The sequence below is a fragment of the Bacillus sp. SIMBA_005 genome, from assembly GCF_046535585.1.
GTDB classification, from domain to species: Bacteria; Bacillota; Bacilli; order Bacillales; family Bacillaceae; genus Bacillus; species Bacillus pumilus.
On the sequence record NZ_JAWRWI010000001.1, the window covers coordinates 401,507 to 459,177 of the forward strand.

Genomic DNA, 57,671 nt, shown 5'->3' on the forward strand with positions numbered 1-57,671 from the left:
CAAACATGCGCTAAAGGCAAAACTTGCTGGTGGGGCAGAAATGTTTAAGTTTAAGTCAACCAATGATCTAATGAGAATTGGACCTAGAAACGTATCAGCTGTTAAAGAACATCTGTCTCTTTATCGCATCCCGATCATTAGTGAGGATACGGGCGGGAACAATGGCCGTACGATTGAATTTGATCCGCTTACGACAGAGCTTGAGATCCGCACTGTGAAGCAAGGCATTATGAAGATATAACTAAGGAAGTATAGGGGGAGAAAGATGCAATCCTTAAATTACGAAGATCAGGCGCTATGGGCTAGATGGAAAGAGTGGAAAGACCCAGCTGCTGGAGATGATCTTATGCGCCGCTATATGCCGCTCGTCACATATCATGTTGGAAGAATTTCCATCGGTCTCCCGAAGTCAGTGCATAAAGAAGACTTGATCAGTCTAGGGATGCTCGGTTTATATGATGCCCTTGAAAAATTCGACCCCGGAAGAGATCTGAAGTTTGATACATATGCATCCTTCAGAATCCGCGGGGCCATCATCGACGGTCTTCGTAAAGAGGACTGGCTGCCTCGTACATCAAGAGAAAAAACAAAAAAAGTAGAAGCGGCTATTGAAAAGCTTGAACAACGTTATTTACGAAATGTGACGCCGACAGAAGTGGCAGAGGAACTTGGCATGAGTGAACAGGATGTTGTCACAACAATGAATGAAGGTTTCTTTGCAAATCTGCTTTCAATCGACGAGAAGCTGCATGATCAAGAAGACGGTGAAAACGTCCAAGTCATGATTCGCGACGAGAAAACTGTGACACCTGAAGAAAAGATGCTGAAAGATGAATTAATAGAACAGCTCGCTGAAAAAATGACCGAGCTTTCGGAAAAAGAAAAGCTCGTGATCAGTCTATTCTATAAAGAGGAACTGACGTTAACGGAAATCGGTCACGTGCTTAATTTATCGACCTCACGCATTTCGCAAATTCATTCAAAGGCATTGTTCAAGCTTAAGCATCTGCTTGATAAAGCCATTCAATCTTAAAGAGTTAGTGAGTGAAAAAATATGTTATGGCTGATTAGCTTCATGCTTCATGCTGCACTTATTTATTTTGTGATCATTTTATATACGAGAATGAATTCGCTGAAGGCAACTGAACAAAAGCAGCGAGAACTTCTAGAAGAAACGGAAAATACCCTGGCTGCATTTTTGATGGAAGTCAAAGAAGAGAATGACAAACTATCAAAAGTGGCAGCCGCTTCCCCTGAATTTTCTGCTGAAGAGCTGAAATCGGATTTTCAGACACCAAAGCAGCCACAAACACCAATTGAATCCCAGCAATCGGTAGAAAGTGAAGATCCAGTACCAGAGCACTTGTCGGCTCTCCTTAGCGAGGTAGAAGTGCAGGAAGAGAAGGTAAACGAACCCGTTCCACATTTTGAATCAGAAGCTTCTGTGCCTTCTGAAAGTGAAATAGAAGAAACATTCGAGGATCAAGTGAAGACCTTATATGACAAAGGGCATTCGCTAGAAGAAATAGCGAAAGAACTGAAAACTGGCAAGACAGAAATCGAGCTTTTATTAAAATTTAGCGGAAAGCTGTAAAGGATTCTTGATTGTCAGTCCATCATGTGTTATATTATTTCTTGGTGTTAAATACACACGCTTAATGATTCGTATGAAGGTGCTGCCGTGGCGCAGTTTTATGTGAACATGACTTAAGCGGAGGAAAAAAAACCATTATATTAGGAGGCAACAACATGTCAGTTATTTCTATGAAACAATTGCTAGAAGCTGGTGTACACTTCGGTCACCAAACACGCCGTTGGAACCCAAAAATGAAGCGTTACATCTTTACAGAGCGTAACGGTATCTACATCATCGATCTTCAAAAAACGGTGAAAAAAGTAGAGGAAGCTTACAACTTCACGAAAAACCTTGCTGCTGACGGAGGAAAAATCCTTTTCGTTGGTACGAAAAAGCAAGCACAAGATTCAGTGAAAGAAGAAGCAATCCGTTCTGGTATGTTCTATGTGAACCAACGCTGGCTTGGTGGAACTTTAACAAACTTTGAAACAATCCAAAAACGTATCAAACGTTTAAAAGATATTGAAAAAATGCAAGAAAACGGTACATTCGATGTTCTTCCTAAGAAAGAAGTCGTTCAACTGAAAAAAGAATTAGAACGTCTTGAAAAATTCCTAGGCGGAATCAAAGACATGAAAGGTCTTCCGGATGCACTTTTCATTATCGACCCTCGTAAAGAGCGTATTGCAGTTGCAGAAGCTCGTAAATTGAATATCCCAATCATCGGTATCGTTGACACAAACTGTGATCCAGACGAAATTGATGTTGTGATCCCTGCAAACGATGATGCAATCCGTGCTGTAAAACTTCTAACTGCTAAAATGGCAGATGCGATTCTTGAGTCTAAACAAGGCGAAGAAGAAGCTGTTGTAGAAGAAACGACAGAAACTGAAACAACAACTGCGTAACCTATTCAAAAGGTGATAAGAGGGAAATGCCTTTTATCACCTTTTTTTCACCTAGTAATCCGTGTTTTAACATAGAAGGAGGAAATGTAAAATGGCTATTACTGCTCAATTAGTTAAAGAACTGCGTCAAAAAACTGGTGCAGGTATGATGGACTGTAAAAAAGCGTTGACAGAAACTGATGGTGACATCGACAAAGCAATCGATCTTCTAAGAGAAAAAGGAATTGCAAAAGCTGCGAAAAAAGCAGACCGTATTGCTGCAGAAGGATTAACTATTATTAAAACTGACGGCAACACAGGCGTGATCCTAGAAGTGAACTCTGAGACTGATTTCGTTGCGAAAAACGAAGGATTCCAATCACTTCTTAACGAACTTGCTGATCATTTGCTTGCTGCTAAACCTGCAACAATTGAAGAAGCTCATGCTTCTAAAATGGAAAACGGTTCAACAGTTGAAGAGCATATCACATCTGCAATTGCGAAAATCGGAGAGAAAATCACTCTACGTCGTTTCTCTGTTATCACGAAAGAAGATAACGCAGCATTCGGTTCTTACTTACACATGGGCGGACGCATCGGTGTGTTAGCTGTTCTTAACGGAACAACTGACGAAGAGCTTGCAAGAGACATCGCAATGCACGTTGCTGCTGTAAACCCTAAATACATTTCTCGTGACCAAGTGTCAGAAGAAGAAGCAAACCGTGAGCGCGAAGTATTAACGCAGCAAGCGCTTCAAGAAGGAAAGCCTGAAAACATCGTAGCTAAAATGGTAGAAGGCCGTCTAAACAAATTCTTCGAAGAAATTTGCTTACTTGACCAAGCTTTCGTTAAAAACCCAGATGAAAAAGTGAAACAAGTAGTAGCTGCGAAAAACGCAAGCATTCAAACTTATGTTCGCTATGAAGTGGGCGAAGGCATCGAGAAGCGTCAAGACAACTTTGCTGAAGAAGTAATGAGCCAAGTGAAAAAATAATGTTTGAAAAGCTCTCTGGGGCTTTTTTAGGGAGCACAAGCACTGTGTTCCCTATTTTTTAGAGGATATTGATTTACAAAAGGCAGTTTCTTACGCATAATAAGAGACGGTATAGTTTACACTTGGAGGTTATCATGAGCAAACCGAAATATAATCGCATTGTACTGAAGCTAAGTGGCGAAGCACTAGCAGGTGATGCTGGAAATGGAATTAACCCAACTGTCATTCATTCAATTGCAAAGCAAGTAAAAGAAATTGCAGAGCTAGATGTAGAGGTTGCAGTTGTTGTAGGCGGAGGAAACCTTTGGCGCGGTAAGACAGGTAGTGACTTAGGAATGGACCGTGCAACAGCAGACTATATGGGCATGCTGGCAACAGTGATGAATTCACTCGCGCTACAGGACAGCCTAGAAACGCTTGGCATTCAGTCTAGGGTACAAACTTCTATCGAAATGAGACAGGTTGCAGAACCATACATAAGAAGAAAAGCGATCCGTCATCTTGAGAAGAAACGTGTCGTGATTTTTGCTGCAGGTACTGGTAACCCTTATTTCTCTACAGATACAACGGCAGCACTTCGCGCAGCAGAAATTGAAGCAGATGTCATTTTAATGGCGAAAAATAATGTAGACGGTGTCTACAGTGCTGATCCTCGTACAGATGCGGATGCAGTAAAATATGACAAGCTTTCATATCTTGATGTGCTAAAAGAAGGGCTTGCAGTAATGGATTCTACTGCGTCCTCATTATGTATGGACAATGACATTCCATTAATCGTATTCTCTATTATGGAAGAAGGAAATATTAAACGTGCCGTAAATGGCGAATCAATTGGAACGATTGTGAGGGGGAAATAACGTGTCAAAAGAAGTATTGAACCAAACGAAAGAAAAAATGGAAAAAGCCGTTCAAGCATACGGACGTGAACTTGCAACTGTTCGTGCGGGCAGAGCAAATGCTTCATTGCTTGATAAAGTAACGGTTGATTATTACGGTGCACAAACACCACTTAACCAAATTGCGTCAATCACAGTGCCAGAAGCACGTATGCTGATTATCACACCTTATGATAAAACAGCTATTGGTGATATCGAAAAATCGATCCAAAAGTCTGATCTTGGCATCACGCCAACAAGTGACGGAAATGTGATCCGTATTGCGATTCCTGCACTAACAGAAGAAAGACGTAAAGAGCTTGTGAAAGTGGTAAGAAAATATTCAGAAGAAGCAAAAGTAGCTGTTCGTAATGTTCGTCGTGATGCAAACGATGAATTGAAAAAGCTAGAGAAAAATGGTGAGATCACTGAAGATGAATTAAGATCATCAACAGAGGATGTTCAAAAATTGACAGATGAATATGTCGCTAAAATTGATGACGTGACGAAAGATAAAGAAAAAGAAATCATGGAAGTTTAAGAAAAAACTATGTACAATAGATAATAGTGAAAAGACCCTCTTCATGTTTACAGGGGGTTTTTTTGTTAATACTGTTGGTGACTATATTATTAGCGGAAACGCAACCTTTTTGGGTGATGGAGGAATCTCATGCTCAATATACTCAAAAATTGGAAGAATCAGCAAACTGCAGCTTCCAACTTAGAAAGTCTGACAAAAGAAGACATATTAAATGGAGAAATTCCTGAACATATCGCCATTATCATGGATGGGAACGGAAGATGGGCAAAAAAACGTGCTCTTCCACGGGTAGCAGGACATCATGAAGGAATGAAAGTCGTCAAGCGCATGACAAAGCTTGCAAATGAGCTGAATGTCAAAGTGCTGACTTTGTATGCTTTCTCTACGGAAAATTGGAAACGTCCAAAATTAGAAGTAGACTTTTTAATGAAACTTCCTGAGGAATTTTTGAACATCTACCTGCCCGAGCTCATCGAGGAAAATGTCCGTGTGCGCTTAACAGGTGATCCAGACGGCCTCCCGCAGCATACGAAAAGAGCGGTAGAGAACGCAGTAAAGAGTACGGCGAATAATGACGGACTCGTTTTGAATTTTGCGCTCAACTATGGAGGGCGCACAGAAATCGTCTCCGCGTGCAGACAAATTTCTGAAAAAGTCAAAGAAGGTAAGCTTCAAGCAGAAGACATCACAGAAGAGATGTTTTCAGCTTATTTAATGACAGAATCTCTTCAAGATCCGGATTTGCTTATTCGCACAAGTGGAGAAATTAGATTAAGCAATTTTATGCTTTGGCAAATTGCGTACAGCGAGTTTGTCTTTACGGATGTGCTTTGGCCTGACTTTTCTGATGAGCATCTTATAGGCGCTATCGGAGAATACCAGCGCCGCGGCCGGAGGTTCGGTGGAATTTAGAGGGTGGTGCAGATGAAACAAAGAATTTTGACGGGTGTGTTGGCAGCTGCAGTCTTTTTACTAGCAGTTATATATGGACAGATGCCATTTACCCTGCTGATTTACTTAATGGGAAGTGTCGCTCTCTTTGAGCTTCTAAGAATGAAAAAGATATCGATTTTCAGCTTTCCTGGTATTGTCAGCTTAATATTGCTTTGGCTTTTAATGGGCGGAGAGAACAGCTTCTTCCCGAACGCAGACGCATCAAAAATGCAGATTGCTTTATTTGCAGTCTTAATTCTTTTAACTTATACAGTGTTGAGCAAAAACTCTTTCACATTCGATGAGGTTGCTTTTGTGATCTTAGCGACATTATATATTGGCGTTAGTTTCTATTATTTTATCCAAATTAGAGGCTTATATGGCATGAGTGCGATCTTCTTCGCAGCAGTGATTATTTGGTCCACTGACTCAGGTGCCTATTTTATTGGGAAATCGATGGGGAAACGAAAGCTCTGGCCAGAGATCAGCCCAAACAAAACAGTAGAAGGATTTATCGGCGGAATCGTCACAGCGGTCGTGTTGTCATTTGTGTTTCAGGCGGTTACAGGATTTTTGCCATCATATCTGCTTGTTATGTTTATTACGCTTTTGCTCAGTATCTTTGGGCAGCTTGGCGACCTTGTGGAATCTGCTTTAAAGCGTCATTACGACGTGAAGGATTCAGGGACAATTCTCCCTGGACATGGCGGGATTTTGGACAGGTTTGACAGCTTTTTATTCGTTCTGCCGTTTTTATATTTATTGCTCGCAACGTTTGCCAGCTAACCTCATAGAAACTTATTGAACGAGAGAAGGAGTGGCAATTTGAGATATATTTCGCTATTAGGCGCAACAGGATCAATTGGAGAACAAACATTAGATGTGATTAGGCAGCACCCAGACAAATTTAAGCTAAAAGCCATGACGTTTGGCCGAAATGTAGACAAGGCCATACCAATCATTGAACAGTTTCAGCCTGAATTTGTCGGATGCTTAAGTGAAGAGGCTTATCACACGCTAAAAGGTCATTCATTTGAATACGATGTCAAGATGGCTGCTGGTGATGAAGCCAACATCGAAGCAGCGACCTATGATGCAGTGGACGTTGTGGTCAATGCCCTTGTCGGAAGTGTCGGGCTTGTTCCAACATTAAAGGCCATTGAACAAAAAAAGACGATTGCACTCGCAAATAAGGAAACACTTGTGACAGCTGGTCATATAGTTAAAGAGTACGCGAAAAGATATGATGTACCTTTACTTCCTGTCGATAGTGAGCATTCCGCTATTTTTCAATGCCTGCAAGGTGAACAAGCTAAAAACATTGAACGCTTAATCGTGACAGCTTCAGGTGGTAGTTTCCGAGATAAAAAACGAACTGAACTTGAAGGTGTTACGGTTGAAGAAGCGCTGAACCACCCAAACTGGTCAATGGGGGCGAAAATCACCATTGATTCAGCGACGATGATGAATAAAGGGCTCGAGGTGATTGAGGCACATTGGTTGTTTGATATACCTTATGAACAAATTGATGTGCTGTTACATAAAGAGAGCATTATCCATTCGATGGTGGAATTTCACGACAAAAGCGTCATGGCTCAGTTAGGGACACCTGACATGAGAGTGCCCATTCAATATGCACTCACATACCCTGACAGAGCGCCATTACCAGAAGCGAAATCATTGAACCTTTGGGAGATTGGACAATTGAATTTCCAAAAAGCGGATTTTGACAGGTATCGCTGCTTACATTTTGCTTATGAATCAGGTAAAATAGGAGGGACAATGCCTGCTGTGCTCAATGCAGCAAATGAAATGGCAGTCGATGCATTTCTGAAAGGCAAAGTAACGTTCCTGCAAATTGAAGAATTGATTGAAAAGGCACTAAACAGACATCATGTGATTTCAACGCCTAGTTTGCAAGATATCCATGAAGTGGACAAAGATACACGAGACTTTGTTCAATCAATCCTCACATAAGGTGGTATGTTCGTGAATACAGTGATTGCGTTTATTATTATTTTTGGAACGCTCGTTTTTTTCCACGAGCTTGGCCATTTAATTATGGCGCAGCGAGCGGGGATTTTATGCCGTGAGTTCGCAATTGGTTTTGGACCGAAGATTTTCTCTTTTAAACGAAAGGAAACCGTTTATACCATTAGACTTCTCCCTATTGGCGGATTTGTTAAAATGGCAGGAGAGGACCCTGAAGTCATTGAAATTAAACCAGGTCATACAGTGGGGCTCTTATTCAATGAGCAAAATGAAGTAGAAAAAATCATTTTAAATGATAAAGAAAAATATCCTGATGCTCTTGTCATCGAAGTGGAGCAGATTGATTTAGATCATGCCATGAGAATCTCAGGATATGAAGCTGGAAATGAAGATATTTTGACTGGCTACAATGTGAGTCAAACAAGCTTTTATATTGCAGATGGTGAAGAGATTCAAATCGCACCGTACAATCGCCAATTTGGATCAAAAACGGTATGGCAGCGTATTAAAGCGATCGCAGCTGGACCGATTATGAACTTTATCTTGGCGTATGTGATTTTAGTTGCTTTAGGGTTTATTCAAGGGGTCACCGTTGATGACCCTGTACTCGGCAAGCTGACGAAAGACGGCCGCGCAGCAGAAGCTGGACTCATGCAGGGAGACCACATCGTGTCCATTAACGGGGATAAAATGAATTCTTGGACAGACGTTGTTCAAACCGTTCAAAAGAACCCTGAGAAAAAAATGAATGTCGTCATTGACCGAGATGGCAAAGAAAGCACTGTACAGGTTGTACCAGAAGCTGTGAAAGCAGACGGAAAAAACATTGGCCGTTTTGGCTCTTATCCGCCAACGGAAAATGGATTTCTGAAGGTAATTTCATCCTCAGGAACAACTGTGATTTCAACAGCAGGTTTGATTTTAACGAACTTGCAAAAGATTGTCACAGGACAATTTTCATTAGATATGTTAGCAGGTCCTGTTGGAATCTATGACATGACAGGAGAAGTAGCCAAGCAAGGTGTGTTAACATTAATGCAGTTTGCGGCGTTCCTTAGTATTAACTTAGGTATCGTGAATTTATTGCCGATTCCTGCACTAGACGGAGGACGTTTACTATTCTTGTTTGTTGAAGCCATTCGCGGTAAACCAATTAATCGTGAGAAAGAAGCACTTGTTGTCTTTATCGGTGTTGCATTCCTCATGCTGTTAATGCTAGTGGTTACGTGGAATGATATCCAGCGATTATTTTTATAAAACCAATGTCTCTTGTTTCTCATTACGGGAAACAAGAGTTTTTGTGAGAAGTCCTATTTCATAAATGAGGTGTAACGACATGAGACAATCCCTGACTTTCATACCAACTCTTCGAGAAGTGCCGGCAGATGCTGAGGCAAAAAGTCACCAGCTCTTAGTAAGAGCTGGGTTCATTAGACAAAATACAAGCGGAATCTATCATTATCTCCCGCTTGCTCATAAAGTCATCCAGCATATTCAATCCATCGTTCGCAAAGAGATGGAAAAGGCGGGAGCAGCTGAGCTGTTAATGCCCGTGCTGCAGCAGGCAGAAATGTGGCAAGAGTCAGGAAGATGGTATACATACGGTCCAGAATTGATGCGTATGAAAGATCGTCATGGCCGTGAGTTCGCACTTGGCCCAACGCACGAAGAAGTGATTACATCACTCGTACGCAGCGAAGTAAAATCGTATAAGAAGCTTCCTTTAACTCTTTATCAAATTCAATCAAAATTCCGCGACGAACAGAGACCGCGTTTTGGGCTGCTGCGAGGACGTGAATTTATTATGAAGGATGCGTACTCATTCCATTCTTCACCAGAAAGCCTTGATGACACATACAACAAGATGTTTACAGCTTACTCCAATGTATTCTCAAAAGTAGGTCTTAATTTTAGACCAGTTATTGCAGATTCTGGTGCAATGGGAGGAAAAGATACACATGAGTTTATGGCACTGTCAGAAGTAGGAGAAGATACAATCGCATACTCTGACACATCTTCCTATGCTGCGAACATCGAAATGGCTGAAGCTGTATATCAAGGAGAAGAAGCAAATCCTGCTGACTTCAAAGAACTTGAAAAAGTCCATACACCGCAAGCAAAAACGATTCAAGACATCGCTGAATTTTTAGAAGTTGATCCTTCTCTTTGTATCAAGTCTGTTTTGTTTAAAGCAGATGATGCGTATGTTCTCATCCTGACGAGAGGCGACCATGAAGTAAATGATGTGAAAGTGAAAAACTTGGTAGGAGCACAGCTTGTAGAGCTTGCTACTCGCGAAGAAGTACTAGAAGTCATTGGAACAGAGCCTGGATTTGTTGGTCCAGTGAAGCTGGAAGCAGAAGTTGATATTTATGCTGACCTTGCGGTTAAAGGCATGACAAATGCTGTCGCAGGTGCAAACGAAGCGGATTATCACTATGTCAATGTCAATCCTGCGCGTGATGTGTCAGTGAAAGAATTCACAGATCTTCGTTTGATTCAAGAAGGAGACGTGTCTCCAGATGGAGAAGGCACAATCCAGTTTGCTAAGGGGATTGAAGTAGGACAAGTCTTTAAACTAGGCACTCGTTATTCTGAGTCAATGGATGCGACGTACCTTGATGAGAATGGTCGAGCGCAGCCAATGATTATGGGCTGCTATGGTATCGGTATTTCTAGAACTCTTTCAGCAGTTGTTGAACAGCATCACGATGAGAAAGGAATCATTTGGCCAGAAGCTGTTGCGCCATATGACCTTCACCTCCTTGCATTAAATATGAAAAACGATGCTCAAAAAGAGCTCGCTGAAACGTTATACGAGCGCTTAGAAGATGAGGGCTTTGACGTACTTTTCGATGACCGCCAGGAGCGGGCTGGAGTGAAATTTGCAGACAGTGATTTAATTGGGCTGCCAATTCGCATTAGCTGCGGAAAACGTTCAGAAGAAGGCATTGTTGAAGTGAAGTTTAGAAAATCAGGTGAATCACATGAAGTATCTGTTGATGAGCTGATTTCATTTATACGCCAAGCATAAAAAACGAACAAAAAAATGAAGGTACCTCCTGTAGAAAAGAGGTACCTTTCTGATTGACAAAAGGAGGGTCCTGTCTTGGATGAACAATTACCGATCACACGGCGGCAATTTCATATATTACTCAATCAGATTCAAATGACAGATGATGACCTCAGTCGTTACTTTGAAGAAGGAGAAATCGTCAAATTGACGGTGCATAAGGCGACGAAAACGTGGCATTTCCTTTTTAAATTTAAGGCGCTTCTGCCTTACAAGGTGTATGCGATGTTTCTCAGCAGGCTGACGAATGCATTTTCTCATATTGCACAAGTCACTTGTACGATTGAAGTCAATGATCCGAGCATCTCTGAAGAGCTCGTTCAATCGTATTGGTCACATTGTGTGGAAGAGCTTCAAGGAATTTCTCCTCCAATTATCAGCTTGCTTCAGCAGCAAAAACCATCGCTGTCTGGACATAAAATCATCATCAAAACAAAAAGCGAAACAGAGGCTTTGGCCATCAAGAAGAAGTACAGTCCAATGCTCCAGGCTGCTTTTAAACAAGTAGGCTTTCCAGAACTCCAATTTGATACAGAAATTTTTGTATCAGATCAAGAGATTCAGAAGTTCAGAGAACAAAAGCTTGCTGAAGATCAAGAAAGAGCGATGCAAGCCCTCACTGAGATGGAGAAGAAGGAAAGTGAGGAGCAGGAGGAAGGTCCGTCTGGCCCTCTCATGATTGGCTATCAAATTAAAGACAATGAAGAAATTCGTACGCTTGATAGTATTATGGACGAGGAAAGAAGAATCACCGTCCAGGGCTACGTATTCGATGCAGAAACGCGTGAGCTGAAAAGCGGCAGAACGCTTTGTATATTTAAAATTACAGATTATACAAACAGTATTTTAATTAAAATGTTTGCAAGAGAAAAAGAAGATGCACAGCTGATGAAATCATTGAAAAAAGGCATGTGGGTCAAAGCAAGAGGAAGCATTCAAAACGATACGTTTGTTAGAGACCTTGTCATGATTGCCAATGACGTCAATGAAATGAAACCTCAGCTGAAGGAAGATACGGCACCTGAGGGTGAAAAGCGCGTCGAGCTTCATTTGCATTCCCCAATGAGCCAAATGGATGCTGTTACTGGCATCGGCAGGCTGGTGGAACAAGCAAAAAAATGGGGACATGAAGCGATTGCCCTGACGGATCATGCGGTGGTACAATCCTTCCCAGATGCGTATGCAGCAAGTAAAAAGCATGACATCAAAATGATGTATGGTGTGGAAATCAACTTGGTCGATGACGGAGTACCTATTGCCTATAATCCAGAGCACCGTTTGTTAGAGGATGCAACGTATGTCGTATTTGACGTAGAGACAACTGGACTTTCAGCTGTTTATGACACGATCATTGAGCTGGCAGCAGTGAAAATAAAGGGCGGAGAAATCATTGACCGTTTTGAGGCATTTGCAAATCCTCATCACCCATTATCAGCGACAACGATCGAATTAACAGGTATTACGGATGATATGGTCAGAGATGCTCCGGATGTCGTCGATGTCGTACGGGATTTCAAAGAATGGATTGGACAAGATATCCTTGTTGCGCACAATGCAAGCTTTGATATGGGCTTTTTAAATACAGCGTACAAACGCCTGTTAAAAACAGATAAAGCGTCAAACCCTGTGATTGATACACTTGAACTTGGCCGATTCCTTTACCCCGAATTTAAGAATCACCGGCTGAACACACTTTGTAAAAAGTTCGATATAGAACTGACGCAGCATCACCGCGCCATTTACGATGCAGAGGCGACAGGCTATCTCATGCTAAAAATGCTAAAAGATGCGGCTGAAAAGGATATTGCCTATCACGATCAATTGAATGAAAACATGGGTCAGTCTAATGCTTACCAGCGCTCACGTCCTTACCATGCCATTCTGATCGCACAAAATGAGACAGGGCTGAAAAATTTATTCAAGCTTGTTTCTCTTTCTCATATTCATTATTTCTACCGGGTGCCCCGCATACCGCGCTCACAGCTTGAGAAATATCGAGAAGGACTAATTATCGGGTCTGCCTGTGATAAGGGTGAAGTGTTTGAAGGGATGATGCAAAAATCACCTGATGAGGTGGAAGACATTGCAGCATTTTACGACTATTTAGAAGTTCATCCGCCAGAAGTGTATCAGCATCTGCTGCAGCTGGAGCTTGTTCGAGATGAACGTGCGTTAAAAGAAATCATCACAAACATTGTGAAGCTTGGCGAAAAGCTGAATAAACCAGTCGTGGCAACTGGAAATGTGCATTATCTGCATCCAGAAGACAAAATTTATCGTAAAATCTTAATTTCATCACAAGGTGGAGCAAATCCGCTGAACCGTCATGAACTGCCAAAAGTTCATTTTAGAACGACAGATGAAATGCTTGAAGCATTCTCCTTTCTAGGTGAGGAAAAAGCGAAAGAGATCGTCGTGACGAATACTAAAAAAGTCTCTGAGATGGTCGAAAGCATTAAACCAATAAAAGACGACCTATACACACCAAAAATTGAAGGTGCAGATGAAGAAATACGGGAAATGAGCTATCAAATGGCGCGCAGCATCTATGGAGATGACCTGCCGAAAATCGTAGAAGACCGCATTGAGAAAGAGTTAAAAAGTATTATCGGTCATGGCTTCGCCGTTATTTACTTAATCTCTCATAAACTCGTAAAGAAATCACTTGATGATGGATATCTTGTTGGTTCAAGGGGATCTGTCGGCTCATCTCTTGTTGCCACTTTAACAGAGATTACCGAAGTGAACCCGCTTGCGCCGCATTATGTATGTCCAAGCTGTAAGCATTCCGAATTCTTTAACGACGGATCTGTTGGTTCAGGCTTTGACCTTCCTGACAAAGACTGCCCCGAATGCGGCACGCCGTACAAAAAAGACGGGCACGATATTCCGTTTGAAACGTTCTTAGGTTTTAAAGGAGACAAAGTCCCTGATATCGACTTGAACTTCTCAGGTGAATACCAGCCGATTGCCCATAACTATACGAAAGAGCTGTTTGGTGAAGAGTACGTATACCGAGCAGGTACGATTGGTACTGTTGCAGAAAAAACAGCATACGGTTACGTGAAAGGCTACGCTGGAGATCATAATCTTCATATGAGGGGCGCAGAAATCGACCGGCTTGTACAAGGCTGTACAGGGGTAAAACGGACAACGGGCCAGCATCCAGGCGGTATTATTGTAGTACCGGATTATATGGACATTTACGATTTCTCACCTATTCAATTTCCAGCAGATGCGACAGGTTCTGATTGGAAAACGACGCATTTTGACTTCCATTCAATCCATGACAACTTGCTCAAGCTTGATATACTAGGGCACGATGATCCTACGGTTATTCGTATGCTTCAGGATTTAAGCGGAATTGATCCAAAAACAATTCCAACAGATGATCCTGAAGTGATGAAAATTTTCCAAGGAACAGAGCCTCTTGGTGTAACAGAGGAGCAAATTGGCTGTAAAACAGGTACACTCGGTATTCCAGAGTTTGGGACAAGGTTCGTTCGGCAAATGCTTGAGGATACAAAACCAACAACCTTCTCAGAGCTCGTTCAGATCTCTGGATTATCACACGGAACAGATGTATGGCTCGGAAACGCGCAAGAGCTCATCCACAATAAAACGTGTGAACTAAGTGAAGTGATTGGGTGCCGTGACGATATTATGGTCTATCTCATCTATCAGGGCTTAGAGCCGTCACTTGCCTTTAAAATCATGGAGTCTGTTCGTAAAGGAAAAGGACTTCCTCCTGAATGGGAAGAAGAAATGAAGAATAATAATGTTCCGAACTGGTATATTGATTCTTGTAAAAAGATCAAATACATGTTCCCTAAGGCCCACGCAGCTGCTTACGTATTAATGGCTGTACGGATTGCCTACTTTAAGGTGCATCATGCACTTTTATACTATGCGGCTTACTTTACCGTTCGTGCAGATGACTTTGATATTGAAACAATGACAAAAGGATCAAATGCGATTCGAGCAGTCATGGATGATATTAACTCAAAAGGTTTAGATGCATCACCGAAAGAAAAGAACCTATTAACTGTACTAGAGCTTGCCCTTGAAATGTGTGAAAGAGGCTATCATTTCAAAAAAGTGGACCTCTACCGATCAAGTGCAACAGAGTTTATCATTGATGGTGACGGATTGATTCCGCCATTCAACTCAATCCCTGGTCTCGGAACGAACGTTGCGTTAAATATTGTGCGCGCACGTCAAGATGGGGAGTTCCTTTCAAAAGAGGATTTACAAAAACGCGGAAAAGTGTCGAAAACGATCCTAGAATATTTAGATCGTCAAGGCTGCTTAGAAGCACTTCCTGATCAAAACCAACTTTCTTTGTTTTAATGTGATCAATGAAGAGCGCCCTTATAAAGGGCGTTCTTTTTTATATATACAATAATATTATTATGTTAACTAATAAGGAATTCCTGTCAATTGGAATCATTTTCTAATTCATTCATATACCTTGATTTAGCGTGATGTTTTAAGAGAAGAGATTGTATGTCATTCTTTCTACCTAAATAGAGCAAAAAAGAGAATTTCGCCGTCTGAAATGTTCTCATGCAACATATGATCATTCTGGGTACAGTCACAGAAAGAATCAAGAGAAAACAACTTCGATGAGCACAAAGCTGATTGCTGTTTACTATGCTTATTTTTGAAACATATTTGATTCTTTTCAAAGCTGTTCAAATCACGTTCCGAATAAAAGGAGGTGGCTTGTCTATTCATGTTTGACTAAAAAGAAGGGGTGAGTCATACGGAAATGGCATCCTATAACTATGTAGAGGTTCTTCAAAAATCCTTGTTGTTTTATGAAGCGCAGCGGTCTGGAAAGCTGCCTAAAAGCAGCCGTCTCAACTGGCGGGGAGATTCCGGACTAGAGGATGGCAAGGATGTAGGGCATGACTTAACTGGCGGCTGGTATGACGCAGGTGATCATGTAAAATTTGGTCTTCCAATGGCCTACTCAGCAGCTGTACTTGCTTGGACAGTATATGAATACCGAGAAGCCTATGAAGAGGCAGAACTGCTTGATGACATCTTAGATCAGATCAGGTGGGCAACAGATTATTTTTTGAAAGCTCATACAGGTCCTAACGAGTTTTGGGCGCAGGTAGGTGATGGGAACGCTGATCATGCTTGGTGGGGACCGGCAGAAGTGATGCCGATGAGCCGGCCAGCTTTTAAAATTGATGAAAATTGCCCTGGAACAGAAGTGGCCGCCCAAACTGCGGCAGCTTTAGCAGCGGGTTCTATCATTTTTAAAGAGACAGATGCCCCTTATGCAGCAAAGCTTCTGACGCACGCGAAACAGCTTTATGCATTTGCTGACCGGTATCGCGGCGAATATACAGATTGTGTCACAAATGCTCAACCGTTTTACAATTCATGGAGCGGCTATATTGATGAACTTATATGGGGCGGAATCTGGCTGTACTTGGCAACAAATGAAGAAACCTATTTAAATCAAGCACTAAAAGCAGTGGAGGAATGGCCGAAGGATTGGGATTATACGTTTACCATGTCGTGGGACAATACTTTTTTTGCTTCGCAAATCTTACTCGCCAGAATCACGAAAGAGAACCGATTCATAGAATCGACAGAGCGTAATCTCGATTACTGGACGACGGGTTTTGTTCAAAATGGAAAAGTCGAAAGAATCACTTATACGCCTGGCGGTTTGGCATGGCTTGATCAATGGGGCTCGCTTCGTTATACAGCAAATGCAGCATTTTTAGCCTTTGTCTACGCTGATTGGGTGTCAGATGAAGAAAAAAAGAATCGATACCAAACGTTTGCGATCAACCAAACTCACTATATGCTTGGTGATAATCCGCTTAATAGAAGCTATGTCGTTGGGTTTGGCCAGAACCCGCCGAAGCATCCGCACCACCGAACTGCACATGGCTCATGGTCTAACCAGCTGACAAATCCTTCGAATCATCGTCACACTCTTTATGGGGCGCTTGTTGGCGGACCTAATGCACAGGATCAATATGATGACGACATCTCTGATTATGTATCAAACGAGGTGGCGACGGACTATAATGCCGCTTTTACAGGAAATATAGCCAAAATGGTGCAGCTGTTTGGAAAAGGGCAATCAAAGCTGCCCAATTTCCCGCCTAAAGAACAACCAGAGGATGAGTTTTTTGTAGAGGCAGCAGTGATGAATAACGATGCAACTTCTACTCAAGTCAAGGCGGTCCTATTCAACCGGTCTGGATGGCCGGCGAGAAGTAGTCAAACGCTCTCCTTTAGATATTACGTCAATCTGAGTGAGGTCTTTGCAAAGGGATTCACTGAAAAAGATATTCAAGTGACAGCCGCCTACAATGAAGGCGCTTCCTTATCTCCGCTCAAGGTATATGACGCATCAGCTCACGTCTATTATGCAGAAATAGATTTTACCGGCGTAGCGATTTTTCCTGGAGGAGAATCAGAGCATAAAAAGGAAATCCAATTTCGATTATCTGCACCAAATGGATCGAATATATGGGATGCCTCAAATGATTATTCCTTTCAAGGCTTAACATCCAATATGCAAAAAACACCGAGAATACCTGTTTTTGATGATGGTTCTTTAGTATTTGGTACACTTCCAGACAAATAAAAATCAAGATTTATTGAAAGGGTGAAGGATTTGTCAAACAAAGAACGGTTTTTAACGCTTTATCATCAAATTAAAAGTGATGCGAATGGATATTTTTCACCAGAAGGAATTCCGTATCATTCAATTGAGACACTCATTTGCGAAGCGCCTGATTATGGGCATATGACAACGTCAGAAGCATATAGTTATTGGCTGTGGCTAGAGGTGTTGTACGGACATTACACAGGGGATTGGAGCAAATTAGAGGCAGCATGGGACAATATGGAGAAATACATCATCCCAGTAAATGAAGATGGAAATGATGAACAGCCGCATATGAGCGCCTACAACCCTTCTAGTCCAGCCACCTACGCAGCAGAAAAACCATATCCGGATCAATATCCTAGTCAGCTGAGCGGAGCTCGTCCTGCTGGTCAAGATCCGATTGATGGTGAATTGAAATCAACCTATGGAACAAATGAAACGTATTTAATGCACTGGCTGCTTGATGTCGATAACTGGTATAAATATGGGAACTTGCTCAATCCATCACATAAAGCTGCATATGTGAACACGTTCCAGCGTGGTCCGCAGGAATCAGTATGGGAGGCGATCCCGCATCCATCACAAGATGATAAATCTTTTGGGAAGCCAAATGAAGGCTTTATGAGCTTGTTCACAAAAGAAAATCAAGAACCAGCTGCTCAGTGGCGCTACACCAATGCGACGGATGCTGATGCGCGTGCAATACAAGCAATCTATTGGGCAAAGGAACTTGGCTACAATAATTCAACCTATCTTGATAAAGCGAAAAAAATGGGTGATTTTCTCCGTTACGGTATGTACGATAAGTATTTTCAAACGATTGGAAGCGGTAAGCAAGGGAATCCGTACCCTGGAAACGGAAAGGGTGCCTGTCATTACTTAATGGCGTGGTATACCTCTTGGGGCGGAGGACTTGGCGACTATGCAAACTGGTCATGGCGTATCGGAGCGAGCCATTGTCACCAAGGGTATCAAAACCCTGTCGCCGCTTATGCTTTGTCCTCAGACAAAGGTGGTTTAAAGCCATCTTCCTCTACTGGTGCAAGCGATTGGGAAAAAACATTAAAAAGGCAGCTTGAATTTTATGTATGGCTTCAATCAAAAGAGGGAGCGATAGCAGGGGGTGCAACCAATAGCTGGAATGGAGACTATAGTGCATATCCGGCGGGAAGAAGTACTTTTTACGATATGGCATACGAGGATGCACCTGTTTATCATGATCCGCCTTCTAATAACTGGTTTGGGATGCAGGCATGGCCGATGGAGCGCGTAGCAGAGCTTTATTATATTTTAGTGAAAGATGGAGATAAAACTTCTGAAAATGTTCAAATGGCTAAATCCTGTATCACAAAATGGGTTAACTATGCACTCGATTACATTTTTATCGGCAGCCGTCCTGTGTCGGATGAAGAGGGTTATTTCTTAAATGACCAAGGACAAAGAATTCTAGGGGGAACAAATGTTTCTGTGGCTACAACGAGTGCACCAGGCGAGTTTTGGCTTCCTGGAAATATTGCTTGGAGCGGACAGCCTGACACGTGGAATGGATTCCAGTCTGCAACAGGAAATCCAAACCTAACAGCTGTCACAAAAGATCCAACTCAGGATACGGGCGTATTAGGGAGCCTAGTCAAGGCATTAACTTTCTTTGCTGCTGCTACAAAGCTTGAAACAGGGGATTATACAGCGCTTGGTGTCAGAGCGAAAGATGCAGCCGCACAGCTCCTTGAGGTGGCGTGGAATTACAATGATGGCGTGGGCATTGTAACAGAAGAAGAAAGAGAGGACTATGACCGCTTCTTTAAAAAAGAAGTGTATTTCCCAAATGGTTGGAACGGGACATTTGGTCAAGGGAATCAGATTCCTGGAAGCAGCACCACTCCTTCTGATCCGCAGCGAGGAGGAAATGGAGTCTATACGAGTTTTGCTGATCTTCGTCCGAACATTAAACAAGATCCAGCATGGCCTTCACTTGAGAGTAAGTATCAGTCTTCATTTAATGAAGCAACGGGCAAATGGGAGAACGGGGCACCGGTTTTCACTTATCACCGTTTCTGGTCACAAGTGGATATGGCCACTGCCTACGCAGAATATCATCGTCTGATCAACTAACAGTCGAAATTTAAGCTGCCGGTTTCTTTGAGCCGGCAGTTTGATTAAGAAATATAAATCCAATGAAGATAGGGGGATTTTTACATGGTCAAAGAAAGAAGCTTTCTTCATCAATCATTCAACAAGGGCGAAAATGAGCAGATGATCAATCTGATGTGGAAAAAAGAGGCGAATGATCGAATCGCAGAGCATAGACAAAGAGACCTTGTGATAAACGTGACAAACGGCGATAAAAAGCCAATAGCAGGTATAGAGGTTGAAATTAAGCAAATCAGGCATGAATTCGCATTTGGTTCAGCAATGAATGACCAAGTGTTATTTAATCAACAATATGCTGATTTTTTCGTGAAGTATTTTAATTGGGCTGTTTTTGAAAATGAGGCAAAATGGTATGCGAATGAGCCACAAAGAGGGAAAATCACCTATGAAAAAGCAGATGCGATGCTGAATTTTGCAGATCGACATCAACTTCCAGTGAGGGGGCACGCTTTATTTTGGGAGGTAGAGGATGCGAATCCAAGCTGGTTGAGGTCACTGCCGAATCACGAAGTATATGAAGCCATGAAAAACCGGCTTGAGCATGCGGGCAATCATTTTAAGGGAAGATTCCGCCATTGGGATGTAAACAATGAAATGATGCACGGTTCATTTTTTAAAGATCGCTTTGGGAAAAATATTTGGAAGTGGATGTATGAAGAAACGAAAAAAATTGACCCGAAAGCACTTTTGTTTGTGAATGATTATAATGTGATCTCATATGGTGAGCACCATGCGTATAAAGCGCATATCAATGAACTGCGTCAGTTAGGCGCACCTATTGAAGCGATTGGGGTTCAAGGCCATTTTGAAGAACGGGTCGATCCAGTCATTGTCAAAGAGAGGCTCGATGTGCTTGCTGAGCTTGGTCTTCCTATATGGGTCACAGAGTATGACTCTGTTCACCCTGACGCTAATAGAAGAGCGGATAACCTAGAGGCTTTATATCGCGTCGCATTTAGTCATCCAGCCGTAAAAGGAGTGTTAATGTGGGGATTTTGGGCAGGTGCCCATTGGAGAGGTGAGCATGCGGCTATCGTGAATTATGATTGGTCTTTAAATGAAGCAGGACGACGTTATGAAAAACTTCTAAATGAGTGGACGACCCAAAGAGTTGAAACAACAGATGCTAATGGCCATGTGATATGTCCAGCATTTCATGGAACATATGAGGTTCGAATCGGCAAAGAAAATAAAATGTTGAAACAGCAGACAATTGAACTTGATTCAAATGAACAAGCACCGCTTCAGCTAGATGTGATCGTACCTGAAGAAGGATAGATTGTGAGGAGAATGTAAATGAAAAAGTGGACTCAAAGAGTGTCCTGCTTCATACTTGTGGTCGCTATATGGGCCGGCTGGTTTTCACTTACGATTAAAGCCGCCGCTTACGTGCAGACATCTGGTACACAATTTACGCTGAACAATCAACCATTTTACTTTGCTGGTACAAATAATTACTATTTCCATTACAAATCTAAAAAGATGGTAGATGCAGTGTTCGATGATATGAAAGCAATGAATTTAAAGGTCATACGTATTTGGGGATTTCACGACGGAGCCCCTCAAGAAAACTCCGTTTTACAATCTAGTCCAGGGGTCTATGAAGAATCAGGTTTTCAAAAACTAGATTATGCGATTTATAAAGCAGGACAGGAAGGGATAAAGCTTGTCATTCCACTAGTGAACAATTGGGATGACTTTGGCGGGATGAATCAATACGTAAAGTGGTTCGGGGCAGGAACGCATGATGCCTTTTATACAGATCCTCGTATTCAACATGCTTACAAAAATTATGTGCGCTATGTATTAGAAAGAACCAATACGTATACAGGTGTTCAATATAAAGACGATCCAGCTATTATGACTTGGGAATTGGCCAATGAGCCGCGTGTGCAGTCAGATCCAACGGGAAATGCACTAGTCAAATGGGCAGATGAAATGAGTAAATGGATCAAATCGCTGGATCGTCACCATCTTGTTGCAGTAGGAGATGAAGGGTTCTTTCGCATACCAGGGCATGAAGATTGGTTGTACGGAGGCGGAGAAGGCGTCGATTGGGACCGTTTGACGGCTCTTCCTAATATTGATTATGGAACCTATCACCTGTACCCAGATCATTGGAACAAGTCTGCTACCTGGGGAGTGAAATGGATTGAAGACCATATCACCCGCGGGAAGTCAATCGGAAAACCAGTTGTGTTAGAGGAGTTTGGCTATCAAAATCAATCAGCACGTCCTGACGTATACGAAAGCTGGCTTTCAGCGATTGAGCGGCTCGGAGGGGCAGGCAGTCAATTTTGGATTTTAACAAGCATTCAGGACGATGATTCGCTCTATCCGGATTATGACGGTTTCCGCATCATAAAAGGGAGCAGGGAGGCAGCACTGATCAGTGATCATGCGAAAAGAATGAACGAAAAGAACCGATGACGAATGCCTGCAGAATAAGGAACTTCATTTGCATAAAAAAATTGGATATGGTATAGTTTTTATGGAAATGCTAACGATTACCGAGACAAGAGTGGGGAAACCCGCTCTTTTGTATTGAACAGGCAATTTTTGTCTCGACATTATTCATCCGTTTTCTGCTCCCCCTGCTCACATAAAGCAGGGTTTTTATGCAGAATGATTGATAAGAGCGTTTATCGAAAGCACAAGGAGGAAGAGAATGAGCAAAAAAGTAGTGGATGTCGTAAGCGAAATGGTGCAGCCAATTTTAGATGGCTTACAGCTTGAACTCGTTGATGTTGAATTTGTCAAAGAGGGTCAAAACTGGTTCCTTCGCGTGTTTATTGACTCTGATAAAGGCGTCGATATCGAAGAATGTGCCAAAGTGAGCGAAGCCTTGAGCGAAAAGCTTGATGAGGCAGATCCGATTAGCCAAAACTACTTTCTTGAAGTGTCCTCTCCTGGAGCGGAGCGCCCATTAAAGAAAAAAGCTGATTTTGAAAAAGCACTTGGAAAAAATGTTTTCATGAAAACATATGAACCAATTGATGGTGAAAAAGCATTTGAAGGTGAGCTTACAAGCTTTGATGGTGAGATTGCAACAGTGACAGTGAAGATCAAGACAAGAAAGAAAGAGATCAATATTCCATACGAAAAAATAGCTAACGCAAGATTAGCAGTTTCGTTCAATTAACCTTTTCATTGATATAAGGGGGAACCATAAAAATGAGTAGTGAGTTGTTAGATGCCCTGACTGTTCTCGAGAAAGAGAAGGGTATTAGTAAAGAAATTATTATTGAAGCGATAGAAGCTGCACTCATTTCTGCATATAAGCGTAACTTTAATCAAGCGCAAAATGTTCGTGTTGATTTAAACCGCGAAACGGGAACAATTCGCGTATTTGCAAGAAAAGATGTTGTCGATGAAGTGTATGATTCTCGCCTTGAAATCTCTGTAGATGATGCAGCCAATATGAACCCGAATTACATGGTAGGTGACGTCGTTGAAATTGAAGTCACGCCAAAAGATTTCGGACGCATTGCAGCTCAGACTGCGAAACAAGTGGTGACGCAGCGAGTGAGAGAAGCAGAGCGAGGTGTGATCTACACTGAGTTTATCGATCGCGAGGAAGACATTATGACGGGAATCGTTCAGCGAATTGACAGTAAATTCATTTACGTGTCACTTGGCAAAATCGAAGCCCTTCTTCCAGTCAACGAACAAATGCCAAATGAGGACTACAAACCACATGACCGCATTAAGGTGTTTATTACAAAAGTCGAAAAAACAACAAAAGGACCACAAATTTATGTGTCTAGAACACATCCAGGTCTTTTAAAGCGTTTATTTGAAATTGAAGTGCCAGAAATTTATGATGGTACTGTAGAGCTTAAATCGGTTGCTAGAGAAGCTGGGGACCGTTCTAAAATCTCTGTTCGTACTGATGATCCTGATGTTGACCCAGTTGGTTCTTGTGTTGGACCAAAAGGTCAGCGTGTACAAGCAATTGTCAACGAGCTAAAAGGCGAAAAAATTGACATTGTCCATTGGTCTAATGACCCGGTTGAATTTGTTGCCAATGCATTAAGTCCATCAAAAGTACTTGATGTTATTGTGAATGAAGAAGATAAGGCGACAACAGTGATTGTCCCTGATTATCAGCTGTCGTTAGCGATTGGTAAAAGAGGTCAAAATGCTCGTCTTGCAGCAAAGCTGACTAGCTGGAAAATTGACATTAAAAGTGAAACAGATGCAAGGGAACTCGGTATTTTCCCAAGAACTGAAGACTCTGAATCTCTTTTCTTAGAGGCTGAACCAGTAGCTGAGGAATCTGACGAATAAGAGGTGATGTAAAAGGTGAATAGCCGAAAAAAAATCCCGCTTAGAAAATGTGTCGTGACGGGAGAAATGAAACCAAAGAAAGAACTGATCCGTGTTGTTCGTTCTAAAGAAGGTGAAGTGTCTGTTGACGCAACCGGAAAAAAGAACGGACGCGGAGCTTACCTTTCTCTCGATAAAGAAACCATTCTTGCGGCAAAGAACAAACGCAGTTTACAGCAGCAATTTCAGACACAGATTGACGAACACATATTTGAAGAATTACTAGAACTAGCTGAAAAGGTGAAAAAACCAAATGAATCAATCTGAATGGTATCCTTTGCTTGGTCTAGCAAATCGAGCTCGTAAAGTCGTGTCAGGAGAAGATCTTGTGATCAAAGAAATTAGACATGCGCGTGCTAAGCTGGTTCTTCTTGCAGCAGATGCCTCATCGAACACAGAGAAAAAGGTATCTGACAAATGCAAATTTTATAATGTTCCGGTTAGAAAAGTTGAGGACCGTTCCGTTCTCGGACGTTCTATTGGGAAAGAAGCTCGCGTAGTTGTCGCTGTCACTGACCAAGGCTTCGCAAAGAAGCTTATAAGCTTGCTCGATTAATTTATTTGGGGGTGAACGAATGGCTAAAGTGAGAGTATATGAATACGCAAAAGCCATAGATGTTTCAAGTAAAGATATTATAGCAGCGCTTAAGGATATGAACGTGGAAGTGAACAACCACATGGCGACGCTTGAAGACGACACTGTGAAAAAGCTAGACGCGATCTATAAAAAGGCCAAAGCAAAAGAGACAGCTAACGAGAAACCCGCAGAACAAAAAAAACAATCATCTAACAAAAACAATGATAGAAAGAAGAATGACGTGCAGAATAATCAATTTAATAAAAACAAAAAAAACAACAACCAAAACAAAAACAAAAATAAACGCGGTGGAAATAACAAATCGCAGCATCAGCAAGCTAGACCTGTGAAGCCTAAGAAAGAGCTTCCTGAAAAAATTGAATTTACAAATTCAATGTCAGTCGGCCAGCTGGCTGAAGAGCTTGGAAAAGAAACAGCTGAAATTATCAAAAAGCTGATGATGCTTGGTGTTATGGCAACCATTAACCAAGAGCTGGATAAAGATACAGTTGAATTAATCGCTTCTGAATATGGCGTTCCAGTAGAGGAAGTCATTATTTTAGAAGAAACTGAACTTGAAAAGTATGAAGTTGAAGATAAAGAAGAAGATATGCAAGTACGCCCTCCAGTTGTGACGATCATGGGACACGTTGACCACGGGAAAACAACGCTTCTTGACAGCATTCGTAAGACGAAAGTCGTTGAAGGCGAAGCTGGTGGAATCACGCAGCATATCGGTGCATACCAAATTGAAGAAAACGGCAAGAAAATCACGTTCCTTGATACACCTGGACACGCAGCCTTTACAACGATGCGTGCACGTGGTGCCGAGGTAACGGATACAACTATTCTAGTCGTTGCAGCAGATGATGGCGTTATGCCGCAAACGGTTGAAGCGATTAACCATGCGAAAGCAGCAGAAGTGCCAATCATTGTTGCTGTCAATAAAATTGACAAACCAACAGCGAACCCGGACCGTGTGATGCAGGAATTAACGGAGCATGGTCTAGTACCAGAAGCTTGGGGCGGCGAAACGATCTTCGTTCCTCTATCTGCAAAAACAGGTGAAGGCATTGATGAGTTGATTGAAATGATCCTTCTTGTCAGCGAAGTTGGAGAACTGAAAGCCAACCCAAATCGTGCGGCAAAAGGGACTGTCATCGAGGCTGAGCTTGATAAAGGAAGAGGATCTGTTGCAACCCTTCTTGTTCAAACTGGTACACTTCATGTAGGTGACCCAATCGTTGTCGGAAATACATTTGGCCGTGTACGTGCAATGGTTAATGACATCGGACGCCGCGTGAAAACAGCAGGACCATCTACACCTGTTGAAATCACTGGTTTAAACGATGTACCGAATGCAGGGGATCAGTTCCTCGTGTTCAAAGATGAAAAAACAGCTCGTCAAGTAGGTGAGGCGCGTGCTTCGAAACAGCTTGATGAACAGCGTTCAGACAAAGCGAAATTATCTCTAGATGACCTATTTGAGCAAATCAAACAAGGTGAAGTGAAAGATATCAACTTGATCGTGAAAGCAGACGTACAAGGTTCTGCTGAAGCACTGACGGCCGCTCTTCAAAAAATTGAAGTAGAAGGCGTAAAAGTGAAAATCATCCATACGGGTGTTGGAGCGATTACAGAATCTGATATTATTTTAGCAAGTGCTTCTAATGCGATCGTGATCGGATTTAACGTACGTCCTGATGGAAATGCGAAGAGCACAGCTGAAACAGAAAACGTAGATATCCGCTTACACCGCATTATTTATAAAGTCATCGATGAAATTGAAGCGGCGATGAAAGGAATGCTTGACCCTGAATATGAAGAAAAAGTCATCGGTCAAGTTGAAGTTCGTCAAACGTTCAAAGTATCTAAAATCGGTACAATTGCTGGTGGTTATGTCACTGAAGGAACCATCACAAGAGATAGTGGTATCCGCTTAATTCGTGACGGCGTCGTTATTTTTGAAGGCGAAGTCGACGTATTAAAACGATTTAAAGATGACGTGAAAGAAGTTTCACAAGGCTATGAGTGTGGTATTACCATTAAGAAGTACAATGATATCCGTGAAGGTGATGTCATGGAATCATTCGTTATGCAAGAAATCGAAAGAAAATGATCGGTTATACCGAATGTGAGTGCATCATTTATGATGCCTCCTCACTGAAGGAAAAACGTGCGGTTCTTCAGCGTATATTGACAAGAACGCGCCATAAATTCAATGTAACCATGGCTGAAATGGATTACCAGGACACATGGCAGCGTACATCAATTGGAATCGCCGTAATTTCCTCATCCCGGGTTCAAGTGGAAAAGGAATTGCAGCGTGTTTTAAGCTTTATTGATTCTTTTCCTGAAATTGAACGAACGATCACGAAAACTGAGTGGTTTTAATTAGAGGTGATAAGATCATGAGTATGAGAGCAACCCGCGTGGGTGAGCAGATGAAAAAAGAATTAGGCGACATCCTAGGCAGAAAGCTAAAAGATCCAAGAATCGGCTTTTTGACTGTAACCGATGTCGAAGTATCCGGTGATTTGCAAATTGCGAAAGTTTACATTTCTGTTCTCGGTGACGAGAAAAAAAGAGAGGAAACCTTAAAAGGCCTTGCAAAGGCTAAAGGGTATATCCGTTCTGAAATTGGCAATCGAATTAGACTTCGCAAAACACCAGAACTGCACTTTGAATTCGATGAATCTGTGGATTACGGAAACCGAATTGAAAGCCTAATTGCTGAACTAAACACAAAAGATCATGAATAAGACGTTGAAATAAGGATAGGCGATGATCGTCTGTCCTTTTTCATCGTTTACGAAAGGAGAGAGCGCAGATGATAAATGGTGTTCTTTTATTACATAAAGAAAGAGGGATGACCTCTCACGACTGTGTGTTCAAAGTGAGAAAGATCCTGCATACAAAAAAAGTGGGACATACAGGTACCCTCGACCCCGAGGTATCAGGTGTTTTGCCCATTTGTGTCGGAAGAGCAACGAAGATTGTCGAATACTTAACAGATAAATCAAAAACGTATGACGCAGAAATCACGATTGGTTTTTCTACAACAACAGAAGACCAAACAGGTGAGATCGTAGAAGAAAAAAAGGTGCAAAATCCCATCTCAGAAGAAGAAATTGATGCTGTGCTGAAACAGTTTCAAGGAACCATTGAACAAATTCCACCTATGTTTTCGGCAGTGAAAATTGGCGGGAAAAAGCTCTATGAATATGCAAGAGAAGGCATTGAAATCGAGCGACCGAGCCGTGAAATTACGATTCACCGTATCGAGCGGACAACACCTGCTTTATTTGAAAATGGAAAAGTATCATTTAGATTCACCGTTTTATGTTCAAAAGGAACATATGTCAGAACCTTAGCGGTTGATATTGGAAAGAAACTAGGATTCCCAGCTCATATGTCACACCTCATTCGCACAGGATCAGGTGATTTTACACTAGATGAGTGCATCACCCTTGATGAGCTGCGAGATATAAGCGAAGAAGGTACAGTAGATGAGCACCTTGTCCCGATCGAGCGTGCGCTCAATCATTTGCCGAAATGGGAGATAAATGATACATTAGCAAGTAAAGTGGAAAACGGTGCAGTCCTGCCAATGCCTGGTGAATTCGCTCATTTCGCAGAGGAAGATCGTGTCGCTGTCTTTGCTCCTTCAGGCCGGTGTATGGCGATATATATGAAGCACCCGACCAAACAGAATCTAATGAAGCCGGCGAAGATCTTATCTCAGGACAAGCAATCTTAAAGAAAAGGTGACCATCTCGTGAAGACTATACATATTTCACACCCACATACATTGAATCAAAAGGATCAAGACCCGTCTGTTATGGCTTTAGGGTATTTTGACGGTGTTCACCTCGGACATCAAAAAGTGATTGACGCAGCAAAAAGCATTGCGAGTAAAGAAGGTTTGGCTTTAGCAGTCATGACCTTTCATCCGCACCCATCACATGTTTTGCAAAAAGCACGTGAACCCAAGGACTTAATTACGCCGCTTGAGGATAAAATTGATTTCATCGAACAGCTGGGCGCTGACTATTTATACATTGTGCAGTTCAGCGAAAGCTTTGCAGCGCTATCGCCTCAAGAGTTTGTTGATCAATATTTAGATGAGCTGAATGTAAAGCACGCAGTAGCTGGTTTTGATTTTACGTTTGGCCGTTTTGGTGCAGGCACAATGGAAACCTTCGATGAGTACGGAAAAGGGCGTATTTCGGCCACCATCGTTCCTAAGTTGTCCAATCAAGACCGAAAAGTCAGCTCAACACTCATACGCTCTGCATTGAAAAATGGAGATGTTGAATATGTAAGTGAGCTTTTAGGAAAACCTTATCAGCTGCGCGGTATTGTCATTCATGGAGATAAGCGAGGACGGACGATCGGCTTTCCGACTGCCAATGTCGGTTTATCTGCTGAATATATCATTCCGCCAACAGGAGTTTATGCAGTAAGAGCAGAAGTAAAAGGCAAAGTGTATGACGGTGTTTGTAACATTGGCTATAAACCAACCTTTTATGAAAAACGCCCTGATCAGCCTGCTATTGAAGTAAACCTCTTTGATTTTAACGAAGAAATATATGGTGAACCGATTAAATTACAGTGGTTCAAGCGCATTCGCAGTGAGCAAAAATTTAACGGAATCCAGGAGTTAACGGCACAAATCAGTCAAGATAAAGAAGAAGCGATTCAGTTTTTTCAACATCAGCGAAAGCAAACAAAAAATTCATAGAAAAACAGCTCTACCATTTGCAAATTCAGCGTATTTTTAGTATGATTATTCCTGTAGCTTTAAAACCACTTACTTGGCAGGCCGACTTCACCGACGGTTGCGAGGTAGATGGGGCTAACATGATTTGGAGGTGAAACAGGATGGCTATTACTCAAGAGCGTAAAACTCAATTAATTAGTGAGTTCAAAACACACGAATCTGATACTGGATCTCCAGAAGTTCAGATCGCTGTCCTAACAGAATCAATTAACAACTTGAACGAGCATTTACGTACTCATAAGAAAGATCACCACTCACGTCGCGGTCTTTTGAAAATGGTAGGTAGACGTCGTAATCTTCTTACGTATCTACGTAATAAAGACGTAACTCGTTACCGTGAGTTAATTAACAAACTAGGCTTACGTCGATAATCGTAAAAAGCGGGAGGATTCCCGCTTTTTTATCGTATAATCACTAATATTTTATGGTTAAAATGTTGAAAGAATGGCAAAAACCCTTCTACATACACCTTTCACATTGATATGTGAAAATCATTTTGTTCATAATAAGAATTAACTAAAATTTCAAGATAAGAGAGGAGTTTTTCTCAGAATGGGACAAGAGAAACATGTCTTCACCATAGACTGGGCTGGACGTCAACTGACAGTTGAAACTGGCCAGCTTGCAAAGCAAGCAAACGGAGCGGTCCTCGTACGCTACGGAGATACAGCTGTGCTTAGCTCAGCAACAGCTTCTAAAGAACCAAAACCACTTGATTTCTTCCCGCTCACTGTGAACTACGAAGAAAGATTGTACGCAGTAGGTAAAATTCCTGGTGGCTTCATTAAAAGAGAAGGCCGTCCAAGTGAAAAAGCGATCCTTGCGAGCCGCTTAATTGATAGACCAATCCGTCCATTATTTGCAGATGGATTTAGAAACGAAGTACAAGTGATTAGTATCGTCATGAGTGTGGATCAAGATTGTTCATCTGAAATGGCTGCAATGTTTGGCTCATCATTAGCATTATGTGTGTCTGACATTCCATTTGAGGGACCAATCGCCGGCGTTACAGTAGGACGAGTTGATGGAAAGTTTATCATCAATCCCAATGTAGAACAGCTTGAACAAAGTGACATCAACCTTGTAGTCGCTGGAACAAAAGATGCGATCAACATGGTCGAAGCTGGTGCTGATGAAGTGCCAGAAGAAACAATGCTTGAAGCTATCATGTATGGCCACCAAGAGATCAAACGTTTAATCGAATTCCAAGAGGAAATTGTCAAGGCAGTCGGTAAAGCAAAGATCGATATTCCTTTATATGAAGTAGATCAAACGTTAGCAGACGAAGTAAAGGCACTTGCTGAAACAGACCTGCTGAAAGCGATTCAAGTACATGAGAAGCATGCACGTGAAGATGCAATCAGTGCTGTGAAAAAAGCTGTGGTTGAGAAATTTGAAGAAGAAGATCGCGACGAGGCGACAATTAAACAAGCGAAAGACGTATTAAACAAGCTTGTCAAAAATGAAGTTCGTCGTCTGATCACTGAAGAGAAAGTACGTCCAGATGGACGCGGTGTAGATCAAATCCGACCACTTTCTTCAGAAGTAGGACTTCTGCCAAGAACGCACGGTTCAGGTCTATTTACAAGAGGACAAACACAGGCGCTCAGTATTTGTACATTAGGTGCACTTGGCGATGTGCAAATTCTTGACGGTCTAGGCGTTGAAGAATCAAAACGCTTCATGCACCATTACAACTTCCCGCAATTCAGTGTTGGTGAGACAGGTCCAATGCGTGGCCCAGGCCGCCGTGAAATCGGACATGGAGCGCTAGGTGAACGGGCATTAGAACCAGTGATCCCATCTGAAAAAGATTTCCCTTATACGGTTCGCCTTGTGTCTGAGGTACTAGAATCAAACGGTTCTACTTCACAAGCAAGTATTTGCGCAAGCACACTTGCGATGATGGATGCGGGTGTTCCAATTAAAGCACCAGTTGCAGGCATTGCAATGGGACTTGTGAAATCTGGGGAATACTACACAGTGCTGACAGACATTCAAGGAATGGAAGATGCACTTGGAGATATGGACTTTAAAGTTGCAGGTACATCAAAAGGTGTAACAGCACTTCAAATGGATATCAAAATCGATGGTCTTTCAAAAGACATTTTGGAAGAAGCTCTCCAACAAGCGAAAAAAGGAAGAATGGAAATCTTAGATAGCATGCTGTCAACGATTCCTGCTTCTAGAGGAGAATTGTCTCGTTATGCACCAAAAATCTTAACGATGAAAATCAATCCTGATAAAATTCGCGATGTCATTGGACCAAGCGGTAAACAAATTAACAAAATCATTGAAGATACCGGTGTGAAAATCGATATTGAACAAGATGGTACAATCTTTATCTCTTCTACTGAAGAAGATATGAACCAAAAAGCGAAGAAAATCATTGAAGATCTTGTGAGAGAAGTTGAAGTAGGACAACTTTACTTAGGTAAAGTAAAACGCATTGAAAAATTCGGTGCTTTCCTTGAAATCTTCAGCGGCAAAGATGGACTTGTTCATATTTCTGAGCTTGCGCTTGATCGTGTAGGCAAAGTAGAAGATGTCGTGAAAATTGGCGATGAATTACTTGTCAAAGTCACTGAAATCGATAAACAGGGCCGTGTGAACCTTTCTCGCAAAGCTGTTTTACGTGAAGAAAAGGAAAAAGAAGAAAAACAGTCTTAATGAAATATGTTAGAAGCCAGGTATCCGTACCAGGCTTCTTTCTTTTCTTGTGCTAACAATAGTTCTAGCTTGTTTCTCCCTATCATAATTTGTGGTAAAGGGGAGGGACAACCATTGAAAAAAACGTTACCGTTCATTGTGTTTGTATTTTTACTGCTCGTGTCATATCAAACGATGAAGCAGCCGGCTGCTGTTACATATATTGAATCAATGAAAGAGCATGCTGAGGTTGCATCTGTTTCAAAAGATATTTTATATCAAGAGATTGAATCGAAGTCTTCTGACTATGAAGTGAAGGCGCAAAATGCTAAGATTGATAAAGTGTGGAAAAAGATGCCTGGTCTAAATGGACAGACGGTCAATATCGATGCCTCTTATGAAAAAATGAAAAAACGAGGGTCATTTGATGAAAAGCTGCTTGTTTTCAATGAAACAAAACCTACTATTCATTTACATGAACTTGGTGCTGAACCCATTTACAAGGGACATCCAGATAAAAAAATGAATGCTTTCCTCGTCAACGTGGCTTGGGGTGACGAGCATTTAATCAAGATGTTAAAGACACTGGAAAAGCATCAGGTCAAGGCGACCTTTTTCTTAGAAGGCAAATGGGTGAAAAAAAGCACGGATCTTGCTAAAAAGATCGTGGCAGATGGTCATGAAATTGGAAACCATTCATACAATCACCCCGATATGCGCACACTGACAAGAGAACGAGCATTAGAGCAGATTACCAAAACGAATCGTCAAATTGAAGAATCCCTTGGAACAAAACCGAAATGGTTCGCCCCTCCAAGCGGCAGTTTCAAAGAAGAAACAGTGAAGCTGGCTGCAGAAGAAGGAATGGAAACCATTATGTGGACGGTAGACACCATTGACTGGCAAAAACCGTCACCAAACATACTACAAAAACGGGTGCTTGGGAAAATTCACAATGGGGCGATGATATTAATGCATCCAACAGATTCGACGGCGAAAAGTCTTGACGCACTTATCACTCAAATCAAGGAAAGAGGATATGAATTAGGAACGGTTTCTGACCTCCTAAGTGAAAAAAGACATCCGTGATCCGATCTGTTTGTTGAATAGGAGGAGCAAAACTTGGTCAAAACGTATACATGCCAAAACGGAGTAAGAATTGTACTTGAAAACAATCCCACTGTAAGATCTGTCGCAATTGGCGTCTGGATTGGAACTGGTTCTAGACATGAGACACCAGAAATTAACGGGATCTCACACTTTCTAGAGCATATGTTCTTTAAAGGAACAAAGACGAGATCTGCACGTGATATCGCAGAATCCTTTGACCGCATTGGTGGTCAAGTGAATGCCTTTACGTCAAAAGAATACACTTGCTACTATGCAAAGGTGCTTGATTCACATGCAGGCTACGCCCTCGATGTATTAAGCGACATGTTCTTCCACTCTGCTTTTGATGAAGAAGAGTTGAAAAAAGAAAAAAATGTAGTATATGAAGAAATCAAAATGTATGAGGATACACCTGATGATATCGTTCATGATCTGTTGAGCAAAGCGATTTATGGTGATCATTCTTTAGGCTTCCCGATTTTAGGAACAGAAGAAACACTTTCTACCTTTAACGGTGACTCTCTTAGAGCTTATATGGATGAATTCTACACGCCGGACCGCGTCGTCATCTCTGTTGCAGGGAATGTGGATGACACATTCATTAGTGAAGTTGAAAAGTTGTTCGGTTCGTATGAAACGAAAGGAAAAAAACAGCCTGTAGAAGCGCCGCAATTTCACTATGACAAGCTCACACGCAAAAAGGAAACAGAGCAAGCGCATCTATGCTTGGGCTTTAATGGCCTCCCAGCTGGAGACAAAGGCATCTATGACTTAATTGTCTTAAATAATGTTCTTGGTGGAAGCATGAGCAGCCGCTTGTTCCAGGATGTAAGAGAAGACAAAGGACTCGCCTATTCTGTTTTCAGCTATCACAGTTCATTTGCAGATAACGGCATGCTGACGATTTATGGCGGGACTGGAGCGAAGCAGTTAAACCTGCTCTCTGAAACCATTTTACAAACGCTAGACGTCTTAAAGCGTGAGGGAATCACGCAAAAAGAGCTTGAAAACTCTAAGGAGCAAATGAAAGGGAACCTGATGCTCAGCCTTGAAAGCACAAACAGCAAGATGAGCCGAAACGGTAAAAACGAACTGCTCCTTGGCAAACATCGCACACTTGATGAAATTATTGACGAAATCAACAACGTCACATTAGACGGCGTGAATAACTTATCTAAACGCATCTTTACAGAAGATTATGCGCTCTCGCTTATTAGTCCTACGGGTGATCAGCCATCATAAAGTAAACAATACGGCAGGCTTCTTAAGAGGTCTGCCGTTTATTATATATCAAGAAGAAAGGGGCGCTGCTTACATGGAACGTGAAAAACTGAAAATCCTTTCTCCGCTTCTGACACAAGCCATCTCCTTTGAGCCGATGACATCTGGCCTTTCTGGAAACCGTACTTATCTCGTCACAACATCCTCAAGTGAAAAGCTGGTGCTCAAGCTATCAAACCTCAAAACGTATTCCAATTTTAAAAGAAAAGCGTCAGTTCAGCAAAAGTTTAAAGATCGAGGCCTTCTATGTTCTGAAGTAATGGAGATTGGGATGAATACTGAACTCAACTGTACCTATCGTATTTTCTCTTTTATTGAAGGAGAGAATGCTAGAGCATCCATCCATCTGCTTACAAATGAAGAGCAGTATGAAATCGGGAGACGGGCAGGCAAAGAACTTAGTTTCATGCACACATGTCCCGCACCTTCTCATATCGCGACATGGGATGAGAGGGTCATGATGAAACATGAACGGTATGTACATGCCTATCAATCAAGTGGAGTGACCTTCGATCAGGATCATTTCGTATTAGATTTTATTAAATCACATGTTGATGCAGTAAAGGCGAGGCCTAATCAATTCCAGCATGATGATTTTCATTTGGGGAATATCATCATACAAGAAGGTGAGTATTCAGGAGTCATTGATTTTGATCAATCTGACTGGGGTGACCCAGTTCATGATTTTTATAAATTGTCCTTATTTAGCCGAGAAAATAGTATTCCGTTTTCAGCAGGGCAACTGGATTACTATGTAAGTACGCAGGCCACAGACGATTTTTGGCTTCTTTTTTCTATCTATACAGCAATGAGCTGCTTTTCTTCTATTGTCTGGACGCTTTCTTATGACACTGAACATGTAAAAGATATGGTGAACCGAGTGGAAAGAATGCTGGCAGACCATGATCACTTTCATCTACTGAAACCAGCTTGGTATTCAAATTGGCATCACATAACTTGAAAAAGCGGGACGGTCTATTTCTTCTTGTAGCTGCATATATGATACGGAAGGGAAGTGATGCGATTTTGAGGTTAAGTGAGCTGTCAGGAAAAGAGATCGTCGATATCAAAAGAGCGGAGCGGCTTGGCGTGCTTGGACAAACCGACCTTGAAATCAATGAACAAGACGGTCAAATCACAGCACTTATCATACCTTCGGTGAAGTGGTTTGGCTTTCGAAAGCAAGGAAATGACATCCGCGTCCCCTGGAATCACATTCAAAAAATAGGATCAGATATGATCATTCTCGATGTGCCTGAAGCACTTCAGCCGCCCGGGGAAAAAGAGCATCCATCATAAATGGGTGCTCTTTTTCTTTTCTCTCTTCGATTTGTTCACAGGCTGAATCCTCTCCTCATATGCTGAAAGGGAGATTCAGAAAATATTACAGACTTTTTTAAATAAAGAAGGTGAACGGTCAGTATGTTGAGCGGTTTAACGGTTGCGGTGATCGGGGGAGATGCAAGGCAGCTTGAAATTATTCGCAAGCTGTCACAGCAGCATGCCAAAGTGTTTTTGGTTGGATTTGATCAGCTGGATCACGGATTTATTGGGGCTGAAAAGCTAAAAATGTCAGAACTACCATTCGAACAGGTAGACAGTATGATCCTGCCAGTATCAGGCGCAACGGATGAAGGTGTTGTCGCGACAGTTTTCTCAAATGAGCAGGTTTTACTAGAAGCAACATATTTAGAAAGAACCCCTGCCCATTGTACCTTGTACTCAGGTATTTCTAATACGTACTTAGACAATCTGGCAAAGCAGGTGAACCGAAAACTTGTGAAGCTGTTTGAGCGAGATGATATTGCCATATATAACTCTATTCCTACAGTTGAAGGGATTATCATGATGGCCATTCAGCAAACGGATTATACCATTCATGGATCACGTGTTGCTGTTCTCGGGCTCGGAAGAACAGGACTCACCATTGCCCGCACATTTCGGGCACTCGGTGCGGACGTAAAAGTAGGGGCAGCAGATACAGCTCACTTGGCGCGGTCCTTTGAAATGGGACTCGATCCATTTTCAATGGACCAGTTAAAAGAAGAAGTAACGGATGTAGATATCATCATCAATACCATTCCAAGCCTTGTATTAGATTCATCTGTCATCGTCAGCATGACACCAAAGACACTCATTTTGGATATTGCCTCCCGCCCAGGAGGAACAGACTTTGACTTTGCACAAAAACACGGAGTGAAGGCGCTTCTTGCACCTGGACTTCCGGGAATTGTTGCGCCAAAGACAGCAGGGCAAATCATTGCAAAAGTGCTTTCTGGGCTCTTATGTGAACTTGCAGAGGAAAAAAGGGGGATGGAATCATGACAACATTAAAAGGGAAAAGAATCGGCTTTGGCTTAACTGGTTCCCACTGTACGTACGAAGCGGTTTATCCGCAAATCGAAGCACTTGTAAAAGAAGGAGCAGAAGTGCGTCCAGTGGTGTCATATACGGTCCAGAACACGAATACAAGATTCGGAGATGGGGCGGACTGGATTGAGCGGATTGAGAAGCTGACTGGCTTTAAGGCAATTGACTCAATCGTGAAAGCAGAGCCGCTCGGGCCTAAGCTGCCACTTGATTGTATGGTCATTGCTCCATTAACTGGGAACTCAATGGCGAAATTCGCAAATGCCATGACAGACAGCCCTGTTTTAATGGCTGCAAAAGCAACCATTCGAAATCATCGTCCTGTCGTTTTAGGAATTTCAACAAATGATGCGCTAGGCTTAAATGGTACAAATCTGATGAGGTTGATGTCGACAAAGAATATTTTCTTTATTCCATTTGGTCAAGATGATCCATTTAAAAAACCGACCTCCATGGTCGCGAACATGAATCTGCTTTCTCAAACAGTGGAAGAGGCACTTCAGCATAGACAAATTCAGCCGATTTTAATTGGACCAAACGAATAATAGATTTACTAGAAAATCATGAAAGATTCAAAAAAGATGCTTCAAGCCTTGCTTTTCTATGGTAAAATAAAATGTAAAAAGTCATAGGATGGCCATCCGAAAGAAAAGAATCATGGATGGGTCGGAAGGAGTTTTACTGATGGGAAGAGGATTGCATGTAGCTGTAGTTGGAGCGACTGGAGCTGTCGGTCAACAAATGTTAAAAACACTTGCTGACAGAGATTTTGAAATGGATACACTGACTCTACTATCCTCAAAACGTTCTGCTGGAACAAAAGTGACATTCAGAGGTCAAGAGTATACCGTACAGGAAGCAACACCTGAAAGCTTTGAAGGAGTAAACATTGCATTATTCAGTGCTGGAGGAAATGTTTCCAAGGCGCTAGCTCCTGAAGCGGTCAAACGAGGTGCGATTGTTGTAGACAACACAAGTGCTTTCCGTATGGACGAAAACATCCCTCTTGTCGTACCAGAGGTAAACGAAAAAGACTTGCATGACCATAAAGGAATCATTGCAAACCCTAACTGTTCAACGATTCAAATGGTAGCGGCATTAGAACCGCTTCGTCAGGCGTATGGCATGAAAAAAGTCATCGTGTCCACTTACCAAGCCGTATCAGGTGCAGGACATGAAGCCATTGACGAGCTATACAGCCAATCACAAGCCATTTTAAATAAAGAAGATGTGAAGCCGGAAGTCATGCCTTATCAAATTGCATTTAATGCGATTCCGCAAATTGATAAATTCCAAGACAATGGCTATACATTTGAAGAAATGAAAATGATCAACGAAACGAAAAAAATCATGCATATGCCAGAGCTGGAAGTAGCGGCAACATGTGTGAGACTTCCAATTGAAACAGGACATTCAGAATCTGTTTACGTTGAACTAGAATCAAACGACGCAACAGTTGACGACATCAAGTCCGTTCTAAAAGATGCTCCAGGCATTACATTGCAAGATGATCCGTCTCGGCAAATTTATCCAATGCCTGCAGATGCTGTTGGGAAAAACGACGTATTTGTCGGCCGCATTCGGAAAGATTTGGACCGTCCAAACGGGTTCCATATGTGGATTGTATCTGATAACCTACTAAAAGGCGCTGCATGGAACTCCGTTCAAATTGCAGAAAGCTTAAAAGCATTAAAATTAGTTTAACATTCAATGGATGATGAGGACGAACAGAAGAGAGTTAGGCATCTTTCGCCTGCTCTCTTCTGTTACGTCAGAATGAACTTGGAGTGAAGACAGTGAAAATAATTGTCCAAAAATTTGGCGGTACATCTGTCAAAGATGATCAAGGTAGAAAAAGGGCACTTGCACATATCTTATCGGCAAAAGAGAAAGGCTATAAGTCGGTTGTCGTCGTTTCCGCAATGGGACGAAAAGGTGATCCTTATGCGACAGATACGCTGCTTGGTCTGCTTTACGGCAGCGCGCAGCACATGACAAATCGAGAAAAAGACTTGCTCGTTTCCTGCGGAGAGAATATTTCAGCTGTTGTGTTTTCAAGTATGCTGAATGAAAACGGGCTAAAAGCTGTAGCGATGACAGGCGCACAGGCTGGCTTTGTGACAGATAAGGAGCATACGAGTGCGAAAATTATTGATATGAAGTGTGAGCGTCTCGAGGCGGCACTGTCTGAACATGATGTTGTCGTTGTTGCTGGGTTCCAAGGAGCTGCGAAAAATGGGGACGTGACCACAATCGGACGAGGCGGCAGTGATACGTCCGCAGCTGCTTTAGGTGCTGCATTGCAGGCAGACTTTATTGATATTTTTACAGATGTAGAAGGCGTGATGACGGCAGATCCCCGCATTGTTGAAAATGCAAAGCCGCTCAGAGTCGTGACTTATACAGAAATTTGCAACCTTGCATATCAAGGAGCAAAAGTCATTCACCCGAGAGCTGTCGAAATTGCGATGCAAGCAAAAGTACCAATGAGGGTCCGTTCAACATACTCTGATGAAGAGGGCACACTTGTCACATCACACTACTCAGATAAAATGAGTCATGATGTGTATGACCGCCTCATTACGGGTATTGCACATGTCAATGATGTGACGCAAATCAAAGTCCCAGCAAAAGAAGGGCAGTACAGCGTCCAAACAGAGGTCTTTAAAGCAATGGCTAATGCACAAATCAGTGTCGATTTCTTCAACATTACGCCGAGTGAGATTGTGTATACCGTGACAGGTGCAATGACTGAAAAGGCAACCTCGATCCTAAAAGATCTTGGCTATACGCCAATTGTCACAACAAATTGTGCGAAAGTATCAGCTGTTGGCGCAGGCATCATGGGTGTACCAGGTGTCACATCTAAAATTGTATCGGCTCTATCCGAGCAAAACATTCCGATTTTACAATCGGCTGACAGCCATACGACCATTTGGGTGCTAGTAAACGAAGAAAACATGAGAGCGGCTGTCAATGCCCTGCACGAAGTGTTTGAACTTTCAAGATAAATGTGATTGAATCATGATGAGGTGAAAAAAATGAATTTCGGAAATATCGCAACAGCTATGATTACACCTTTTGATAAAAAGGGCAACATTGATTTCCAAAAGCTATCAATTCTCATTGATTACTTGTTAAAAAACGGCAGTGACTCGTTAGTCGTTGCAGGGACAACAGGCGAATCGCCAACTTTATCGACTGAAGAAAAAGTCGCTCTTTTTCAGCAATCGGTAAAATTAGCAAATGGTCGTTGTAAAATCATTGCAGGAACAGGCAGTAATAATACAAATGCGTCTATCAAACTAACGAAAAAAGCAGAAGAAGCGGGCGTTGATGCAGTGATGCTTGTCGTACCTTACTACAACAAGCCATCACAGGAAGGCATGTATGCACACTTTAAAGCCATTGCCGAGTCTACATCTCTTCCTGTCATGCTTTACAATGTACCAGGGAGAACGGTTGCGTCATTAGCCCCAGAAACAACCATTAAGCTTGCGCAAATACCTAACATTGTCGCTATCAAAGAAGCAAGTGGTGATCTTGATGCTATGACAAAAATCATTGCAGAGACACCAGAAGATTTCGATGTTTATTCAGGTGACGACAGCTTAACACTTCCTGCTGTATCTGTTGGTGCAAAAGGAGTAGTCTCTGTTGCGTCTCATATCGTAGGGCTTGATATGCAGGAAATGCTGAAAAGCTATGCTTCAGGTCAAACGGCCAATGCCGCATTGATCCATCAAAAGCTGCTCCCAATTATGAAACAGCTATTCTCAGCGCCAAATCCAACACCTGTTAAAACAGCTCTTCAGCTAAAAGGACTAGATGTCGGATCGGTTCGTCTTCCGCTTCTACCTTTGTCAGAAGAAGAGAGACTGGATTTAAGCAGCGTCTTAAACAGCTGATCAAAACAAAAGATTTCGTAAGCGGTCATTCTCAGATGTCCCTGAGTATGACCGTTTTTTATACATAAACACTTTCTTAAAATGTGACTTCATCTTGTTTTCTAAAATTAGATTCAGTTATAATAGCATTAAGCGATGATGGACGGGCTTGAGACTAGGAGGATAAGAATTTTGAAAAAGAAAAATACAGAGAACGTAAGAATTATTGCACTTGGAGGCGTTGGAGAAATTGGGAAAAACTTATATGTCATTGAAATTGATTCCGACATATATGTGGTGGATGCAGGCTTGATGCATCCAGAAAACGAAATGCTAGGCATTGACGTCGTCATTCCTGATATCTCTTATTTAACAGAACGTGCTGATCGGGTGAAAGCAATTTTTCTTACCCACGGACATGATGAAGCAATCGGAGGCGTATTCCATTGCTTAAGCAAATTGTCTGTACCAGTTTACGGAACGAAGCTGACCCTTGCGTTACTTCGAGAAAAATTAAAACAGTATGGCTTCAATCAAAAAGCTGACTTGCGTGAGGTACATGCAAAATCAGTCATTACGTTTGAAACAACAAAGGTATCATTCTTTAGAACGAATCACAGCATCCCTGATTCAGTTGGGATCAGCTTCAAAACCTCTCTTGGTTCAATCGTATGCACAGGTGATTTTAAATTTGATCAAACCCCAGCGCTTAACCAAGCCTGTGACATCGGAGAGATTGCGAAAATAGGAAACAATGGCGTTTTAGCACTTCTTTCAGACAGTGCCAATGCTGAAAAACCAGGTTATACACCTTCTGAGGCGCTCGTCCAAGACGAAATCTCAAATGCGATGTACAATACTGAAAATCGTGTCATTGTGGCTGTATCTTCATCTAACATTAACCGAGTGCAGCAGATCATTAATGCAACAAATCAAAATGGCCGTAAGCTTGCCGTAGCAGGAAAGAATATGATGACGACTCTTCAGCTGGCGATCAAACTTGGTTATGTCACAGCAGACGAAGAATTATTTGTACCAGTTCAAGAAGTGAAGAAAATGGCGAAAAACGATGTGGTCATCCTGACAGCTGGAAGCCACGGAGAGCCTCTTGCTGCGTTAACAAAAATGGCGAAACAAAATCACAAACAGCTTCATATTGAAAAAGATGACACGGTTGTGATTGCATCTACACCTCTTCCTGGACAAGAACTCACCTATTCAAAAACAGTTGATTTCCTTACAAGAAGCGGCGCACAAGTCATTTTTGCGCAAAAACGTGTACATGTCTCTGGACACGGCTGCCAAGAAGAGTTAAAGCTCATGCTGAACTTACTCAAGCCGAAGTATTTAATTCCAGTGAATGGCGAATATCGTATGCAAAAAGCACATTCTCGTATTGCTGAAGAAGTGGGAATGAAACGAAGTGACATTTTCTTGATTGATAAAGGAGATGTTGTGGAGTTTAGAGGACAGAACGTCAAGATCGGTGAAAAAGTTCACCAAGGCAATATTTTGATCGATGGTCTGGGCGTTGGTGATATTGGTAACATTGTGTTACGCGATAGACGTTTATTGTCTCAAGACGGTATCTTAATTGTCGTCATTACGCTCGATAAACAAAAGAAACAATTAATTTCTGGACCTGAAATCATCACAAGAGGATTTGTGTATGTCAGAGAGTCTGAAGAGCTGATTGTGAAAGCGACAGAAATGGTCAAAGGAATTGTCAAAGAGCAAACGGAAAACTCAATTGTTGAATGGTCAACATTGAAACAATCCATGCGTGACGTACTTAATCAATTCCTATATGAAAAAACAAAACGTAAGCCGATGATCATTCCAATTATTATGGAAGTGTGATGAGAAAGCCCAAGGAGCATAAGCTCTTTGGGCTTTTTTGATGTGGCGTGAGGAATGCGGATTGAATACGGCCTTCTTGTTCATAATAGGAGGAGAGTTTGAGGAAAGGATGGAGACAAATGGACGAAAAAAATGAACAGCAGCCTGAGCGAAAGCCAGAAGAAAAAGACAGCATAATGAGCAAAATACAGCAGCTTGGTGAAACAGCCATACCACAGCTGCCACAAGATACAAATATCCATTGCCTTACCATTATTGGACAAATTGAAGGCCACATGCAGCTTCCACCACAAAATAAAACCACCAAATACGAACATGTCATTCCGCAAATCGTAGCAGTAGAGCAAAACCCAAAAATTGAAGGTCTTTTGATCATCTTAAATACAGTAGGCGGCGATGTTGAAGCGGGGCTAGCGATTGCAGAAATGCTTGCGTCTCTATCAAAACCGACTGTATCGATTGTACTTGGCGGCGGCCACTCCATTGGTGTCCCGATTGCTGTATCGTGTGACTATTCCTATATTGCGGAAACAGCCACGATGACCATTCATCCTGTGCGCTTAACTGGTCTTGTCATTGGTGTCCCGCAAACATTTGAATACTTAGATAAAATGCAGGAAAGAGTCATTAACTTTGTGACAAGCCACTCCAATATTACAGAAGAGAAGTTCAAAGAGCTCATGTTCTCAAAAGGCAATTTGACAAGAGACATTGGAACAAATGTTGTTGGTCATGAGGCAGCAGCATACGGACTCATGAATGAAGTAGGCGGTGTAGGACAAGCGATTAAAAAGTTGAATGAGCTGATTGGAGAAAGGGCATCTCAAAACGAGGGGCTGATCCAATGATTTTATACACACCTATGCCATATGAAGCCATTTACGCGGAGGAGCAAGGAGACCGCAAACTTCAGCAGGTAACCATCCAAGGCGTGCCAGTTATGGTTGAAATGAAAGAGGATGAAGCAGAAATCGTTCAAGTCATGAGTACCAATCCAATGGATTTTCTGAATCAAGAGCTTGCACCAGGCAAGCGATTGAAGTTACAATTAGGCTCCAATCAAACCGACTCATATGAATGATTCTATGCTATAATAAAGGGAAAACTTACAACAAGATGCAGCCAAAACCAGGCTGCTTTCTTTCTGATCTTTCGGTAGGTTATATTTTCTTTCGTAGTAAGGTGATGAGTATGGCTAAAAAAAGAAAACGGAAAACGAGAAAAAAACAAAATAAACAGCTAAAACTGAAATATGAATTAAATGGGTTAGTCTGTATTGCCATAGCGATCATTGCCATTTTACAGCTAGGCGTCGTTGGACAAACCTTCGTATATTTATTCCGATTTTTTGCAGGCGAATGGTTCATTCTCTGCCTTATCGGATTATTTCTTTTTGGCGTGACCATCTTCTGGAAAAAACAAATTCCAGATATGTTGACAAGGAGAAAGGCAGGGCTATACTGCATCATTGCGAGTATCTTGCTTTTGTCTCATGTGAAGCTCTTTCAGCACCTCTCATCTGCAGGTGCGATAGGCTCTCAAAGTGTGATTAGAAATACATTTGAGCTTTTCTTGATGGACATGAAAGGTGAGACGGGGTCGCCTGATTTAGGAGGCGGCATGATCGGTGCCGTATTATTTGCTGCTTCTTATTTCTTATTTGCACAAGCAGGCTCTCAAATCATGGCAATCGTTCTGATGCTGATTGGAATTGTGCTGATTACAAATCGATCACTTCAAGAAATGGTGAAAAAAGTGACGCTGCCTGTCTCGCAATTTATGGTGAAGCAGTGGAAAGCGTTTGTTGAAGATATGAAAGGAATCCGGCAGGCGAAAAAGAGCGTGCCCTCTCAGAAAACGGCCGAAAAGAAAAAACGGTCTCGTATTCAGGAAGAGGACGAAGATGATCAGATCTTAGTTGAAGAGGAAGCAGCGGTGCCTGACAATAGTCAGCCGATTATCTCAAGCTTTGCAGATAGAGATGACATTCTCACCCCGCTCGTTCAAAAAGAGCAGGCGGCAAAAGAGACTTCGCCTCTTCAAGAATCTGTGCAAAGTGCACCTGCTCCATTAGATTCAGCTGATGAACCAAAAGAGGCGCCGCCGATGACGTTTACGGAACTTGAAAACAAAGATTACGAATTGCCGTCACTGGATATTTTGGCAGAGCCGCAGCACTCAGGACAGCAAACAGACAAGAAGAATATATATGAAAATGCAAGAAAGCTTGAAAAAACGTTTCAAAGCTTCGGCGTAAAAGCAAAAGTCACACAGGTTCACTTAGGACCAGCCGTCACCAAATATGAAGTCTATCCCGATGTTGGCGTGAAGGTAAGTAAAATCGTCAATTTAAGTGATGACTTAGCCCTTGCTCTTGCAGCAAAAGATATTCGGATTGAGGCGCCGATTCCTGGGAAATCAGCCATTGGGATTGAGGTTCCTAATGCAGAAATTGCGATGGTTTCTTTAAAAGAGGTATTAGAATCGAAGCAAAATGACCGTCCAAATGCGAAGCTGCTGATTGGACTCGGCCGCAATATTTCGGGTGAAGCCGTGCTCGCTGAAATGAACAAAATGCCGCATTTACTTGTAGCAGGATCGACAGGAAGCGGAAAAAGTGTGTGCATTAATGGCATTATCACGAGTATTCTCATGAGAGCGAAACCTCATGAAGTAAAAATGATGATGATTGATCCGAAAATGGTTGAACTAAATGTGTATAATGGCATTCCGCATCTGCTCGCTCCCGTTGTAACGGACCCTAAGAAAGCCTCACAGGCACTGAAAAAAGTCGTCAGTGAAATGGAACGCCGATATGAATTATTTTCTCATACGGGGACAAGAAACATTGAAGGATACAATGATTACATTAAACGAATGAATCAATCAGAAGAGGCGAAACAGCCAGAACTTCCTTATATTGTCGTCATTGTAGACGAGCTTGCAGATTTAATGATGGTCGCTTCCTCAGATGTGGAGGATTCCATTACAAGACTTTCGCAAATGGCTCGTGCAGCTGGGATTCATTTAATTATCGCCACACAAAGACCTTCTGTCGATGTCATTACAGGTGTCATTAAAGCCAACATCCCATCTCGCATCGCCTTTAGCGTGTCCTCGCAAACTGATTCAAGGACGATCCTTGATATGGGGGGCGCAGAAAAACTGCTCGGCAGAGGGGACATGCTGTTTCTGCCAGTTGGTGCAAATAAACCTGTTCGTGTGCAGGGCGCCTTTTTATCAGATGAAGAAGTGGAGCATGTCGTTGATCATGTGATCACTCAGCAAAAAGCGCAATATCAAGAAGAAATGATTCCAACTGAAGAAACGCAGGAACAGCTTACATCTGTGGATGACGATTTATATGATGAAGCAGTGGAACTCATCGTCGGCATGCAGACGGCTTCTGTCTCTATGCTTCAAAGAAGATTCCGTATCGGCTATACCCGGGCCGCTCGCCTGATTGACGCAATGGAAGAGCGGGGCGTTGTCGGTCCTTATGAAGGAAGTAAACCGAGAGAAGTCCTGCTTTCAAAAGAACAATATGACGAGCTCTCTTCATAAATCGAAGAGAGCTTTCTAAAAAAGAAGTGAACGATAGTATGATTATGTTAACTGGAAGTCAGACTATTTATTTATTTGCAAAAACATGATATAGTTATGTTCAACTTATCTCGGAATAGAGATTTCTCATCTTATCATTTGCATTGATTAGACGGAGGGAAAACATGTCGACCAAAACAGACAATCGCCATTTATATTTGAAAGTGATTGACCGTATTAAAGAAGATATACAAACAGGCGTATATGCCGAAAAAGAGAAACTGCCTTCTGAATTTGAGCTCTCAAAGCTTTTAGGCGTAAGCAGAGCGACACTGCGTGAAGCCCTTCGTATATTAGAAGAAGAGAAATATTTAATTAGAAGGCATGGTGTGGGTACGTTCGTCAACACAAGACCACTCTTTTCAACAGGCATAGAACAGCTGGCAAGTGTCACGAAAATGATAGAGCAGGTCAATATGACGCCTGGTACCATCTTTTTATCCTCCCAAGAAGGGGAGCCAACAGAGAATGATGTGATTCGTTTTCAGTGTGATGAATCTGATGAGATTTTTTCAATGGAGCGCGTTCGAACGGCAGATGGACAGCCAGTGGTTTACTGTTTAGATAAAATTCCGGTTAAGCATCTTCCTTCTTCTTTTACACATGAAGAAGAGTCTCTTTTTGAGCTGTTTGGAAGAGAACCACACAGCGGGATTAAATATGCAGTTGCTGACATTGAACCAATCGGCTACCACGATCAGGTTTCACCGATACTAGAATGTGATCCTGAAACAGCATTATTATTATTGAAACAAATGCACTATGATCAGGATGATCAGCCGGTCTTATACTCACTAAATTATTTTCGAGCGGATAAATTCAGCTTTCATGTGATACGTAAACGATTTTAACGAGCAGTCGCTTTCATAAGCGGTTGCTTTTTGTTTGCCCATACATAATACCCGTAAAACTTGCCACACTAATACGTAACAGTATATAGAATTGGGTGAATGATGTTGGGCGAGAAAACAGTTAGTAAAAAGAATATTATTGCATTATCATCAGTGCCTTTAATCATGACACTTGGGAACTCGATGCTCATTCCCGTATTGCCACAGATAGAAAAGACACTTTCCATTACTTCCTTTCAAGTCTCCCTCATTATTACGGTATACTCCGTTGTCGCGATCTTATGTATTCCGATCGCCGGCTATTTATCAGACCGAATCGGGCGAAAAAAGGTACTCCTGCCGTGTCTGTTAATCGCAGGACTTGGAGGGGCTGTGGCAGCAGTTGCCTCAACGATCATGAAAGAGCCGTACATGTGGATTCTATTTGGCAGGGTCCTACAAGGTGTTGGGTCAGCCGGGGCAGCACCTGTCGTGATGCCGTTTATTGGAGATTTGTTTCATGATGATGAAGAAGTCAGTGCGGGACTAGGCGCCATTGAAACCTCTAACACAGCTGGAAAGGTATTGAGCCCGATTATTGGGGCGCTTTTGGCTTCATGGTTTTGGTTTGTGCCGTTTTGGTTTATTCCGTTCTTCTCAATCATCAGCTTTCTCATGGTACTGTTCATGGTAGAGTCCGCGGAAAAAGAGGAGGACCCGCCTTCATTTAAAGAATTTTTAAAATCAACAAAGACCATATTTAAGCATGAGGGACGCTGGCTGTATGCCATTTTTGCAATTGGCGGTTTTATTATGTTTCTTCTTTTTGGTGTGCTTTTTTACTTATCTGATAACCTAGAGGCAGCTTATCAAATTAAGGGTGTCAAAAAAGGGCTCCTGCTTAGCATTCCGCTCCTTTTTCTATCCATCAGCTCATACGTTGCTGGGAAAACGATTGGAGAAGAAAAAGGGAAAATGAGAATCTTTTTAATCGTAGGAATGGCCTTGTTATCACTTTCTTATATGTTTTTATGGTGGAATCACAGCTTTTACGTATTGTTTATCTGCTTAAGCATTGGCGGTGTTGGCATCGGTATTGTACTGCCTGCACTAGATGCCCTGATCACAGAAGGAATTGAAAAAGAGCAGTGCGGAACCATTACGTCGTTTTACAGCAGTATGCGTTTTATCGGTGTCGCTTTAGGGCCACCGATTTACGCTTATCTCATGGATAAAGGGGACTCCATTGTTTTTATCCTCTCGACCATTTGCAGTCTTATTTCTCTATTTTTGGTCATCTTCTTCATCCAGCCAGATGAAGAGGATGAAAGTGAACAATTAAAAACGGTTTAATCTAGAAAAAAGACGGTATTTTGCCATCTTTTTTCTTTTTTATAAATTGACATGTAAAATTTTGATAGTTAAACTAATGTATAGTAATATCTTTTAAATTATTCCAAACAGGAGGTGTTCAAAAACATTCATTTTCTGTCTTTTGTTAGGCAGAAATTGAGTTCGCGTGGTGATGATGAATGTGTGTTTCTTCAACACGAAAAGACAATTGAATAGGTCATCCTGCCATTAGCACGTTGAAGGAGACGCAGTCAGCACTTCAGACACGCTCAAAAACAGCAAATTGATTGATGAACTAGAAGGAGCTTGAAGCAGCTATGTTGCAAATAATTAAAGCAAGATGGATTGTATTAGTGGTGTGGATGATAACAGCTGTAATTCTGTTTATTACTGCGCCCGATTTAGAGGAATTAACAAGAGAAAAAGGGCAATTAAAGGTTCCGGAGGGGACACCAACAGCTGAGGCACTTCAATTATTGGATAAGCTCACAGATCAAAACGGGAAAAAAGATACGGGTGTCATTGTATTCTCCGAACAACATCTGTTCCCTAAGAAAGAGCAGGAACTAAAAAAGGCTTTATCTGCACTCATGACAAATGCTCCAGACCTCCACATTGACGGAATTACTTCGTATTTTCATGTAGATCCGGACATTCAAAAACAACTTTTATCAAAGGATAAAAGTACACTTCTTGTTCCATTCAAATTCGACCACTACGAAACAAAGGCTGTGAAGATTAAAGAACAAATTGAGAAAGTTTTTAAGCCCTATCATGTCTCATATGAAATGACGGGACAAAAATTTGTGGATTCAGATGTCATTCAAAGCTCTCAACAAGGTCTGAAGAAAACTGAACTTATCACGATCATTTTTATTTTCTTTATTTTAATCATTGTTTTCAGATCGATTTTGGCACCTGTTGTTCCGCTCATTACGATCGGCATTTCTTATGCCGTCAGCCGTTGTATTGTGGCTTTTCTAGTAGAATATATGCAATTTCCTCTATCTAATTTCACTCAGATTTTTATGGTAGCGATTATGTTCGGTATAGGAACAGATTATTGTATTTTGCTGTTAAGCCGTTTTAAAGAAGAAATCGGTCAAGGTCGTGATGTCAAAGAGTCGATTATCATCACATATAAATGTGCAGGGAAAACGGTCCTTTTCAGTGGCTTAGCCGTATTAGTCGGTTTCTCAAGCATTGGGTTTGCCAAATTTCAATTGTATCAATCAGCTGTTAGTGTTGCTGTAGGAGTTGGCATCCTGCTGATCGCCCTTGTCACCATCGTACCCTTTTTTATGTCTGTTTTCGGAAAATCCCTTTTCTGGCCGTCTAAAAGAGAAAACATTCGCCACCCGCAAAGTAAAATGTGGGAATGGGCTGGGCGTTTTTCATTTAAAAGGCCACTGATCAGCCTAGGTTTAGTTGCACTCATTACGGTACCCCCTATTTTGATGTACGACGGGACTCTTTCTTATAACAGCTTAAATGAGATTGGCACAAAGTATGAATCAGTGTCTGCATTTAATACGATATCAGAGCAATTTGGCTTTGGGGAAGCGCTGCCCCTGAATGTACTTGTTGAAAGTGACAACAAGTTAGATAACCAAGAAAAGATTGTCATGATTGAAAAACTAACCCGTAAATTAAATGACATTGACGAAGTAAAGACGGTCCGCAGTGTCACTCGTCCTGTTGGTGATGGGTTAAGTCAGCTTTACGTCACCTCTCAAGCAAAAGAGCTGGGAGGAGAACTTGGTAAAGGCCATGAAGGAATCGGAAAAATTTCAGATGGTTTGACCGAAACAAATCTTGCCCTTCTTAAACAAAAACCAAAAATTCAAGAATCCGCTAAAGGCATTGACCAGCTGATTGATGGAACAAAAGCGATCAAAAGCGGCATTGGAGAAGTAAGGGAGTCCCTGATCTCTTTAGAAGATGGGGTGAGGCGCAGTAAAGATGGTGTCGGGACCATCCGAAGTAAAATCAAAAAAGCAAAAAAGGAATTAGAGCAAGAATATCGCAGCAGTGAAGCGATGATTCAAGAGCTTAAACGAATGGTGAGTACGCTAGAACGTCATGCGAAATCAAATCAGCAGCTGATAACCACCATTAAAAAAGTAAAAAGTTCGTATGAAAGTGTATCGTTTGAAGCACTTGAAAAACGGCTTCCTGAAGTAAAAGATATGGATGAATATAAAGAAATCAAGGAAGTATTCAAAGACACAAAAGGAATGCTTGATCAAGCAGCGGATCAAATGAGTCTGTATGAAGAGGAAGCCTCTCTGTTTAAAGAAAAGATCAAAAAAGCAGATTCAGTGATTCAAAGCTTTTCAAGCAAGCAAAAAGAAGTAAAACATCAAGTGCGAGCGCTCATGGAGGGGCTGGACCAAATTTATGCCGGTCTTGATCAAACAAATGAAGGACAAAAACAATTGATCAAAGAAATGCCTAAAATTGAAGACGGCGCAGATCAACTGACAGGCGGACAAAAAGCCATCAAAAAAGGATTTAACCAGCTTTCATCAAAACTGACATTATTAACAGATGGATTAGGTGAAAGCATTGAAGGGCTTGAGCAGGTCAAAAGCGGCTTCACAGAGGCGGACGGCTATTTAAAGCAGCTTCAGCAAGCGCCAGATGAAGAAATAACGGGCTGGTTTATTCCAGAAGAAGTGCTGAAACGCCATGAATTTAAACAAATCTTTCAAACGTATATGTCTCCAGATCGTAAATTAACAACCTTAGAAGTTATTTTAAATGTGAATCCATACAGCAATGAGGCGATGAAAGGCGTTGCAAAAATTGAGGAAACCCTTGATCAATATTTACCTGTCAGCGGGTTAAAGAATGCAAATTACGGTGTGTCTGGTATCTCAAGTTTAAATGTAGATTTAAAAGAAACATCTGACGGTGACTTTATTCGAACGGTCATTTTCATGTTAGTTGGCATCTTTATCATTTTAATTATATTATTACGGTCAATCGTCATGCCGATATACTTAACACTTTCACTCATTTTAACGTATTTTACATCCGTCGGTTTAACAGAATGGATCTTTAAAACATTTTTTGGCTACGACGGTCTCAGTTGGGCTGTTCCATTTTTCAGCTTTGTCATTCTTGTCACCCTTGGTATTGATTATTCGATCTTCCTAATGGATCGCTTTAATGAATGGAAGGGAGAACATGTGCAAGCATCCATGATATCAGCGATGAGAAATATGGGTTCTGTCATTATTTCAGCAGTCGCGATATTAGCGGGGACCTTTGCCGCTATGCTGCCATCCGGTGTATTATCACTTGTTGAAATTGCAACGGTCATACTCATTGGGCTTTTATTATATGCTTTTGTTGTATTACCGCTCTTTATCCCAGTTATGGTTCGTATTTTCGGTAAATGGAATTGGTGGCCTTTTAGAATGAAATAACGGCCGGCGTCTCTGCTGATAGCAGAGGCGTTTTTATTTCCTATCCTTTCCTCTGATTGATATAATGTCTATTAAATGGCTGTTTTACGTATATATCAGCTATGTTCTAATACATAATAAATAGGATGAACAAAGGAGGTTTCTCATGACGTACTTACAAGAGAAGACACTAGACACACCTGGTCTTCATACTCATATTGTCAAAACAGAAAAATTTAAAACGGTCACAATCCTTTTTAAAATGCTTGCGTCTCTATCGAAAGATGACGTCACCATGCGTTCACTTTTCCCGCATGTGCTGTTAAGAGGAACAGAGAAAATGCCGAAAACAGGAGAATTACGTGCTTATTTTGATGAGCTTTATGGTGCAACTGTTTCGGCAGACATGACGAAAAAAGGGGAGAATCACATCATTACCTTCCGCCTGGAAATGGCGAATGAAAAATATTTAAAGGATCAAACCCCTTTACTAGAAAAAGGGATCGCCTTACTATCTGATCTACTATTCCATCCGTATGTTGAAGATGGAGCCTTTAGTCAATTATATGTAGATCAAGAAAAGCGCACTTTAAAACAGCGAATTCAAGCAGTGTATGATGATAAAATGCGTTACTCGAACTTAAGGCTTGTACAGGAAATGTGCAAAGGTGAACCGTATGCGCTGCACGTTAATGGAGAAATGGAAGATATCGAAACGATCACAGCTCATTCGCTGTTTGAAGCATATCAGCATGCGCTTCAAACAAATCAGCTTGATCTTTATGTTGTGGGAGATGTAGACGAACAAGACATCAGCCGAATGGTCTCTCAATACTTCAAAACAAGTGATAGAGAACCGGTCAAACAACATGCTGAATCGGCAAGCACGCAAAGAGAAGCAAAAGAAGTCATCGACGAAGAGGATGTGAAACAAGGCAAGCTGAATATCGGCTTTCGCACGCATACGACGATTGCAGATGATGATTATCCGGCTTTGCATTTGTTTAATGGCATATTCGGTGGCTTCTCGCATTCGAAGCTATTCATCAATGTTCGGGAAAAAGCAAGTCTTGCGTACTATGCTGTGTCTAGACTTGAGAGCTTTAAAGGCTTGATGATGGTCATGTCAGGGATTGAAGTCGGCAACTATCAGCAGGCAGTAGACATCATTAAAGAACAATTTGAAGCGATGCAAAAAGGTGATTTTTCAGATGAAGCGATTGACCAAACTAAAGCTGTCGTCAAAAATCAGCTGCTTGAAACGATCGATACATCTTATGGGACAGCAGAATACCTGTATCAGCATGCCGTTGTGCCAACAGGGGAAACGCTTGATTCCTTTTTAGAAGCACTTGACCGAGTGACAAAAGAGGACATCATCAAAGTGGGTCAGAAAATCGAATGGGATACGACCTATTTTCTTAAAGGAACGGAGGGTGCTTCATGACAGTGACAGTGAAAACAATTCAATTCGACCAGCTCCAAGAAACGGTCTATCATGAAAAAATGGAGAGCGGACTTGACGTCTATGTGCTCCCAAAGCAAGGGTTTAACAAAACCTATGCAACCTTTACAACAAAATACGGCTCTGTCGATAATGAATTTGTGCCGCTTGGCAAAGAAGACATGATCCGAGTGCCTGATGGAATTGCCCATTTCTTAGAGCATAAACTGTTTGAAAAAGAAGATGGAGACGTATTTCATACATTTAGTAAACAAGGAGCATCCGCAAATGCTTTTACGACATTTACGAGAACAGCTTACTTATTCTCAAGCACCTCAAATGTTGAACAAAACCTTGAGACACTCATTGATTTTGTGCAAGAACCTTATTTTACTGAAAAAACGGTCGAAAAAGAAAAGGGAATCATTGGTCAAGAGATTAACATGTATGATGACAATCCCGACTGGCGTTTATTCTTTGGTCTGATTGAAAATCTATATCAAGAGCATCCTGTGAGAATTGATATAGCTGGAACAGTAGAAAGCATCGCTCCGATTACAAAAGATCATTTGTATGAATGCTATGAAACGTTCTATCACCCAAGCAATATGCTTCTATTTGTTGTCGGTCCCGTTGATCCGAAGCAAATATTAGATCAAGTTCGAGCGGATCAGGCGAAAAAGCCATTTACAGACCAGCCAGAGATCAAACGAAAAGACATCAATGAGCCTGAAGGTGTGTACCGAAAAGAATACGAACTTCCAATGAACGTACAAGGCTCGAAATGTATGTTTGGATTAAAAACAAAGAATCCTCATAAAAAAGGCAATGAACTGTTAAAACATGAGCTCGGAATGAATCTCATTTTAGAGACATTGTTTGGTAAAAGCTCCTTACAATATGAACAGATGTATGAAAAAGGCTTAATTGATGAGACCTTCAGCTACGATTATACGGAAGAAGGCGGCTTTGGCTTCACATCAGTTGGCGGAGACACAAATGATCCTGATCAACTGGCGAAAGTATTAAAAGAAACCCTTCTTCAAGCAAAGAGCTTAATCTCAGAAGAGAAAATTGAGCTCGCGCGCAAGAAGAAAATCGGCAGCTTTTTAAAAGCCATGAATTCTCCTGAATACATTGCGAACCAATTCACTCGATATGCATTTTTAGACATGAGCTTATTTGATGTCGTGACTATGCTGGAACAGATCCAATTAACCGACATTCAGCAAATTTTAGAAGAAGAAATTGATGAAGAACGGATGTCCGTTTTCAAAGTTGTCCCGAAAACAAAGTAAAATGAAAAAAAGACAAACTCCACGTATAAGAGTTTGTCTTTTTTGTGTCCAACGAAAGAAAGCGATTTATATGTGAGGGTATTGATTGACAATTGTTTTGGCAATTAGTTAAACTCTTTAATAGTTAAACAATCAAACTAAAGGAGCAGCATATGGTACAAAATAAAATTGCACAGCTCATCCAGAGATATGCGGACGTCTATCTCATGATGGAGAAAAAAGTATCGAGTATGATCACGGAAAAGCTGGATAAAGAACTGACACTTGATCAATATTACTCGCTTCGATACATCAACTTACACCCAGGATGTACATCAACAGACCTTGCCATCGAATGTAATGTCAATAAAAGTGCTGTGACATCCATGACCAATCGTCTTTTTAATAAAGATTATATTTATCGAGAGCATGATCAAGCTGATCGAAGAAACGTTCATCTCTATGTGACGCCCGAAGGAAAAGACGTGGTCAGCCGAATGGAGAAGCAGCTTCAGGATCTTGTTCGGTCATATTTAGAAAAGTTTGATGAAAAGGAAATTGAATCATTTATTCAAACATATGAAAAGATTTATCAAATTATCATCGAAGAGGAGGCACAACATAGTAATGAGAGCAATCATAAAAGGTAGATGGCTGATCACGATCCTCTGGGTCGTACTAGCGGCAGTATTACTCATCACCGCTCCTAATATGGCGCAATTAACTAAAGAAAAAGGGCAAATTTCTGTTCCTGATGGTTATCCTTCTTCCTACGCCGATCAATTATTAAAGAACATGTCTAAAAATGGGGATACGGAGAAATCGATCGTCATAGTCTTCCAAGGCAAGGATATCGTTAAAGAAAGAGAAACCTCTTTAAAGAAAGCGATGGAGATATTAGAAAAGGATCAAGACCTCCATGTGGAAGACATCACTTCTTATTTTGATGCAAACAAAGATATCAAAAAACAGATGCTCTCTAAAGATCAAACAACACTTCTTGTTCCAGTTACATACGACTCGAACAAAATCAAAGCATCCGATTTTAAAGAAAGAGTCAATGAAAAGCTAAAGAGTCTGAACCTAACATTTGAAATGACAGGGCAGCCGCTGATCGACGATGATGTCATCACAAGCTCGCAAGAAGGTCTGAAAAAAACGGAATTCATTACAATTGGGTTTATTTTAATTGTTCTTGTGCTTGTCTTCAGATCGGCAGTAGCACCATTCGTTCCTTTAGTGGCAGTGGCGCTTTCTTATTTAATCAGCCAATCGATTGTGGCTTACCTAGTAAAGTATGTTGATTTTCCGCTCTCGACCTTTACCCAAATTTTTATGGTCGCCATCATGTTTGGGATTGGTACCGACTACTGCATCTTATTGCTAAGCCGGTTTAAAGAAGAACTATCTCATGGAAAAGATAAGATTGAGGCCATTATTACAACATATAAGACGGCAGGTAAAACCGTTTTATTCAGCGGAATTGCTGTCCTCATTGGTTTTACGTGTATCGGTTTAGCCCAATTCCAACTGTATAAATCAGCTGTAGCAGTGGCAGTTGGTGTCGCCGTGTTAATTGCGGCACTCCTCACGGTCGTTCCATTCTTTATGGCGGTTTTAGGAAAAGTGTTATTCTGGCCGATTAAAGGAGATATTGCCCACCCGCAATCGAAAATGTGGGAAACAGCAGGTCGTTTTTCATTTAAGAAACCACTTTTCAGCTTGCTAATCGTTGCAATCATTACCCTTCCGCCGATTCTCGTGTATAAAGGGACACTTTCATATAACAACCTTGATGAAATCGGCAATAAATACGAATCCGTCAATGCGTTCAATACCATCTCTGACAAATTTGGACCAGGTGAAGCCCTTCCAGCAACAGTTGTGGTAAAATCATCTGATCTTTTAGACAATAACAAAGGCCTGATTGCTATTGAAAAACTCAGCCGCGCGATCGAACAAACAGATGGCGTGAGTAAAGTGAGAAGTGCCACACGTCCTGTTGGTAAAGGACTGAATGATCTTTACGTGAAATCTCAAGCCAAAGAGCTAAATAGCGGGCTTGATAAAAGTAATGAAGGGTTGAAAAAGATCCAAGATGCACTGACGACAATGAGTCAATCCATTGAGGATCAAACGCCGCAAATCAAATCATCTGGAAAAGGCATTAACAAATTGATTTCTGGTACAGAATCAGTGCAAACAGGCATTCAAAACGTCGAAAAGTCGTTAAGAGATTTACAAAGCGGAATCGATCAAAACAAAAACGGTGTTGCACAGATTAAAGAGAAAATTAAAGGTGCGAAAAAGGAATTAACGGCTCAAGTCGCACAAGTGAATCAGCAAGTGTCGCTGTATAAAAGCATCTCCAAAGAATTAAAAGCAGCATTGGCGCAGGTGGATACGTCATCCTCTGCCGCAGCAGATGTAAAAGCATTAATCACACAAGCAAATAAACAATTTAGTACACTTGAAAAACAAATTCCGCAGGTGAAAGAAAATCAATCGTATCAAGCCATCAAAGCTTCATATAATGAACTTTCTACGACCTTGCAAGAAGTGGCGAAGCAGGCAGACAGCTATGCCAAACAAGCGAAAGAAGCTAGAAAACAGCTTGAAGCAGCGGATGCCTTCATCGCAAAAGCTTCAGAGCAGCAAAAAGTTTTGACGAGTCAAATCGATGAACTCATTGCTGGCTTAGATGCAATTGAAACAGGATTGGATAAAACGTCTAAAGGTCAAGGGCAAATAGCTGATAATATGCCAAAGCTTGCAAATGGTGCCGTGCAAGTGATTGATGGTCAAAAACAAATGAAAGAAAAGATTGGCGGCTTTGGTGATGACCTAACCAAACTGACAGATGGACTGAACAAAAGCGTCGATGGCTTGGAGAAGATTTCAAACGGCTTAATGGGTGCAGGAGACTACTTAGATGAGCTGAAAAATGCACCAGATCAAGACATGGCCGGTTGGTTTATTCCAAAAGATGTCCTGAAAAATAAAGCATTCAAGCAAGTGTTCGATTCCTATATGTCGGATGACCGCAAGATGACAAAGATTGACGTCATTTTAGAAAACAATCCATATGGGAACGACGCCATGAAAACGATTAAACAAGTAGAAGCTTCGGTAAAACATGCACTTCCTGAAACAAATTTAAAAGATGTTTCATTTGGCGTATCTGGTGTATCAAGTATGAACGCTGATTTAAAACAGCTGTCAGACCAAGACTTCAAT

Annotated in this window: 48 protein-coding genes (2 of these 48 running past the window's edge); all 48 read left to right on the plus strand. The window is 41.6% G+C overall.

Going from position 1 to position 57,671, the window contains the following annotated elements; translation table 11 throughout:
- Window positions 1-241: the 3' end of a chemotaxis protein CheD gene (locus SB660_RS02175; RefSeq protein ID WP_003212153.1), read on the plus strand. 260 nt of this gene lie to the left of the window's left edge; the window shows 241 of its 501 coding nt (coding positions 261-501); its start codon lies off the left edge, out of view; it ends in the stop codon at window positions 239-241.
- 24 nt (window positions 242-265) lie between these two features.
- Window positions 266-1,033 carry a FliA/WhiG family RNA polymerase sigma factor gene (locus SB660_RS02180; RefSeq protein WP_012009976.1) on the plus strand — a complete coding sequence of 256 codons (768 nt, stop codon included), beginning with the start codon at window positions 266-268 and terminating at the stop codon, window positions 1,031-1,033.
- A 21-nt stretch (window positions 1,034-1,054) separates the two neighbouring features.
- Entirely contained in the window at window positions 1,055-1,594 is a 540-nt protein-coding gene (locus SB660_RS02185) for a Swarming motility protein SwrB (protein WP_410581128.1), read from the plus strand.
- Between the two features lie 155 nt (window positions 1,595-1,749).
- Complete coding sequence (gene rpsB / locus SB660_RS02190; protein WP_003212093.1) at window positions 1,750-2,484, plus strand: 30S ribosomal protein S2; 735 nt, start codon at window positions 1,750-1,752, stop codon at window positions 2,482-2,484.
- A gap of 91 nt (window positions 2,485-2,575) precedes the next feature.
- Window positions 2,576-3,457: a translation elongation factor Ts gene (gene tsf / locus SB660_RS02195; RefSeq protein WP_169056523.1), complete on the plus strand. Its 882-nt coding sequence runs from the start codon at window positions 2,576-2,578 to the stop codon at window positions 3,455-3,457.
- Between the two features lie 134 nt (window positions 3,458-3,591).
- A complete protein-coding gene (gene pyrH, locus SB660_RS02200) occupies window positions 3,592-4,314 on the plus strand; it encodes a UMP kinase (RefSeq protein ID WP_003210919.1) in 723 nt (240 codons plus the stop codon).
- A gap of 1 nt (window position 4,315) precedes the next feature.
- Complete coding sequence (frr, locus tag SB660_RS02205; RefSeq protein ID WP_003212469.1) at window positions 4,316-4,873, plus strand: ribosome recycling factor; 558 nt, start codon at window positions 4,316-4,318, stop codon at window positions 4,871-4,873.
- Between the two features lie 129 nt (window positions 4,874-5,002).
- Entirely contained in the window at window positions 5,003-5,785 is a 783-nt protein-coding gene (gene uppS / locus SB660_RS02210) for an undecaprenyl pyrophosphate synthase (protein WP_034662319.1), read from the plus strand.
- A gap of 12 nt (window positions 5,786-5,797) precedes the next feature.
- Window positions 5,798-6,592: a phosphatidate cytidylyltransferase gene (locus SB660_RS02215; protein ID WP_058013977.1), complete on the plus strand. Its 795-nt coding sequence runs from the start codon at window positions 5,798-5,800 to the stop codon at window positions 6,590-6,592.
- Between the two features lie 39 nt (window positions 6,593-6,631).
- The gene (gene dxr, locus SB660_RS02220) at window positions 6,632-7,783 is read left to right on the plus strand and encodes a 1-deoxy-D-xylulose-5-phosphate reductoisomerase (RefSeq protein WP_410581132.1); all 1,152 of its coding nucleotides are present in this window, start codon (window positions 6,632-6,634) and stop codon (window positions 7,781-7,783) included.
- A gap of 6 nt (window positions 7,784-7,789) precedes the next feature.
- A complete protein-coding gene (gene rseP / locus SB660_RS02225; RefSeq protein ID WP_106055909.1) occupies window positions 7,790-9,055 on the plus strand; it encodes an RIP metalloprotease RseP in 1,266 nt (421 codons plus the stop codon).
- Between the two features lie 79 nt (window positions 9,056-9,134).
- A complete protein-coding gene (locus SB660_RS02230; protein ID WP_058013975.1) occupies window positions 9,135-10,832 on the plus strand; it encodes a proline--tRNA ligase in 1,698 nt (565 codons plus the stop codon).
- Window positions 10,833-10,967: 135 nt separating this feature from the next.
- A complete protein-coding gene (locus SB660_RS02235) occupies window positions 10,968-15,221 on the plus strand; it encodes a PolC-type DNA polymerase III (protein WP_234034891.1) in 4,254 nt (1,417 codons plus the stop codon).
- A 421-nt stretch (window positions 15,222-15,642) separates the two neighbouring features.
- Complete coding sequence (locus SB660_RS02240; protein ID WP_169056525.1) at window positions 15,643-17,493, plus strand: glycoside hydrolase family 9 protein; 1,851 nt, start codon at window positions 15,643-15,645, stop codon at window positions 17,491-17,493.
- Window positions 17,494-17,523: 30 nt separating this feature from the next.
- Window positions 17,524-19,629: a glycoside hydrolase family 48 protein gene (locus SB660_RS02245; RefSeq protein WP_169056526.1), complete on the plus strand. Its 2,106-nt coding sequence runs from the start codon at window positions 17,524-17,526 to the stop codon at window positions 19,627-19,629.
- Between the two features lie 84 nt (window positions 19,630-19,713).
- Window positions 19,714-20,946, plus strand: coding sequence for an endo-1,4-beta-xylanase (locus SB660_RS02250; protein ID WP_410581135.1), 1,233 nt, complete (start codon window positions 19,714-19,716; stop codon window positions 20,944-20,946).
- Window positions 20,947-20,964: 18 nt separating this feature from the next.
- The gene (locus SB660_RS02255) at window positions 20,965-22,098 is read left to right on the plus strand and encodes a glycoside hydrolase 5 family protein (protein ID WP_410581137.1); all 1,134 of its coding nucleotides are present in this window, start codon (window positions 20,965-20,967) and stop codon (window positions 22,096-22,098) included.
- Window positions 22,099-22,336: 238 nt separating this feature from the next.
- The gene (gene rimP, locus SB660_RS02260; RefSeq protein WP_003211398.1) at window positions 22,337-22,810 is read left to right on the plus strand and encodes a ribosome maturation factor RimP; all 474 of its coding nucleotides are present in this window, start codon (window positions 22,337-22,339) and stop codon (window positions 22,808-22,810) included.
- A 32-nt stretch (window positions 22,811-22,842) separates the two neighbouring features.
- Window positions 22,843-23,958 carry a transcription termination factor NusA gene (nusA, locus tag SB660_RS02265; RefSeq protein WP_003211013.1) on the plus strand — a complete coding sequence of 372 codons (1,116 nt, stop codon included), beginning with the start codon at window positions 22,843-22,845 and terminating at the stop codon, window positions 23,956-23,958.
- 15 nt (window positions 23,959-23,973) lie between these two features.
- Window positions 23,974-24,264 (plus strand): RNase P modulator RnpM, encoded by a 291-nt coding sequence (rnpM, locus tag SB660_RS02270; protein WP_041815520.1) that lies wholly within the window; start codon window positions 23,974-23,976, stop codon window positions 24,262-24,264.
- Window positions 24,251-24,553, plus strand: coding sequence for a YlxQ family RNA-binding protein (locus SB660_RS02275; RefSeq protein ID WP_012009992.1), 303 nt, complete (start codon window positions 24,251-24,253; stop codon window positions 24,551-24,553). The genes rnpM and SB660_RS02275 overlap by 14 nt, the downstream gene beginning before the upstream one ends.
- Window positions 24,554-24,572: 19 nt before the next feature.
- Window positions 24,573-26,693, plus strand: a complete 2,121-nt coding sequence (gene infB, locus SB660_RS02280; protein ID WP_058013968.1) for a translation initiation factor IF-2 — start codon at window positions 24,573-24,575, stop codon at window positions 26,691-26,693.
- A complete protein-coding gene (locus SB660_RS02285) occupies window positions 26,690-26,968 on the plus strand; it encodes a DUF503 domain-containing protein (RefSeq protein WP_012009994.1) in 279 nt (92 codons plus the stop codon). Before infB ends, SB660_RS02285 begins: the two co-directional genes overlap by 4 nt.
- A gap of 17 nt (window positions 26,969-26,985) precedes the next feature.
- Complete coding sequence (gene rbfA, locus SB660_RS02290) at window positions 26,986-27,336, plus strand: 30S ribosome-binding factor RbfA (RefSeq protein WP_007499525.1); 351 nt, start codon at window positions 26,986-26,988, stop codon at window positions 27,334-27,336.
- Window positions 27,337-27,404: 68 nt separating this feature from the next.
- A complete protein-coding gene (gene truB / locus SB660_RS02295) occupies window positions 27,405-28,334 on the plus strand; it encodes a tRNA pseudouridine(55) synthase TruB (RefSeq protein WP_410581142.1) in 930 nt (309 codons plus the stop codon).
- An 18-nt stretch (window positions 28,335-28,352) separates the two neighbouring features.
- Window positions 28,353-29,318, plus strand: coding sequence for a bifunctional riboflavin kinase/FAD synthetase (ribF, locus tag SB660_RS02300; protein WP_268497849.1), 966 nt, complete (start codon window positions 28,353-28,355; stop codon window positions 29,316-29,318).
- A 140-nt stretch (window positions 29,319-29,458) separates the two neighbouring features.
- The gene (gene rpsO, locus SB660_RS02305) at window positions 29,459-29,728 is read left to right on the plus strand and encodes a 30S ribosomal protein S15 (protein WP_012009997.1); all 270 of its coding nucleotides are present in this window, start codon (window positions 29,459-29,461) and stop codon (window positions 29,726-29,728) included.
- A 181-nt stretch (window positions 29,729-29,909) separates the two neighbouring features.
- Complete coding sequence (pnp, locus tag SB660_RS02310) at window positions 29,910-32,027, plus strand: polyribonucleotide nucleotidyltransferase (protein WP_003211098.1); 2,118 nt, start codon at window positions 29,910-29,912, stop codon at window positions 32,025-32,027.
- Window positions 32,028-32,141: 114 nt separating this feature from the next.
- Entirely contained in the window at window positions 32,142-33,095 is a 954-nt protein-coding gene (locus tag SB660_RS02315; protein WP_410581145.1) for a polysaccharide deacetylase family protein, read from the plus strand.
- A gap of 33 nt (window positions 33,096-33,128) precedes the next feature.
- Window positions 33,129-34,358, plus strand: a complete 1,230-nt coding sequence (locus SB660_RS02320; RefSeq protein ID WP_180308998.1) for a M16 family metallopeptidase — start codon at window positions 33,129-33,131, stop codon at window positions 34,356-34,358.
- A 73-nt stretch (window positions 34,359-34,431) separates the two neighbouring features.
- Window positions 34,432-35,358 (plus strand): aminoglycoside phosphotransferase family protein, encoded by a 927-nt coding sequence (locus SB660_RS02325; RefSeq protein WP_410581148.1) that lies wholly within the window; start codon window positions 34,432-34,434, stop codon window positions 35,356-35,358.
- A 65-nt stretch (window positions 35,359-35,423) separates the two neighbouring features.
- On the plus strand, window positions 35,424-35,696 hold the full coding sequence (locus tag SB660_RS02330) for a YlmC/YmxH family sporulation protein (protein WP_012010001.1): 273 nt from the start codon (window positions 35,424-35,426) through the stop codon (window positions 35,694-35,696).
- Window positions 35,697-35,819: 123 nt separating this feature from the next.
- The gene (dpaA, locus tag SB660_RS02335) at window positions 35,820-36,722 is read left to right on the plus strand and encodes a dipicolinic acid synthetase subunit A (RefSeq protein WP_061407829.1); all 903 of its coding nucleotides are present in this window, start codon (window positions 35,820-35,822) and stop codon (window positions 36,720-36,722) included.
- Window positions 36,719-37,312 (plus strand): dipicolinate synthase subunit B, encoded by a 594-nt coding sequence (gene dpaB / locus SB660_RS02340; RefSeq protein WP_058013961.1) that lies wholly within the window; start codon window positions 36,719-36,721, stop codon window positions 37,310-37,312. The genes dpaA and dpaB overlap by 4 nt, the downstream gene beginning before the upstream one ends.
- Before the next feature lie 139 nt (window positions 37,313-37,451).
- On the plus strand, window positions 37,452-38,471 hold the full coding sequence (gene asd, locus SB660_RS02345) for an aspartate-semialdehyde dehydrogenase (RefSeq protein WP_180308996.1): 1,020 nt from the start codon (window positions 37,452-37,454) through the stop codon (window positions 38,469-38,471).
- A 92-nt stretch (window positions 38,472-38,563) separates the two neighbouring features.
- Window positions 38,564-39,778, plus strand: a complete 1,215-nt coding sequence (dapG, locus tag SB660_RS02350; protein ID WP_012010005.1) for an aspartate kinase — start codon at window positions 38,564-38,566, stop codon at window positions 39,776-39,778.
- 30 nt (window positions 39,779-39,808) lie between these two features.
- Complete coding sequence (gene dapA, locus SB660_RS02355) at window positions 39,809-40,675, plus strand: 4-hydroxy-tetrahydrodipicolinate synthase (protein ID WP_144462034.1); 867 nt, start codon at window positions 39,809-39,811, stop codon at window positions 40,673-40,675.
- Window positions 40,676-40,846: 171 nt separating this feature from the next.
- Window positions 40,847-42,514 carry a ribonuclease J2 gene (rnjB, locus tag SB660_RS02360; RefSeq protein ID WP_058013959.1) on the plus strand — a complete coding sequence of 556 codons (1,668 nt, stop codon included), beginning with the start codon at window positions 40,847-40,849 and terminating at the stop codon, window positions 42,512-42,514.
- Between the two features lie 119 nt (window positions 42,515-42,633).
- Complete coding sequence (locus SB660_RS02365) at window positions 42,634-43,362, plus strand: ClpP family protease (RefSeq protein ID WP_410581152.1); 729 nt, start codon at window positions 42,634-42,636, stop codon at window positions 43,360-43,362.
- Window positions 43,359-43,595 carry a YlzJ-like family protein gene (locus SB660_RS02370; protein ID WP_180308993.1) on the plus strand — a complete coding sequence of 79 codons (237 nt, stop codon included), beginning with the start codon at window positions 43,359-43,361 and terminating at the stop codon, window positions 43,593-43,595. The genes SB660_RS02365 and SB660_RS02370 overlap by 4 nt, the downstream gene beginning before the upstream one ends.
- A 110-nt stretch (window positions 43,596-43,705) precedes the next feature.
- The gene (locus SB660_RS02375) at window positions 43,706-46,078 is read left to right on the plus strand and encodes an FtsK/SpoIIIE family DNA translocase (protein ID WP_410581154.1); all 2,373 of its coding nucleotides are present in this window, start codon (window positions 43,706-43,708) and stop codon (window positions 46,076-46,078) included.
- Window positions 46,079-46,242: 164 nt separating this feature from the next.
- Entirely contained in the window at window positions 46,243-46,968 is a 726-nt protein-coding gene (locus tag SB660_RS02380; RefSeq protein WP_180308991.1) for a GntR family transcriptional regulator, read from the plus strand.
- A gap of 102 nt (window positions 46,969-47,070) precedes the next feature.
- Entirely contained in the window at window positions 47,071-48,300 is a 1,230-nt protein-coding gene (gene bcbE, locus SB660_RS02385; protein ID WP_235567029.1) for a bacillibactin exporter BcbE, read from the plus strand.
- 317 nt (window positions 48,301-48,617) lie between these two features.
- Window positions 48,618-51,734, plus strand: a complete 3,117-nt coding sequence (locus SB660_RS02390) for an MMPL family transporter (protein WP_410581157.1) — start codon at window positions 48,618-48,620, stop codon at window positions 51,732-51,734.
- A gap of 145 nt (window positions 51,735-51,879) precedes the next feature.
- Window positions 51,880-53,160, plus strand: coding sequence for an EF-P 5-aminopentanol modification-associated protein YfmF (gene yfmF, locus SB660_RS02395; protein WP_410581159.1), 1,281 nt, complete (start codon window positions 51,880-51,882; stop codon window positions 53,158-53,160).
- Window positions 53,157-54,455 carry an EF-P 5-aminopentanol modification-associated protein YfmH gene (yfmH, locus tag SB660_RS02400; RefSeq protein WP_410581161.1) on the plus strand — a complete coding sequence of 433 codons (1,299 nt, stop codon included), beginning with the start codon at window positions 53,157-53,159 and terminating at the stop codon, window positions 54,453-54,455. Before yfmF ends, yfmH begins: the two co-directional genes overlap by 4 nt.
- Before the next feature lie 152 nt (window positions 54,456-54,607).
- Window positions 54,608-55,084: a MarR family winged helix-turn-helix transcriptional regulator gene (locus SB660_RS02405; protein ID WP_144521483.1), complete on the plus strand. Its 477-nt coding sequence runs from the start codon at window positions 54,608-54,610 to the stop codon at window positions 55,082-55,084.
- Window positions 55,062-57,671 carry the 5' portion of an MMPL family transporter gene (locus SB660_RS02410; RefSeq protein WP_410581164.1) on the plus strand. Its footprint extends 510 nt past the window's final position, so the window shows 2,610 of its 3,120 coding nt (coding positions 1-2,610); the start codon lies at window positions 55,062-55,064; its stop codon lies off the right edge, out of view. Before SB660_RS02405 ends, SB660_RS02410 begins: the two co-directional genes overlap by 23 nt.

What these genes read in the sequence shown, in the direction of transcription:
- SB660_RS02180 (WP_012009976.1), top strand. Translation starts at nt 266, where the DNA reads ATGCAATCCTTAAATTACGAAGATCAGGCGCTATGGGCTAGATGGAAA.
- SB660_RS02185 (WP_410581128.1), top strand. Translation starts at nt 1,055, where the DNA reads ATGTTATGGCTGATTAGCTTCATGCTTCATGCTGCACTTATTTATTTT.
- rpsB (WP_003212093.1), top strand. Translation starts at nt 1,750, where the DNA reads ATGTCAGTTATTTCTATGAAACAATTGCTAGAAGCTGGTGTACACTTC.
- tsf (WP_169056523.1), top strand. Translation starts at nt 2,576, where the DNA reads ATGGCTATTACTGCTCAATTAGTTAAAGAACTGCGTCAAAAAACTGGT.
- pyrH (WP_003210919.1), top strand. Translation starts at nt 3,592, where the DNA reads ATGAGCAAACCGAAATATAATCGCATTGTACTGAAGCTAAGTGGCGAA.
- uppS (WP_034662319.1), top strand. Translation starts at nt 5,003, where the DNA reads ATGCTCAATATACTCAAAAATTGGAAGAATCAGCAAACTGCAGCTTCC.
- SB660_RS02215 (WP_058013977.1), top strand. Translation starts at nt 5,798, where the DNA reads ATGAAACAAAGAATTTTGACGGGTGTGTTGGCAGCTGCAGTCTTTTTA.
- rseP (WP_106055909.1), top strand. Translation starts at nt 7,790, where the DNA reads ATGTTCGTGAATACAGTGATTGCGTTTATTATTATTTTTGGAACGCTC.
- SB660_RS02230 (WP_058013975.1), top strand. Translation starts at nt 9,135, where the DNA reads ATGAGACAATCCCTGACTTTCATACCAACTCTTCGAGAAGTGCCGGCA.
- SB660_RS02235 (WP_234034891.1), top strand. Translation starts at nt 10,968, where the DNA reads ATGACAGATGATGACCTCAGTCGTTACTTTGAAGAAGGAGAAATCGTC.
- SB660_RS02240 (WP_169056525.1), top strand. Translation starts at nt 15,643, where the DNA reads ATGGCATCCTATAACTATGTAGAGGTTCTTCAAAAATCCTTGTTGTTT.
- SB660_RS02250 (WP_410581135.1), top strand. Translation starts at nt 19,714, where the DNA reads ATGGTCAAAGAAAGAAGCTTTCTTCATCAATCATTCAACAAGGGCGAA.
- SB660_RS02255 (WP_410581137.1), top strand. Translation starts at nt 20,965, where the DNA reads ATGAAAAAGTGGACTCAAAGAGTGTCCTGCTTCATACTTGTGGTCGCT.
- rimP (WP_003211398.1), top strand. Translation starts at nt 22,337, where the DNA reads ATGAGCAAAAAAGTAGTGGATGTCGTAAGCGAAATGGTGCAGCCAATT.
- nusA (WP_003211013.1), top strand. Translation starts at nt 22,843, where the DNA reads ATGAGTAGTGAGTTGTTAGATGCCCTGACTGTTCTCGAGAAAGAGAAG.
- SB660_RS02275 (WP_012009992.1), top strand. Translation starts at nt 24,251, where the DNA reads ATGAATCAATCTGAATGGTATCCTTTGCTTGGTCTAGCAAATCGAGCT.
- infB (WP_058013968.1), top strand. Translation starts at nt 24,573, where the DNA reads ATGGCTAAAGTGAGAGTATATGAATACGCAAAAGCCATAGATGTTTCA.
- SB660_RS02285 (WP_012009994.1), top strand. Translation starts at nt 26,690, where the DNA reads ATGATCGGTTATACCGAATGTGAGTGCATCATTTATGATGCCTCCTCA.
- rbfA (WP_007499525.1), top strand. Translation starts at nt 26,986, where the DNA reads ATGAGTATGAGAGCAACCCGCGTGGGTGAGCAGATGAAAAAAGAATTA.
- truB (WP_410581142.1), top strand. Translation starts at nt 27,405, where the DNA reads ATGATAAATGGTGTTCTTTTATTACATAAAGAAAGAGGGATGACCTCT.
- rpsO (WP_012009997.1), top strand. Translation starts at nt 29,459, where the DNA reads ATGGCTATTACTCAAGAGCGTAAAACTCAATTAATTAGTGAGTTCAAA.
- pnp (WP_003211098.1), top strand. Translation starts at nt 29,910, where the DNA reads ATGGGACAAGAGAAACATGTCTTCACCATAGACTGGGCTGGACGTCAA.
- SB660_RS02325 (WP_410581148.1), top strand. Translation starts at nt 34,432, where the DNA reads ATGGAACGTGAAAAACTGAAAATCCTTTCTCCGCTTCTGACACAAGCC.
- dpaA (WP_061407829.1), top strand. Translation starts at nt 35,820, where the DNA reads ATGTTGAGCGGTTTAACGGTTGCGGTGATCGGGGGAGATGCAAGGCAG.
- dpaB (WP_058013961.1), top strand. Translation starts at nt 36,719, where the DNA reads ATGACAACATTAAAAGGGAAAAGAATCGGCTTTGGCTTAACTGGTTCC.
- asd (WP_180308996.1), top strand. Translation starts at nt 37,452, where the DNA reads ATGGGAAGAGGATTGCATGTAGCTGTAGTTGGAGCGACTGGAGCTGTC.
- dapA (WP_144462034.1), top strand. Translation starts at nt 39,809, where the DNA reads ATGAATTTCGGAAATATCGCAACAGCTATGATTACACCTTTTGATAAA.
- SB660_RS02365 (WP_410581152.1), top strand. Translation starts at nt 42,634, where the DNA reads ATGGACGAAAAAAATGAACAGCAGCCTGAGCGAAAGCCAGAAGAAAAA.
- SB660_RS02370 (WP_180308993.1), top strand. Translation starts at nt 43,359, where the DNA reads ATGATTTTATACACACCTATGCCATATGAAGCCATTTACGCGGAGGAG.
- SB660_RS02375 (WP_410581154.1), top strand. Translation starts at nt 43,706, where the DNA reads ATGGCTAAAAAAAGAAAACGGAAAACGAGAAAAAAACAAAATAAACAG.
- SB660_RS02380 (WP_180308991.1), top strand. Translation starts at nt 46,243, where the DNA reads ATGTCGACCAAAACAGACAATCGCCATTTATATTTGAAAGTGATTGAC.
- bcbE (WP_235567029.1), top strand. Translation starts at nt 47,071, where the DNA reads ATGTTGGGCGAGAAAACAGTTAGTAAAAAGAATATTATTGCATTATCA.
- SB660_RS02390 (WP_410581157.1), top strand. Translation starts at nt 48,618, where the DNA reads ATGTTGCAAATAATTAAAGCAAGATGGATTGTATTAGTGGTGTGGATG.
- yfmF (WP_410581159.1), top strand. Translation starts at nt 51,880, where the DNA reads ATGACGTACTTACAAGAGAAGACACTAGACACACCTGGTCTTCATACT.
- yfmH (WP_410581161.1), top strand. Translation starts at nt 53,157, where the DNA reads ATGACAGTGACAGTGAAAACAATTCAATTCGACCAGCTCCAAGAAACG.
- SB660_RS02405 (WP_144521483.1), top strand. Translation starts at nt 54,608, where the DNA reads ATGGTACAAAATAAAATTGCACAGCTCATCCAGAGATATGCGGACGTC.